The following is a 54,807-nucleotide window of genomic DNA, read 5'->3' as shown; positions in this document are numbered from 1 at the left end:
CTGCCACCGACACACCCTGACAGCCACACGCTGCCCGGTACAGCACCCGGACGGCGCGTCACGACAGGGCGAACGTTGCCTGATGCGGCACTAGCGCAGGGCGAGGAGCCCTGCGTCCGTCGGTCTGAAGCCGCACGCGTCGAAGTAGAAAGGGCGCAGATGCTCTTCGAAGTCAACGTGGAGCCATTCACAGTCCGCTGCACGGGCGCCTTGGGCCGCGGCCGTCACGAGTTCGGTCCCGACACCGGTCTTGCGCATGTCCTGGGCGACCATCGTGTCGAGAACGAAGGCATGGACGCCACCGTCCCAGGCGACGTTGACAAACCCTACGAGCTTGTCGTCATTTCGGGCACAGACCCAGCCCAGGCTGTGACGCTGCACTCGTGTCTGCCAATCGATGTGCCCCTCGACGTGACCGAACGCCTCCGCGTGGAGCGCGTTGACGGCGGCATTGTCGAAATCACCGCGCCACTCATATGCGATCGTCATGGACCGCATCGTAGGCCGTGAGGCCCCCAATCCAACCCGACTCTTTCGAGGGCTATGCCCCCATCAGGCAGAGATATTCCAGGAGTTCCAATACCCGACTCCACCAATACACCCGGACGTACACAAGATCACGGCAGCCGGGACGGCGCTCTCCGCACACTTCAGCGTGCTGCGCGCACGGCGCTCGCTACCGAGCCCGATCGTCTGACCCGCTGACCTTCGGTCAAGGACGCCGGTCCCCAACTGGTCCCCAAGAATGATCAAGGGCCGGTTTCGGATACCTCCGAAACCGGCCCTGACCTGCGACTTCGTAAAGTCGGGACGACAGGATTTGAACCTGCGACCCCTTGACCCCCAGTCAAGTGCGCTACCAAGCTGCGCCACGTCCCGGTGCGCTCGCACGGTCACCCGTGTGAGCGCGTGGATCAACCCTACCGCATGCGTGGAGGTCAGCCGCGCGCTCCGGGAGCCACGGGCAACTGCTCCCCCCCGGGAGCCACGGGCTGCTGCTCCACCCCGGGAGCCACGGGCTGCTGCTCCACCCGGGGCGTCCCGGACGTAGCGAGCGCCGAGCCGGTGGTACGTCCCCCGCGCCGCGACGGGACCAGCAGTGCCGCCAGGGCAGCGGCCAGACAGAGCACGGCGATCAGGGTGAAGCCGTGGGTGTAGCCGGAGTCGTACGGCAGGCCAGAGGGCTGGAGGCGGCCGGTGACCAGGACGCCGGTGACCGCGGCGCCGATGGATCCGCCGATGGTGCGGATGTTGGCGTTCATGCCGGTGGCGGCGCCGGTCTGGTCGGCGGGGACACTCCCCACGATCAGGTTGGCCATGGAGGCGAAGGCGAGCCCGACGCCGAGGCCGAACACACCGGCGACCAGGGCGATCTGCCACCGCTCGTCATGCCAGAGGGCGAGGAAGCCGCAGGCCACCGCGCCGAACGCCCCGCCGGTCGTCAGCAGCGTCTTGGCGCCGAGCACCGACTCCAGCCGGCCGCTGAGCACACCGGAGAGGAACATCGCGACCAGCATCGGCACCATCAGCAGTCCGGCGTCCGTGACGCTCGCACCGAAGCCGTATCCGGCCGACGAGGGGGTCTGCACGAAGCCCGGCAGGAAGGTCCAGATCGCGTACATGCCCGCACCGAAGAGGAGCGCGGCGGTATTGGTGGTCCACACGGCCGGCAGACGCATGACCTTCAGGTCGATCAGTGGACTACGGGAGCGGGCCTCGGCGGCGAGCCACAGCGCGAACAGTACGACCGCGGCGGCGAACAGGCCCAGCACCCGGGCCGATCCCCAACCCCACACGGTCGCCTGGCTGAGCGGCATCAGCAGGGCGACGAGCCAACCGGACAGCAGCACGGCGCCGAGCCAATTGACCTGTCCCTGCGCCCGGTTGGGCGATTCGGGCACGTACCGTACGGCGATCAGTGTGGCCAGGGCGACGATGGCGACCGGGATCCAGAACAGCCACCGGTAGTCGAGCGCGGTGACGATGGGCCCGGCGGCCACCATGCCGACGCCGCCACCGGCCGCGATCACGGCGGACAGGTTGCTGATGCTGCCGCTCACCTCGGACGGGGCGAACTCGTCACGGATGATGCCGAAGGAGAGCGGGAACAGGGCGCCGCCGACGCCCTGCACGACCCGGGCGAGGATCAGGACGCCGATGCTCGGTGCGAGCGCGGCCAGCAGACAGCCCGCCGCCACCGTGACCAGGACGGCGACCAGGGTGCGCTTCTTGCCGATCAGGTCGCCGACGCGGCCGAGGATCGGGGTGAAGATCGAGGCGGACAGCAGATAGGCGGTCATCACCCAGGTCACGGTGGACTGCGAGGTGTGCAGTGCGTGCTGGACGGTCGGCAGGGCCGGCGCGATCAGCGACTGCAGCATGGAGAACACGCCGGCACCGGCGGCGAGGACCGCGAAGGTGAGACGGCTGGACTTGCGGGGCATGAAAAGCCTCTCCGAACACAGGATGCGGCCGAGGACTCGGAGCGCGGTCGTACGGAGGCCCGGTGCGCACTGCGGGCAGCGCGGGGCACGCCGACGGCCGCGGTGAGCGGTCGCGGAAAGGTGGTGGACGGGGACGGGCGGTGCGCGCTGCGCACCGCCCGTGGGGTACGGGGACGGCGTTCCGTCGACGATGCGCGCGGCCGCACGCATCCACGGAGAACACACCTCGACTGCTAAAGTGGAGGTATTCCTCCACTCTAGCGGAGGCATACCTCCGCTTCAACTCGCGTCGCCCCCAGGAGGCACCGTGACCATCCCGCCGTATCCCGTCAGCGAGATCGTCGCGTCCCGGCGGCCCCACCGGAAGGACGCGGCCCGCAACTACGACGCGCTGCTCACGGCCGCCCGGGAGGCATTCGCGGAGCACGGCTCGGAGGCCTCGCTGGAGGACATCGCCCGCCGCGCGGGGGTCGGCATCGGCACGCTGTACCGGAACTTCCCCACCCGCCGCCACCTCTTCGAGAGCCTTTACGCGGAGGAGGTGAACATCCTGTGCCAGGTCGCCGATGAGGTCGCCGAGCGGGAACCCTGGGAGGCCCTGACCGCCTGGCTGGACCGGTTCGCGGAGTACATGGTGACCAAGCGAGCCGTCCGCGAGGCGCTCAACGACGGGTCGGAGATCTTCATCGCGTGCCGCGTGTCGATGTACGCGTCCGGCGGCCCGCTCTTCGAACGCGCCCAGCGAGCGGGCGAGGCCCGTACAGACATGGAATTCACCGACCTGCTGCGCATGGTCGCCGGCATCACCGCGATCACCTTCGACGACGACACCCAGCGCGACCGGGTGCTGTCCGTCGCGCTGGACGGGGTGCGCGCCGTTCGCTGACCACCAGGGGCTGGCTTTCTATTGTCACATTCAAGTAAGTTCGGCCATATGTCCCTCCTGGCCAGGCCCGCGGTGGCCGCCCTCACCGCCAAGACGATGCAACGGGTGACGGAACTCGCCGACCGGCGCTCCGGCGGGCGCGGCTCCGCGGCCGCCTCGCATGCCCGTTTCCCCGAATTCCCTCGCAATGTACGGGAGTTGACCATTCCCACCTCGGTCGCGCCGGCCCGGGCGACGGTATATCTGCCCCCGGCCGGCACGAGCGAGGGAACCGCCCCGCCGGTGCACGTCAACTTCCACGGCGGCGGATACGTCATGACGCTCACGGAGACGGACGATCCACTGTGCCGCTTCCTCGCCGCCGAGGCGAAGGTCGTGGTGGTCAACGTCGACTACGTGGTCGCCCCGCAGCACCCGTTCCCGGCCCCGCCCCGGCAGGCGTTCGAGGTCGTCCGCTGGGTGGCCGAACACGGCGAGGAGCAGGGCTGGGACGGCGGCCGGCTCACCGTGGGCGGACAGAGCGCCGGCGGCGGACTCGCGGCGGCCGTGGCACGGCAGGCGCTGGAGGAGGGCGGCCCCTCGATCGCCCTCCAGGTGCTGCACTATCCCCCGCTGGATCTGGTGACCCCTGCCAAGGACAAGCGGGCCGCCATCGACAAGCCGATGCTGCGGCCCTGGATGGCCGACGTCTTCGACACGTCGTACGTCCCCGACGAGCGGGGGCGGACGGACCGGCTGGTGTCGCCCGCCCATGCCTCGGACACCGCGGACCTGACCGGCATCGCCCCGGCTCTCGTCGTCACGGCCGAGTACGACCTGCTGCGGTCGGAGGGCGAGAGCTACGCCGACCGGCTTCGGAAGGCCGGCTCCCTGGTCGGGCACCATGACGTGGCCGGGGCCGACCACGGGTACGACGGCGCGGACGACGTGAAGGCGCGCAAGACGTACGCGCTGATCGCCGGCCATGTCCGGGAGGCGGGCCGGGGCTGAGAGAGGGGCTCCTCGATCCCGTGTTCAGCCCGATCCCCTGGTTCGGTCAGGGCCCGTGGTTCAGCCCGATCCCGTGGTTCAGTCAGGGCCCGTGGTTCAGCCCGATCCCGTGGTTCAGCCCGATCCCGTGGTTCAGCCCGATCCCGTGGTTCAGTCAGGGCCCCGGCGTCGCGGCGGCCGCCTCCAGGACGACGTCGGCGACCCGTGCGGGCTGCTCGACGAGGACCGCGTGGCCGGCGTCGGGCACCGTGACCAGGTGGATGCGGGGGCAGGCCTCCAGCGTCTGCCGCTCGCCGTCCGTCAGGCCGATCTCGTCGTGGTCCCCGCGGACCACCCAGGCCGTGGCGCCGGAGTCGCAGAGGCGCGCGACCAGCGACGGATGGCGGTCGAGGTACTCGTAGTAGCGCCGGACGATCCGTCGGCACGTGTCCGGATCGTTGTGGCCCATGTCCGCCGAGAGCGCCTCCGCGCGCCGTGGCGGCAGCTCGCGTTTCATCGCCCTGGGCAGCAGCCTGAGCATCCCGGCCCAGGCGGCGGTGGAGAGCCCCGGCACCCGCCCGACGGAGTTCATCACGCCCAGGAACCTCGCCTCGTCCCCCCGTGAGAACGTCGGCGACAACAGGACCAGCGGCCCCGGGACCAGTCCCTCCGCCGCCATCTCGATCGCCACGTTCGCCCCGAGGCTGTGGCCCACCACCACATCGCAGGCCGCTTCGGCCGCGAGCCCCGCCATCAGACGGGCATAGCTCTCCATGGTGACGTCATCGGGTGCCGAGGTCCCTCCGAACCCCGGCATCGTCGCCGCCACCAGCCCCAGCCCCGCCACCGCCGGCTCGGCCATCACGTCCGCGTAGAACTCGGTCGTGCACAGGCCGCCCGGAATCATCAGTACTCGGTGCGGGGCGGTCTCGACCGGCCCCGCACGGCGGACATCCCAGCTCTCACTCATCCTCCGAGCGTGCCGCCGTACGCCGGCTCCCGCATCCGCAGCGGGGCCGCCGACCTCTCGGACGCACAGCCTTCCGGTGGTCGGCGGTGTGCCGTGCGCGTCATCAGTGCCTCGGCCCTGGCGGGGCCGGCATCAGGGCCTGGGACCCGGGTGGGCTCCGCATCAGGGCCGGGACCTGGGTGGGGCCGTCGTACCGCGGATCTCCAGTGTGGGGGCGGCCAGGTGGACCCGACCCGTTCCACCGGCTCCCTCGAAACGGTCGAGGAGGCAGCGGGCCGCGCGGCGGCCGACCTCGTGGCCGGCGTTGTCCACAGTGGTGAGCCACAGGTGACGCAGCCGGGAGATGCTCGTGTTGTCGTAGCCGGTGACGGAGAGGTCCTCGGGGACGCGCAGGCCCAGTTCCTCCGCCGCCGAGAGGACGCCGACGGCGGTGATGTCGTTGACGGCGACGACGGCGGTGGGCCGCTCGGGCCGGCTCAGCAGCCGGACGGCCGTGCGGAAGCCGCCCTCCTCCGTCATGTCGCTGAGCTCGACGGGCGCCCGGTCCGCGAGGCCGTGGGCGCGCATCACCGCCTCGAAGCTGCGCCGGCGCAGTTCGCCGACGGCGCCGTAGCCCGCGAGGTGCGCGACGCGACGGTGACCGAGGCCGATGAGATGTTCGGTGACCAGCCCGGCCCCCCGCTCGTCGTCGCCCGCGACCACGTCCACCCCGGCCGGGACCGGCTCGCGCGCTCCGGCGACCACTACCGGGATGCGCTCGGCGACCGTGCCGAGCGCGGCCGGGTCCGGCAGGGTGCCGACCACGACCAGGCCGTCGGCCTGGAGGTCCAGGAAGGGGCGGGCGAGATCCTGGCCGGTGCGGCGGTTGAGGCGGGCGTCGCCCAGCATCATGTGCAGGCCGTGGTCGTGCAGCAGTGGGTTGAGGCCGTCTAGGAGGTCGACGAACCAGGGGTTTCGCAGGTCGTTGAGGAGCACTCCGACCGTGCGGGTGCGCTGCTCGCTGAGGCTGCGGGCGGCGGCGTTCGGCCGGTAGCCGAGCTCCCGTACGGCCCGTAGCACGGCCTCCCGCTTCTCGGACCGCACCTGTTCGGAGCCGCGCAGCACCAGTGAGACCAGCGACTTGGAGACGCCGGCTCGCTCGGCCACGTCCCTGATCGTCGGCTGTCCCATGGGATGGACCGTTCCATGAGCTGCTCCGCCTTGTCAAAGGGTTGACACCAGGAAGAACCACGCCCAGGGTGGCCTGGACAGGGAATGGACCGGTCCAAAGAGGAGGTCATGGTGGATACGCTCGGTGTCGCCGTCGTCGGGTTCGGCTGGATGGGCCGGGTGCACACCCAGGCGTACGCCCGCGTCCTGCACCACTACCCACAGCTCGGTCTGCGCCCGGAGCTCATGGTCGTCGCCGAGGAGGTGCCCGGCCGGGCCGAGGAGGCAGCGGCGCAGTTCGGCTTCACCGCCACGGCCCGCGACTGGCGGGAGGTGGCCGCCGATCCGCGCGTCCAGGCCGTCAGCATCACCGCTCCGAACTTCCTGCACCGCGAGATCGGTGTGGCGATGGCCGAGGCCGGCAAGCACATCTGGATCGAGAAGCCGGTCGGCCTGTCCGAGGCGGACGCGCGGGCGGTGGCCGACGCGGTCGCCGAGGCGGGCGTCCAGGGCGCGGTCGGCTTCAACTACCGCAACGCGCCCGCCGTCGAGACCGCCCGCTCGCTGATCGCCTCCGGTGAGATCGGCACGGTCACCCATGTCCGGGTGCGTCTGTTCAGCGACTACGCGGCGCACCCCGAGGGGGCGCTGACCTGGCGGTACGAGCGGGAGCGCGGCGGCAGCGGCGTGCTGGGCGACCTGGCCTCGCACGGCGCGGACCTGGCCCGGTACCTTCTCGGCGACATCACGTCCCTGACGGCCGACACGGCGGTTTTTGTCCCCGAGCGGGCCCGCCCCACCGGCGCCACCGCCGGTCACAGCCGCGCGTCGGGCGGCGAACTCGGCGCGGTCGAGAACGAGGACTACGTCAACTGCCTGCTGCGCTTCGCCTCCGGCGCGCGCGGTGTCCTGGAGGCCTGCCGGGTCTCGGTGGGCGAGCAGAACAACTACGGCTTCGAGGTGCACGGCACCAAGGGCGCGGTGTTCTGGGACTTCCGCCGGATGAACGAGCTGGGCGTCAGCCGCGGTACGACGTACCAGGACCAGCCGGTCAGCACGGTGTACGTCGGCCCGGGCGACGGCGAGTTCGGCGCCTTCCAGCCGGGCGCGGCCAACGCGATGGGTTACGACGACCTGAAGGTCGTGGAGGCCTACCGCTTCCTCCGCTCGGTCGCCGAGGGCACCCCGCACGGGGCCACGCTCGCGGACGCCGTGCACAGTGCCGCCGTACTGGAGGCGATGGCGCGGTCCGCCGAGAGCGGGGCATGGGCGCAGGTACGCCCGGGAGAGCGTCCGTAGGACCACCCCGGATCCGGTTCCGGGGCCGGCGACGGCGGGCCTGGGAACCCGGGGCCGACGACGGCGGGCCCCGGGAACGGCAGGCCCGCGGACGGCAGGCTTCCCGCGAAGGGCGTCGACAGTGCGCCCCGTGCCGCGGAACCGAGGGGGAGAACCGAGGGGGAGAACCGAGGGGGCGGTCCTGATGCGGCGGGGCGGCCTACCCGGCGGTCACCGGGGGCGGCATGTTGTACGGCGTGACCACCTGGATCGCCGACGGCAGGCTCGGTCCGGCCGGTGGCAGGGCGCCGTGGGCGCGCATCACGAGGTGGCAGGCCTCGCGCATGTCCTGGCGCAGGTCGTGGTGGAGCACGGCGGACAGGCGGTGCTCGCGCAGCAGGCGGGTGTTGTCGTGGTCGAGGTCGTGCGCGACGAACACCGCGCACTCGCGGCCCAGGTCCTCGAAGGCCCGCAGGGTGGCGATGTTGCCCCCGCCGATCGAGTAGACGGCACGGATGTCCGGGTCCCGCCGCAGCGCGGCCCGGACGAGGTCGTACTGGGTGACGTCCAGGCCCTGGCCTTCGGCGATCTCGACCACCGTGCGCTCGGGGTGGCGGGCGCGCATGGCGCTGCGGAAGCCCATCTCGCGCTCCTCCTCGTTGCGGAAGAAGCCACTGCTGAGGCTGGTGAGCACATTGCCGGGCCGGTCGCCGAGCCACTGGCCCATCAGATAGGCGGCGGTCGCGCCGGCGGCCCGGTTGTCGCTGCCGACGTAGGCCAGGCGTGCCGTGGCGGGCAGGTCGGTGACGAGGGTGACCACGGGGATGCCGGCCTCCGCGAGCCGGCCGACGGCGGCGGCGACCTCGGGGACGTCCGGCGCCTTGAGGACCACACCCTGCGAACCGCGCCGGGCGATCCGGTCCAGGGTTCCGGTCAGTTCCCGTACCGGGCCGGTCTCCCGGAAGTGGAAGCGCGAGCGCACGACGGCCGGGTGCAGGGACGGCAGCTCGGCCTCCAGTGCGGCCCGGACGGCGGTGGAGAACCGTTCCGGCGCCTGCATCACGATGTCGATCATGAAGGTACGGCCGACCAGCCGGACCTGGGTGCGCTGCCGGTCCAGGTCGGCGATGGCCTGCCGGACCTCCCGGGCGGTGCTCTCGCGGACCCCTCCCCGCCTGTTGAGGACCCGGTCGACGGTGGCCTCGCTCAGGCCCGCCTGACGTGCGATCTCCCGGATCGGGAAGGGATGGCCCACCGTCGACTCCTTGAGGGGTTTTTGATGGCTTGCTGCTGGTTGTTCGAGGGGTTTGTACTGACAAGAATGGCAGAGCCGTGTCGCTCCCCCGCGACCGGATCCGCGTCGCACTCCGTGACCGAAAGAAGGACGACGATGTCCCTCATCGCCGCTCAGCAGCGGGCCTGGCTGACCGAGCAGGACTGTGATCTCGACGTCTTCCGCTCGCTGGTCGACCGCACGACGGACCTCGCCGACTACCCGCATGCCTCGGCCGTCGAGGGCAACGTGCTCGTCTATGACAGTGAGCGTCTGCGTACCGCCGAAGCGCCCCGTGAGGTGCGGGCCGAGCTGGTCCGCGCCTTCGCCGACGGCCCCGGCGTCGTCGTCTTCCGGGGCGCCTTCCCGAACCCGGCGGTCGTCGACCGGCTCACCGGTGTCTTCGACGCCCTGATCGCCGAGCAGCGCGCCTCGGGCGCGGAGGCGGGCGACCACTTCGCCGGGCCGGGTGCCAACGACCGGGTGTGGAACGCGCTGGAGAAGGCAGCGCTCTACGACCCCGAGGCGTTCGCCGACTACTACGCCAACGACATCCTGGCGCTGGCCTCGACGGCCTGGCTGGGCCCCGGCTACCAGGTGACCTCGCAGGTCAACGTGGTCAACCCGGGCGGTGCCGCGCAGACCGCGCACCGCGACTACCACCTGGGGTTCCTCTCGAACGAGGTCGCCGCGGCCTACCCCGCGCACGTGCACCGCCTCTCCCCCGTCCTCACCCTCCAGGGCGCTGTCGCGCACTGCGACATGCCCGCCGAGTCCGGTCCGACGCTGTACCTGCCGTACTCCCAGACCTTCGAACCGGGCTACCTGGCCTGGCGACTGCCCGAGTTCCAGGCGTACTTCAAGGCGCACCACGTCCAGCTTCCGCTGGCCAAGGGCGACGCCGCCTTCTTCAACCCGGCGCTGTTCCACGCGGCCGGCACCAACCGCACGCTGGACGTGCGACGCGTGGCCAATCTGCTGCAGGTATCCTCCGCCTTCGGGCGGGCCATGGAGACGGTGGACCGGGAGGCGGTCGCGCACGCGGTCTACCCGGTGCTGCGCAGGCGGCTGGCCGACGGCGTCGGCGAGGAGTGGCTGGACAAGGTGATCGCCGCGAGCGCCGAGGGCTATCCGTTCCCCACCAACCTCGACAGCGACCCGCCCCTCGACGGTCTGGCCCCGCCCTCGCAGGCGGACGTCGTACGGAGGGCGCTGCGCGAGGGGTGGACCCCGCGGGCTCTACGGGACGAGCTGCGGGCCGGCGCCGTACGGCGCGAGAGCTGAAGGGACAAGGAAATCATGGGACTTCTCGACGCCAAGGTCGTCCTCGTCAACGGCGGCAGCCAGGGCGTGGGCGCCGCCATCGCCCGGGCCGCGGTCCGGGAAGGCGCGCAGGTCGCCGTCACCGGGCGGCGCCAGGAACCCGGCGAGGCCCTGGTGGCGGAGCTGGCCGCAGTCGGCGGCAAGGCGATGTTCGTCCGGGCCGACCTGGCGGACGCCGAGCAGGCGAAGGCCTCCGTGGCCGAGGTGATCGAGGCGTTCGGCCAGGTCGACTGCCTGGTGAACTCCGCGGGACTCACGTCCCGGGGCACGCTGCTGGACACCACGCCCGAGTTGTTCGACCAGCACATCGCGATCAACCTGAAGGCGCCGTTCTTCGCCATGCAGGCCGCCGTCGCGGACATGCTGGGCCGCCGGGCGCCGGGCACGGTCGTCAACATCATCACCTCCTCCGCGCACGGCGGACAGCCGTTCCTCGCGCCGTACGTCGCTGCGAAGGCCGGGCTGGTCGGGCTGACCCGCAACGCGGCGCACGCGCACCGCTTTGACCGCATCCGGATCAACGGGCTGAACATCGGCTGGACCGCGACCGAGGGTGAGGACGCGACACAGAAGGCCTTCCACGGCGCCGGGGACGACTGGCGCGAGGAGGCCGCCGCCCGCCTGCCGATGGGCAAGCTCGGCCAGCCGGACGAGATCGCCGACTTCGTGGTCTTCCTGCTGTCGGACCGGTCCGGGGTCGTCACCGGTTCGGTGATCGACTGGGACCAGAACGTCCTCGGCGGCCTCGACTAGCTGTCCCCCGGCTTTCCTCCCCGCTCTCTCCCCGCTCTCTCCCCGCACAAAAACTAGGAGCACCACCCCATGCGCATCGGAATCCTCGGCCTCGGCCGCATCGGCGCCTTCCACGCCGAGACCCTCTCCGGACTCGACGCGGTCGAGTCGCTCGTCCTGGCCGACCCGTTCACGGACGCCGCCAAGACCGCCGCCGAGCGGTTCGGCGGCGAGGTCGTGGACTCCCCCGAGGCCGTGCTGGCGGCCGGGGTGGACGGTGTGGTGGTCGCCGCGGCGACCGACGCCCACCCGGGGCTGATCCTCGCCGCCGTCGAGGCCGGCATCCCCGTCTTCTGCGAGAAGCCCGTCGCGAAGACCATGAGCGAAGGCGTCGAGGTGCTCAGGGCCGTCCAGGGCGGTGACGTGCCGATCCAGATCGGCTACAACCGGCGTTTCGATGCCGGGTTCGTCGCCGCGCGGGCCGCCGTGCAGGGCGGTGAGCTGGGCAAGCTGCACACCGTACGGTCGACCACGCTGGACCCGGCGCCGCCGCCGGCCGCGTACATCGCCGCCTCCGGGGGCATCTTCCGGGACTGCTCGGTGCACGACTTCGACATCATCCGCTGGGTGACCGGCCGCGAGGTGACCGAGGTGTACGCGGTCGGCGGCAACCGGGGCGCCGAGTACATCAAGGAGGCGGGCGACGCCGACACCACCGGCGCGATCCTCACCCTGGACGACGGCACCATCGCGGTGGTCTCCAACTCCCGCCACAACGCCCGGGGTTACGACGTCCGTATGGAGATCCACGGCTTCACGGACTCCATCGCCGTCGGCCTGGAGGACAAGCTGCCGCTGCGTTCGGTCGAGCCCGGCGTGACCTTCCCTGCGGGCACCCCGCACGACTTCTTCATGGACCGGTTCACCGCCGCCTACCGCGCCGAACTCACCGCGTTCACCGAGGTCGTGGCCGGCACCCGCCCCTCCCCCTGCACGATCGAGGACGCCCTGGAGGCCGGCTGGATCGCCGAGGCCTGCACCCTGTCGCTGCATGAGCACCGGCCGGTGACCATCGCCGAGGTCCGCACCGCCTGACAGCCGGGCTTCCCCTCGTGCCCCGGGCGCCGACCGGCTTGCGGCGCCCGGAAGGTGCCGCCGGTCAGGAAGGGCGGGAGGACGCGCTGCGCCGAAGGCGCCGTGCCGGGCGCCGTACTCCAGCAGGTCGCTCTCGTACGCCGGCACACGAATCCCGCGCTCACCGGTACAGCGCGGGCCGTTCCACCAGTTCCACCTCGACCCGGCCGCCCTCCTCCAGCGCCCGCACACCCGCCTCGCAGACCGCCGCCGCGGCGTAACCGTCCCACACGCTGGGACCGCTGACCCGGCCGCGGCGGGTGGCGTCGACCCAGGCCTGGAGCTCACGGTCGTAGGCGTCGGCGAAGCGCTCGGTGAAGTCCTGGGCGATGGTGCCGCTCCAGCGGCCGGCCATGTTGGTGACCATGGCGTGGCCGTCGCCGATGCGGGCGGTGCCGCGTTCGCAGACGATCTCGGCCTGGACCTGGTAGCCGAAACCGCAGTTGACGAACATCTCGACGTCGACGACCACGCCGCCGTCGGTCTCGAAGAGGACGAACTGGGGGTCCTGGAGGTCGTCGGGTGCGTTCGCCGACGGTCGTGGCCGCAGCACCGTGACGGCCGTGATCTCGTGCCCGAGCAGCCAGCGGGTCACATCCGTTTCGTGCGCGACGGAGTCGCTGATGAGCATGTCACTGGTGAACCCGGGCGGACTGGCCGCGTTGCGATGCCGGTTGTGCAACATCAGCGGGCGGCCCAACTGACCTGTCTCCAAAAGGGACTTGAGCTTCATGTACTCGGCGTCGTAGCGCCGCATGAAGCCGACCTGGACCCGGCGCCGGCCCAGGGCGAGCTCGGCCTCCAGGACACGCAGCGCGGAGGCGGCGTCCGGAGTGAGGGGTTTCTCGCACAGGACGGGCAAGTCGTGCTCGAAGGCGGTCAGCAGGGCCGCCTCGTGAGCGGGGCCCGGGGAGGCGACCAGGACGGCGTCGACGTCGGCCGCCGCCATCGCGGCGGCCGGGTCGGTGTAGGCGGTGCAGCCGCCGACGGGGGCCGCGACCGTCTCGGCGCGCCCCGCGTCGACGTCGACGACGGCGGCCACCCGCGCCCCGCTGATGACCTGCTGGATACGACGGACATGGTCGGCGCCCATCCGGCCGGTACCGATGACGGCGACCCCGAGTTCTTCGCTCGTGCCACGCTGGGTCATGGTCGTCCCCTTCAGGCGCCGCAGGACCTCAGGAATGTACGGGTGCGCATCGCGACGGGCGGGAGTCGGGCGGGCGCCGAACCGACCCGGACACCGTCGAGCGGGGAAGCCGTCTCAGGACTTTCCCTCGCCGGTGGCCGCGACGGGCGCGGTGAGGTCGCCCGCGTCCGGGAGCTTCTCGACGTCGACGCCACTGACCTGGGACAACTCGTGCTTGAGAGCGGCGAGTTCGGCACCACCGGCCATGTGGTTGGTGAGTTCTTCCAGACTGACCTGCTCGCGCGAGGCGGACAGTTCCATGGTGCCCAGGCGCAGCACGCTGAAGTGGTCGCCGACCATGTAGGCGTGGTGCGGGTTGTGGGTGATGAAGATGACGCCCAGGCCGCGGTCGCGGGCGGCGGCGATGTACTTGAGCACCACGCCGGACTGCTTGACGCCGAGAGCGGCGGTGGGCTCGTCGAGGATGAGGACGCGGGCGCCGAAGTAGACGGCGCGGGCGATCGCCACGCACTGGCGCTGGCCGCCGGAGAGGGTGCCGATGGGCTGTTCGAGGTCGTCGAGGACGATGCCCATGTTGCGCAGTTCCTCGTCCGCGGTCTTCTTCATCCGCTCGATGTCGAGGCGGCGCACGGGCCAGGGGCCCTTGGTCATCTCGGAGCCGAGGAAGAAGTTGCGCCACACCGGCATCAGCGGGACGACGGCCAGGTCCTGGTAGACGGTGGCGATGCCCTTGTCGAGGGCCTCCCGGGGCGTGGAGAAACGGACGGGGGTGCCGTCGACGAGGAAGTCGCCCTCGGTGTGCTGGTGCAGCCCGGAGACGATCTTGATGAGGGTGGACTTGCCGGCCCCGTTGTCTCCCAGCACGCACGTGACCTTGCCGGGATGGACCCTCAGGTCGACCCCGTGCAGGGCACGGATGTTGCCGTACGCCTTACCCGCACCGCGCAGTTCGACGATCGCCGCGTCGGTCTCGGGGACCGTGTCCGCGATGACCGCTCCATGCGTACCGGATTGCTGGGACGTCTTGTCGGTCGTCATTCGGGTCACCTCCGGGTCGCCGTGCGCTGGACCCACAGATTGATGAGGACGGCGCCGAGGAGCATGACGCCGAGGAAGGCCTTGAACCAGTCCGGGTTCCAGCCGGCGTACACGATGCCCTGCTGCACCATGCCGAACATGAAGGCACCGAAGACCGGGCCGATCGCCGAGCCGTAGCCACCGGTCAGCAGACAACCGCCGATGACCGCCGCGGAGATGTAGATGAGTTCCTGTCCCACGCCTTCACCGGACTGCACGGTGTTGAACGAGAACAGCTGGTGCATCCCGATGAACCAGGCACCGACGCCGACCAGCATGAACAGGGAGATCTTGGTGAACGTCACCGGGACACCGACGGCCCGCGCGCTGTCCTTGTTGCCGCCGACCGCGAAGATCCAGTTGCCGTACTTGGTACGCAGCAGCACCCAGGTGGCCAGGGCCGCGAAGACCAGCCAGTAGACGATGGTGATCTTCACCGTGACGCCGCCGACCTCGAAGGAGGAGGCGAAGACCTTCTTCGCCTGGTCGAAGCCGTCCATGGAGCTGATGTCGTCGGTCGCCACGTTCTCGGTGACCAGCTTGGTGATGGCCAGGTTCGCGCCTTGCAGGATCAGGAAGGTGCCCAGGGTGACCAGGAAGCTCGGCAGGCCGGTCCGGACCACCATCCAGCCGTTGAAGAAGCCGATCGCCAGCGACACCAGCAGCGCCGCGATCACCCCCACCCACACGTTCATGCTGAGCTGGTAGGCGAGCATGCTCGCGGTGAGCGCCGAGGTGACCACCGCGACACCCGCCGAGAGGTCGAACTCCCCGCCGATCATCAACAGCGCGACGGGCAGGGCCATGATCCCGATCGTCGACGACTGGTACAGGATGTTCGCCATCGCGCTGCCCTCGCGCACCGGCGGGGCGGAGACCAGGAAGAACACGTACACCGCGACGGCACCGAGGAACACACCGACCTCGGGGCGGGCCAACAGCCGCAAGGGCAGGGACCGTTCCGCGGTCCGGCCGTCGGTGTCCTTCCGGCCGGGAGCCGACGGTGCGGGCACCGCCGGCTCAGCCTGCTGGGTCATACTCATCACCGAGTGCCCTTCGCGGCGAACTCGGCGACCTTGCCGACGTTGGCCTTGTCGACGAAGGCCGGACCGGTCAGCACCGGCTGCTCGCCGCCGCCGCTGTAGTTGCCGTTGTTCTTGTACAGCCACAGGGAGTCCACCGCGAGGTAGCCCTGGAGGTAGGGCTGCTGGTCGACCGCGAACTGGATCGTGCCCTTGCTGATCGCGGAGGTCAGGTCCTTGTTCAGGTCGAAGGTGGCGATCTTGGCCTTGCTGCCGGAGTCGGACGCCGCCTGCACCGCGGTCAGCGCGAAGGGGGCGCCGAGCGTGACGACGTAGTCGATGGACTTGTCCTGGCTGAGCTTGGCGGTGATCGTCGACTTCACGGACGGCATGTCGGTGCCGTTGACGTTCAGTGTCTGCAGCTTGCCGGTGAAGGTCTTGCCCACGCCGTCACAGCGCTGGGTCAGGCCGATGTTGCCCTGCTCCTGGATGACACAGACGGCGTTCTTGGCGCCGGCCTCGTTCAGCCGCTTGCCGAGCGCCTCGCCCGCCACCGTCTCGTCCTGGCCGAAGAACTCCATGAGGCCGAGCTTCTGCCAGTCGCTCACACCGGAGTTGAGGCCGACCACGGGGATGTTCGCGGCCTTCGCCTTGTTCACGACGTCCTTGAGGGCGTCCGGCTTGGCCAGCGTGATCGCGATGCCGTCGACCTTCTGGTCGATCGCGTTCTGCACCAGGTTGGCCTGGTTGCCCGCGTTCGGGTCGGCCGCGTAGATGAGCTTGATGTTGTCCTTGGCGGCGGCTGCCTGCGCACCCTTGCGGACGATGTCCCAGAAGGTGTCACCCGGCGACTGGTGGGTGACCAGCGCGACGGTCATCCGGGGAGTGCTGGCCTTGCCCGCGGAGGCCCCGGCATTGCTCTCCTCGGCCTTCTTGCCGCCGGAGCTGCTGGAGCAGCCTGCGAGGGTCAGGGCCGCCGCCGCGGCGACAGCCACGAAGGGGGCGACTCTGCGGGAACGGAAGCGAGAAGAGCGGTCCATCTTTTCTGCACCTCACTGTGCGACGGGAGTACGTCGGGAAAGCAAAACGGATCACGGGGATCCGAAGGGCCCGGGACCTGGAGGTTCCGGGTCGCAGGCCGCGAAATGCGGCTGTTGTACTGGGACCGGATCCAATCCCTTGCCGCGCCCACTGTCAATACTTTGTTATGACATCACTTCACAAGCTAGTCCGGATGTCAGTACAAACCATTGACAGTGCGCCCTTCGAGTCCTACACCTGGGAGGCGACGGGCCCTCTCGGACCCGCCCCCAGCCCGGACCGAGGAGCGTCGCGCATGGACGGATCAGCCCGGCACTACGACGTGATCAGTATGGGGCGTATCGGAGTTGATCTCTACCCGCAGCGACCGGGAGTGCCTCTGGCACGAGTCGAGACCTTCGAGAAGTTCCTCGGAGGTTCGGCCGCGAACGTGGCGGTTGCCGCCGCCCGGCTCGGCCACCACGCCGCCGTGATCACCCGCACCGGCGACGACCCCTTCGGCGCCTATCTCCACCACGCTCTCACCGCGTGCGGCGTCGACGACCGCTGGGTGACCCCGGTGGACGGGCTGCCGACCCCGGTGACCTTCTGCGAGATCCTCCCGCCGGGCGACTTCGCGCTCCACTTCTACCGCCGGCCGAGCGCCCCCGACCTGCAGATCCGCACCGATGACCTGGACTACTTCGCGATCCGGTCCGCTCGGATCTTCTGGATCACCGGCACCGGTCTGAGCGAGGAGCCGAGCCGGTCGGCCACGCTCGCCGCGCTCAAGGCTCGCGACAGGGCGGGCACCACCGTCTTCGACCTGGACTGGCGCGAGACGTTCTGGGCCGACCCCGACGAGGCCCGTCCGTACTACGCCGAGGCCCTGCGGCACGCCACCGTCGCCGTCGGCGACCTCGACGAGTGCGAGATCGCCACCGGGGTCCGCGAACCACGGGCGTGCGCCGAGGCGTTGCTCGCGGCGGGGGTCGAACTGGCCGTGGTGAAGCAGGGTTCGAAGGGTGTGCTGGCAGTGCACCGGGACGGTACCGTCGCCCAGGTCCCGCCGGTCCCGGTCGAGGTGGTCAACGGCCTCGGCGCGGGCGACGCGTTCGGCGGGGCGCTGTGCCACGGGCTGCTGGCGGGCTGGGAGTTGGCGAAGACCCTGCGGTACGCCAACGCGGCGGGCGCGCTGGCCGCCTCCCGCCTCGCCTGCTCCTCCGCGATGCCGACCGGCCCCGAGGTCGAGGCCCTGCTCGCGGGCCTGCCCGAGCCGCGCACCGCGCGGACGAGCATCCCGGCGCCACGCGCGACGGCCTGAACGGAGCGTGTCTTGATCATCAGCAGCTCCGATCGCACCGCGACCAGGGCCCGGCCTCAGAAGACCACCGGCGACCACGTGCGCCGCCTCGCCGACCGCGCTGCTCCGCCGCAACCCCTGTACGGGGTGTTCGGCGTGCCGGAGCAGACCACGCACGAGCGCCGGACCGCTGCACGGGCCCGCGAGGAGTGCGACCCCGAGATCGCCACCCGCCACCACCACCTGTATCGGCACCCGCCACCACCTGTGATGCCACCCACCACCACCCGTGATGCCCCGCCCCCGACCCCCTGAGGAAGGTACGTCCATGGCGCAGCCCGGCGACTCCCCACGTGCCGCGACCGCCCCCACGCTCAGCTCCCTGGACTTCGCCCTGGACCGCGGCAGTCCGGTACCGCTGTACTACCAACTCGCCCAGCAACTGGAGGCCGCGATCGAGCACGGCGTCCTCGCCCCCGGCAACCTCCTGGGAAACGAGATCGACCTGTCCGTACGCCTCGGCCTGTCCCGCCCGACGGTCCGCCAGGCCATCCAGTCCCTCGTCGACAAGGGCCTGCTGGTGCGCCGTCGCGGAGTCGGCACGCAGGTGGTGCACAGCCAGGTCAAGCGCCCGCTCGAACTGAGCAGCCTCTACGACGATCTGGAGGCGGCCGGCCAGGGGCCCTCGACCCGGGTGGTACGCAACGAGGCCGTCCCCGCGTCCGCCGACGCCGCGGCCGCCCTGCAAGTCACCGAGGGCAGCGAGGTCACGCTCCTGGAGCGGCTCCGCTCCACCCACGGCCAGCCCGTGGCCTTCCTCCGCAACCACCTCCCCGTGGGCCTGCTCGACCTCGACACCGCCCGCCTCGAGTCGACCGGCCTCTACCGCATGCTGCGCACCGCCGGCATCACCCTCCACAGCGCCCACCAGACCATCGGCGCGCGCAGCGCCGCCCCCGAGGAGGCGAAGCGTCTCGACGAACACGAGGGCAGCGCCCTGCTCACCATGCAGCGCACGACGTACGACGACACGGGGCGGCCGGTGGAGTACGGGACGCACATCTATCGGGCGTCGCGGTATGCCTTCGACTTCCAGTTGCTGGTCAGGGCCTGAGCCCGCGATCGGCACGGGGCGGCGACCGTTGCGCACAGGCACCGTCCCTCAGGTTCGGCGACGACTCGCTCCCGGGCGGGCCGCCGCAGGCGCTCTACCTGGAGTGCGCCCCGTCCAACCGCGTCCGCTGATCCGCCGTCAGCTCAAGTTCCACCGCCGCCAGGTTCTCCTCCAGTTGGGCCACCGACGACACTCCGACCAGCGGGATGACCGGCAGCGCGCCGTCGATCTGCCAGGCCAGGACGACCTGGTTCACGGTCGCGCCGGTCTCCCGGGCCACCTCGCGCAGGGCCGCGAGGCGGGCGGGGGTGCCGGGGTGGTCGTAGCCGGGCGGCAGGGGACGCTCGGGGTGGGCGTACGCGCCCTTCAGGAGGGGTGAGTAGGCGACCAGGGTCAGGCCGGGCTCGGCCCGCAGATAGCCGATCAGGTCCGGTCCCGCGGCAGCCAGCGTGCCGTCGGGGAAGAGGCCGCCGGGTACGTCGGTCCGGGGGCGGAGGTAGCTGTGCTCGTACTGGAGCACCTCGTAGCCGGGCCGGCCGGCGGCCGCCGCGAGGGCGCGGGCCCGCTCCACCCGCCAGACGGCGTGGTTGCTCACGCCGAGCAGCCCGACCGTGCCCTCGGCGACCAGTGAGGCGAAGCCTTCGACGGTCTCGGCGAGCGGGACGGCGTGGTCCTCGATGTGCGCGTACAGCAGATCCAGCTTGTCCACGCCGAGCCGTTCCCGGCTGCGTTCGGCCGCCTCCCGGATCACCTTCGCGGACAGGCCCTCCGCGTTGTCGACGTAGGTGGTGCCGGGGGCCAGGGGGCGGGCGCCCAGCTTGGTGGCGATGACGATCTCGTCGCCGATGCCGCGGCTGCGGCGCCAGCGGCCGAGGAGTTTCTCACTCTGGCCGCCCTGGCCGCCGTCGGCCCAGAAGGCGTAGTTGTCGGATGTGTCGATGAAGGTGCCGCCGGCCTCGACATAGCGGTCGAGTACGGCGAAGGAGGTCTTTTCGTCCGTCCGGGAGCCGAAGTGCATCGCTCCGAGGGCGAGCACGCTGACCTCGCGGCGGTGGTCCGGATCGGTGCCGATCGTGCGGTACTTCATGGTCGTCCCTCCCGTTCGTGCCCGCGGTCGGGGCACGAACGGGAGTCTTCTTGCTGGAGCGCGCTCCAAGTCAAGAGGGCAGGACACCTGTGGGTACGGAACGCTCAGCGGGCCGGCTTGCGGGTCATGGCGAACTCGTCGGCGGCGGCCAGGTCGAAGTCTCCGTGGTCGCTGCCGAGCCCCTGGGCCACCAGTCCCGCCGTCGCGCAGCCGAGGACGGCCGACTCGCGTGGGGTACGACCCAGGCTCACTCCGCGCAGGAAGCCGGCGGAGAACGCGTCCCCGCAGCCCGTGGTGTCGACGACGTCGATCGCGAACGCGGGGACCGCTTCGGTGCCCTCGGCGGTGACCAGCAGCGCTCCGTCGCCGCCCCGTGTCACCGCGACCACGCCGACTCCGGCGCCCAGGAGTTTCTCCGCGCCCGCCACCAGGTCGTCCTCGCCGGTGAAACCGAGGACCTGGTCGTCGTTGGGGAGCAGGTGGTCGACGTACGGCAGCGCCGCCTCGATCTGCTCGAAGCTGCCGAGCACACCGGGCGCGAGGAGGTCCACGGAGGTCACGACGCCGTGCTCCTTGGCGTACGACAGGATGCGCGCCGCGACGTCGACGCCGATCAGCTCCGGTCCGCCGAGGTGCAGATGCGTGGCCTCGGCGATCGCGTCCCACGGCACGTCGTCGAGGCCGTAGGTGATGTTGGCGCCGAGCAGGTGCAGGGAGGGCCGGTCTCCGTTGGGGCGGATGGGCAGGACGCTGGCGGAGGTGGCGGTGTCCGCACGGCGGACGAGGAACTCGGTGTCGATCCCTGCCCTGTTGAGCAGCTGTACCAGCATGTCGCCGGTGGGGTCGGTACCGATCGCGCCCGCGCTGCGGACGGACGCGCCCAGCTTGGCGAGGGTGAGCGCGGTGCCACCGGCGGTTCCGGCGGCGGTCATCCTGATGTCGTCCACCAGCGTCGCGCCCTGGCCCTCGGGGATGGCCTCCACCGGCCGCACCAGTACGTCCAGTACGTGCACGCCCATGGTGACGGCCTTCATCGGCTTCCCTCCTCAACGGGTGGTACGGGTGGTACGGGCTGGGTGGTGCCGTAGTTGCGGGCGACGGCGGCCTCGATCACCGCGAGCTGCTGCCGTTCGTCGAGGACGCGGGGCGGTCCGAGGGCGGCCGCGCGCTGGTAGACACCGCAGGCCCACTCCAGCAGCAGCGCGTGCTCGACCGCCGTGGCGAGCGTCGGCGCGTGGGTGAGCGCGCCATGGTTGGCCATGAGTGCGGCGCTGCGGCCGTCGAGCGCGGTGAGCACCGACTCGGCGAGTTCCGGGGTGCCGAAGGTGGCGTACGGCGCCACCCGTACGGTGCCGCCGAGCGTGAGCAACTGGTAGTGGACGCAGGGGAGTTCGTCGAGCACACATGACAGGGCGGTGGCCATGGGGGCGTGGGTGTGTACGACGGCGCCGGTGCCGTAGCGGTGGTAGACCCCGAGGTGCAGATCCAGCTCCGAGGTCGGCCGCAGCACACCGGCCACGATCGTTCCGTCGAGGTCGACGACGGTCACCTGGTCCGGGGTCAGGGTGGCGAGCACCGCGCCGGTGGCGGTGATCGCGACCTGCTCCCCCACCCGCACACTGACGTTTCCCGCCGTACCGATGAGCAGGCCCTCGGCTCCCAGCCGGCGGCACGCGTCCGCCACGGCGGCCCGCTCCTCGCTCAGCCCCGCGCGTGAGTCGGTCATGCGCGGGACCGTAACGTAAACGTGAAACAATGTCATCTTCACTGTGGCGTTGGCGTCAGCCTGGCCGCGCGCCCACGATCCGCAGGGCGATGTCTCCGTACTGATAGGCGAGTTGGTCGACGGAGAACTCGCCGCCCTCGCCGCCCTAGCGGAACCAGCGGGCCACACCGATCCCCGTGTCCGGGTTTCGCGTCCTGGTTATTTTATTTCAGAAGTAACTACTGTTTCGTGGATGCGCTCCTCGCCTCCTCGCCTTCTCATATCGAGGAGGGGAGGAGTGCATTCCTTCTTTCTCCAGGCGTCACCTGCCGCTCTACCGACCGTCGCGACGGACCGAGCGGGCGGTGTCGGCGTTCTCCCTCGGCAGGAACCTCTGGCGAGCCCAGAGGCTCAGCAGTGCCGTTCCGCCGACCAACAGCGGCACCGGGTCTCGGGCAGTCGGAGCCAGCACATATCCCAGCGCCGTGGCCGTGCAGACCGTCAGGGGAATGAACGCCGCCGCACCCTCTATCCCCCATCGCAGCGTGGGCTGAGCGGTGCCCAGGGCGCTCGCCCCGCCGGGCGCCCAAGGGCCGACAGCGGCCACCAGCAGTCCCGCGGTGGCGCAGACGTCGACCAGCTGACAGGACATCGCCTCGGGGCTGTGCGGGCCGACCGTCCACAGTCGCAGGGTGTCGCTGATCAGCATGAGGGACAGCCCGACGATCCCGACCCACAAGGTGGCTCTCTGGTCGCTCTGCACAAGACGGCGCAGGGAGAACAGAAAACTGAGGAACACGACTTCCGCGACCCACAGGAGACCGACCATCCCTGTCCCCAGCCGCCAGCCGTCACCGGCGCCCCGCAGCAGTACCCATCCCGTCGTGAACACGGCCCCGGCTGTGACGACCCCGTCGAGCACGCGCCGCAGCAACACGTGCCGACCTGTACCGGCATCGGCCGCGACCACCAGACCGGCCATCCCCAGGCCGACCGTCAGCGTCACTCCGGTCACCACCACCGAACCCAGCAACGATCGTGCGTCCCGTCCCGAAGCCGGAGGCTGAGCCGACAGCACGGTGGCCGCTGCCCGGTACACGCCTCCGGCTACCGCGGAACCCCCCAACAGCAGCAGCCGCGTCCGCACCCGTCCGCTCGTTCCCCTCGCGCGGAGCATCAGGGAGGCCGCCAATCCCCAGCAACCGGTGGACGGCCCAAAAGCCACCATCCGCGCCGCCCCGCTCCCGGCGGCCCACGACCCGCCGAACGTCAGCACTGTTCCCACGAGACATGCCACGCCGACCACGCCCCAGGTACGTGCCCAGGTCCGATGGCCGGAGCCCGCCCGGAGCCTGAGCACACCCGGCGACTTCCTCAACCCCGACATCAGGTGCGCCTCTCCACCGGTCCCCCGCCCGCAGGGCCTCCCCCCGCAGTCCCCGGATCCATTCAGAAACCGTAGAGACCTGGCGCCGGCCCCGAAGGGAACCATCCGGTCATTCACTCGTACTGCGTAAGGGAGGAGAGACGACCGGCCCTCCGCTTCGCACAGCCGACGTCTCGGCAGAGAATCCGGGACGCGTTCCCGTCAGGCCTGCGGTGTACTCCGCTGCGAGCACCGACCGCAAGGACTTCCTGCTGGTCGCGGACTCCAAACTCGTCTCCCACCCGGACATCACCGCACTGCTGGACGCGAAGGTCGACTGCGTGGCACCGCTTCCGGCCGCCCAGGTCAAGCCCGAGGTCTACGCCGACCTGGACGTGGAATCCACCCGGTCGACTACGTCAACGACCGCAACCGCGAGCGGAACACCCCCGCCGACCAGCGGGAGCCCTACCGGGTCCTGGAGGACGTCCACGTCATGGCCGGGCCGTGCAAACGCGACCCCGTCCACCGGCTGCGCAGGATTCTGGTCCACTCCACCGGCAACACCAGGGGCCAGCACACCGCCCGCGCATAAAGGGAACGACCTCTGAATGGTGCACTGCGGGCATGGCAACGGGCCACATGGCGCACCTTGACCGGGTCAAGGTGCGCCACGGGCCTCTTCAGCAGGCTTTGTCCCCAGATGGTTCCCCAAAATGATCAAAAGGCCATTTCAGATTCTCTGAAATGGCCTCTGACCTGCGACTCTCTCCAGTCGGGACGACAGGATTTGAACCTGCGACCCCTTGACCCCCAGTCAAGTGCGCTACCAAGCTGCGCCACGTCCCGATGCGCTTCCCGCGGTGAGCCGCGGCAACCTGCGAACAGCACTTTACCGCACGTCGGAGGCCTTCTCGAAGGGCGGGGCGTCGGGGTGGCCGAGGCCGCCGTGGTGCCGGGCGCGGCACAATCGGCGTATGGGCAGTGCATCCGCAGGACGGCAGACCGGCGCACGGGACCGGGACCACGAGGGGCGGGCCCGCAACGCCCGGCCCCGGGACGGACTGGGGCGGCCGCTGCCGTACGGCACGGACGGCGTGGAGCGACAGCCCGAAGGGGTCGTCCGCACCCCGGAGCAGAGCGTCGCCGAGGCGCAGGCGCTGTTGGACGCGGGCAAGCCGTTCCACGCCCACGAGGTGTTCGAGGACGCGTGGAAGGCGGGCCCCGAGGCAGAACGCGAGCTGTGGCGCGGCCTCGCCCAGCTCGCCGTGGGCCTCACCCACGCCGCCCGGGGCAATGTGCCGGGCGGCGCGCGACTGCTGCGACGCGGTGCGGGTGCCGTGACGGAGTGGGCGTCCGAGTACGGGCGCCGGCGGCCGTACGACATGGACCTGGCGGGCTTGGCGACCTGGGCGCGGGGGTTGGCGGAGGACGTGGAGGGAGACGGTGGAAGCGTGGACGCGGGGGCTCGGGCGCCGCTGCTTCGGGGGCGGGAGGCGTCGTAGGGGCGGACCGGCATCCACCGAGACGGACCGAAATCCATCGAGACGGACTCGCTGATCGCGTTGTCAGTGCCGTGGGGCAGACTCAAGGTGTGCGAAAGATTCATGTCATCGGTATCGGCGCGGGCGACCCCGACCAACTGACCCTGCAGGCGGTCAAGGCCCTGAGGAGCACGGACGTGTTCTTCGTCCTGGACAAGGGCGAGGTGAAGGCGGACCTCGTGCGGCTGCGCCGGGACATGCTCGACACGCATGTGCCGGAGGGGGCGTATCGCGTGGTCGAGGCGCGTGACCCGGAGCGCGACCGGGCGGCAGGCGGCGCCGCGTATTCCCCTGCCGTCGGGGACTGGCGCAGCGCCCGTGCGGAGATCTACGCGCGGCTGATAGCCGACGAGCTGGGCGCGGACGAGAGCGGCGCGTTCCTGGTCTGGGGGGATCCCGCGCTGTACGACAGCACGATCGGCATCCTGGAGGAGATCCTCGACCGGGGCGAGGTGGACTTCACGTACGACGTCGTGCCCGGGATCAGCAGTGTCTCGGCGCTGGTCGCCCGGCACCGCACCGGACTGAACCGCGTCGCCCGGCCCGTGCAGATCACCACCGGCCGGCGACTCGCCGAGGGCTTCCCCGAGGGGGTGGACGACGTGGTCGTGATGCTCGACGCCCACCAGACCTTCCGGCAGTACGCCGACCAGGACATGGACATCTACTGGGGTGCCTACATAGGGACGCCGGACGAGATCCTCGCCGCCGGTCCGATCGCCGAGGCCGCGCCCCGTATCGAGCGGCTGCGCGCCGAGGCGCGGGAGCGCAAGGGCTGGATCATGGACACGTATCTGCTGCGTCGGCGTTCCCAGGGCTGAGGCACACGGGTAGGGCGCTCCTGCAGCCGTCGCCCGTTCGCCCGTTGATCCGTTCACCCGTCCGTCCGTCATGCAGGGCGCGCGCAAGGACGTCAGAAATGACGTCGTCGCGCACGCGGCCGTCAATGACGTACGTCGCGCACGCGGCCGTCGGTCACTGCGGGGCGAGGCCCAGCCACGACAGGACTCCGCTGACGTCGGGTGCCGTGGTGACGCCGTCCGGAAGGGGCGGACGGCGGACGATCACGACCGGCAGGCGCAGGTCGCGGGCTGCGGTGAGTTTGGCGGAGGTGGCCCGGCCCCCGCTGTCCTTGGTGACCAGGACCTCGATGCGGTGGTCGTGGAAGAGGGTCGACTCGTCGGCGACCGTGAACGGGCCGCGGGCCAGGAGCACTTCGGTGTGCGGTGGCATCGGCGGCTGGGGCGGTTCCACGGACCGTACGACGAAGTGGCGGTCCGTGACGTGGGCGAAGGCGGCAAGGCCCATACGGCCGGTGGTCAGGAAAATCCGGCGACCGAGTCGCGGCAGCAGGTCCGCGGCCTCGGCCAGGGAGGCGACGGAGTGCCAGCGGTCCCCGGGGCCGGGCTGCCAGCCGGGGCGGCGCAGCACCACCGCCGGGACACCGGTCGCCGCCGTGGCCCGCGCCGCATTCGCCGTGATCGTCTCGGCGAAGGGGTGAGTGGCGTCGACGAGTGCGTCCACGTGCTGCTCGCGCAGCCAGTCGGTCAGACCGTCCGATCCGCCGAAACCCCCGATCCGGACCTCGCCCGTGATCGCCCCCGGCCGCGCCACGCGCCCGGCGAGCGAGGTGGTGACGCGGACACCCCCGTGCGCCAAGAGCGCGGCGGCCAGCTCACGGGCCTCGCCGGTGCCGCCGAGGATGAGGACGTGCGGGGACATGGCGAGAGCCTACGAGTTCCGGGTGGGGCGGCGGTATGTGCCGGCCCGCTTTGGACGGCGGCGACGAGGGCGATGGCAAGTATGCGCACCCACCGTCACCCGGGAGCAGCGACCCCTCGAACTCGGTGGCAGCAACGCGTCGTTAGGGTACTGCCGGTCCTCACGTGCTGAGGGTTGACGCGCGGCCGTGAGCGACACCATGCGGAAAGTTGCCTTGTGAAGGAGATGTCCCCAGGTATGTCAGAAAACGTGACGCAGCATTTCGCTGAGCATGTCCGTGACCAGGGGTGGGGTGACCGGGTTGCCTTCCTGGTCGACGACCGCGCCTGGACCTTCGACCAGGTCTTCGACGGTGCGGCGCGGGTCGCGAGCGGATACCGGGCTGCGGGGTTACGCCGTGGCGACCGGGTCCTGCTCGCCCTGCCCGACAGCATGGAGATGGTCTGGTGCCTGCTCGGGGCCTGGCAGGCCGGCCTCGTCGCGGTACCGGTCAACGTCCAGATGAGTCGGGAGGACCTGACCCGGGACGTGGCGACGGCGGAGCCGGCGCTGGCGGTCGTCGACCCGGACACCGCCGGATGGCTCGACACCGCGGGGCTGGCCCCGACCACCAGGGTCGAACCGCTGGTCGCCGGAGAGCCGGACACCCGGTTCGCCGATGGCGGGGAGGCGCCGGCAGTCGCTCTCTTCACCTCCGGCACCACGGGCGCGCCGAAACTGTGCTTTTTCCTCCACAACAACTTCATCAGCGAGCGCGACCAGTACCGGGACGCCGGTCCGGGGGCTGTCGGGCTGTCGGTGTCGCGGATGTATTTCCGGGGCGGACTGCACGTCTCACTGTTCACCACGCTCGAAACCGGGCAGACCGCCGTGCTCTCGCGTCCGCGTGCGACCCCCGCGGCAGCGGTCGAGCTCATGCGCCGTCACCAGGTCACGACCCTGTTCGCGCAGCCGAGCTTCCTGGCGCGGCTGCTGATCGAGCCCGGTGGCGCCGAGGGGCTTGGCCGGCTTCAGCGGGTGATGTGCGCGGGGGAGGTGCTCTCGGCTCGGCTGCGCGAGCAGTTGGTGCCGATCCTCGGGGAGCGGCTGGTCAACACCTACGGCTCGACCGAGCTCGGCGGCATCGCTGTCGGCCAGCCGGCCGCGTACGGCCTGCCCTCGGCAGTCGGGCGAGCGTTCCCGGACCGGCCGGTGCGCGTTGTCGACGCCGGCGGTGACACGTTGCCCGCGGGACAGCGGGGTGAGTTGCACATACGCGTGCCCTTCGTCGCTCGCGGCGTTCCCCGGGGGAGCAGCCCCGGTCCCCATCAGCTGACCGACACCTGGTGGCCGACCGGGGATCTGGCGTCGATCGATGAGGACGCAGTCGTGCACGTGCACGGCCGGCTCGACGACGTCGAGGTGATCGGCGGGCAGAACGTGGTGCCGGGCGAGGTCGAGCGGCTCCTCGAGAGCCACCCGCGGGTGCTTGAAGCGGCAGTCAGCGCCGCGCGGCGTCCGGCCGGGGACACGAGTCTGCGCGCGTATGTGGTGGCTGTCCCCGATACCGGGGCGGGTGAAAGCGCCGACACCGATGCCCTGGCCGCCGAGCTGGTCGATCTCTCCCAGTCCCGCCTGTCCTGGTACAAGGTCCCGCACGACGTCGTGTGGTTGGACGCGTTGCCCCGAAACGGGAACGGCAAGATCCTGCGCAGGCAGCTCCGCGCGGACGGCAATCAGTTCGTCTAGTAGTACAGCCGGTGGTTCTACGGTGAGTCAGTGAGTGCGGGCGGTGCGGAGGCGGTCGGGGACGGCCGCGGCTGGTGGGGGGCGGCCGTGGCTGGTGGGGGCGGCCGTGGCTGGTGGGGGGCGGCCGTGGCTGGTGGGGGGCGGCCGTGGCTGGTGGGGGGGGCGGCCGTGGCTGGTGGGGGCGGCCGTGGCTGGTGGGGGGGGCCGGTCGTCCAGCGTCCACCGCCGGCTGTCCGTCGGCTCAGCGGACCAGTAGCTGCACGCCGCCCACCACCGTCGCCGCGATCACCAGTTGCTCGAACAAGCGCTGGTTGATCCGGTGCACAGCCCATTTACCGAGGAACGCGCCGGGCACGACGAACACCAGGAGCGCCGCGTCGAGGAGCAGCGAGTGGCCGTCGATGAGGCCGAGGCCGAAGCTGAACGGCACCTTCGACACATTGACGATCAGGAAGAAGAAGGCGGAGGTCCCGAGGAAGCCGAGCTTGCGGAAGCCCGCGGAAAGGAGATACATCGACATCACCGGGCCGCCCGCGTTGGCGACCATCGTGGTGAAGCCGCCGAGGACGCCGTACGAGCGGGCCTTGGCGCGGCCCGTGCGGGTGGCGACCGTGTCCGGCTTTCCCTCCGCGGCGGCGGTGCGGCGACGCCACACCGTCACCCCGGCCATCAGCAGCAGGATCGCGCCGATCGACGTGCGGACGATCCCGTCGTCCGCCCACACCAGGAACAGCGTGCCGGCGACCACGCCCACCGCGACCGCCGGGAACAGCCGCCACAGGGTGGGCCAGTGCGCGTGCCGACGGTAGGTGAGCACGGCGAGAACGTCCCCGGCGATCAGTACGGGCAGCAGGACGCCGGTGGAGGCGCGGGCGGGCAGAACCGCCGCGAAGATCGCCAGGCTGACGGTGTTGGCCCCGCTGACGGCCGTCTTGGAGAAGCCGACAAGCAGAGCGGCGAAGGCGAGGGCGGCGAACTCCCAGCCGGAGATGTGCCAGAGGGTCATCGTGTTCATGCGAACACCGATGCTATGTGCAAGGAACCGGGAGCCGTAAGGAGGGTCTCGTCAGGTGGCCGGTGTGCAGATGGCCGGTGTGCAGATGGCCGGTGTGCAGATTTGCACGAGACGGACAAGGCGCTGGTCTTCGCGGACGTGACGCGCTTCCTGGACGAGGTGCTCACAGGCTGAGGCATCACCTGTGAGGCGTTTCCCTGACGTGTTTGCACCAGTTCGCCCTGGGCACCCGCGCTGCTATGGAGTGGCTGCGCAGTGCTGCCTGCGTCGGAGAGGACCCCGAGTTGTTCTTTCCCGTGGGCACGACCGGGCCGGCGCTGCGGGAGACCGCGGCCGCCAAACGTGTCTGCGCCCGCTGCTCGGTGGTTCACCGATGTCTGGAGTTCGCGCTGGGCAGCGGGCAGACCTCGGGCGTGTGGGGCGGAACCGGCGAGGTGGAACGGGACGCACTGCTCCGTACGGCCGGAACCGGCGTAAGAAGGGAAAGCATCGCATGACTGTCGTGAAGAGCACGATTCCCGAATCCGCCCGGCAGGTGGTCGGGGACTCGCTGCAGAGCACCCTGGTGGATCTTCTCGGGCTCTCCCTGGTCGGGAAGCAGGCCCACTGGAACCTTGTGGGGCCCCGCTTCCGCTCGATCCATCTGCAGTTGGACGAGCTGGTGTCGGCCGCCCGTGATTTCTCCGACACGGTGGCGGAGCGCTCGGCGGCGCTCGGCCTGCCGCCGGACGGGCGGCCGGAGACCGTCGCGTCGGCATTCACGCTGCCGAGCCCGAAGGACGGCTGGGTGCGGGACACCGACGTCGTCGGGGTGATGGTCGAGGCCCTGGATGCGGCCATCGGGCGACTGCGTGAACGTATCGAGGCGACCGAGAAGGCCGACCCGGTCACCCAGGACCTGCTGATCACCATCACCGCCGAGCTGGAGAAGCAGCGCTGGATGTTCGACGCGGAGAACTGGCCCAAGGCCGACTGACCGACGGCCGGTCGGAACACGTACAGGAACAGAGAACAAACAGGAACACGCACCGAGCAACACGTACAGGGAGAAGGGCAGAGCCTCAGCTGTCCTTCGAGTGGGCCGACAGCAGCTGCTCCAGTCGGTCGAAGCGCTCGTGCAGGGCGCGGAGGTCCGCACCGGCCTGGTGCGCGATCCGGCCCCGACGCTTCCGTTCCCGGCCCACGAACCAGGTGGCCAGGGCCGCGGTGACCATGCCGTACGTCGTGATGCCGACGACCATCACCACCACGCCGACGATCCGGCCCCCCAGGGTCACCGGGTAGAAGTCGCCGTAGCCGACGGTGGTCGCCGTCTCGACCGACCACCACAAGCCTCTCGGGTACGTCGTCAGAGTGGCTCCCTCCGCACCCTGTTCAGCGGCGACCACGGCCCATGAACCGGTGAGCATCACCACGACGAGGACGAGCAGCGCCCCACCGGCCGCCCTCAGGTGCAGGGAGCGTCCCTCGCGGCCGAGCAGTGCCTCGATCGCCCTGGCGAGGAATCCGGGCAGCATGACCGCTCCTTGGGATCCGGGTGACGTATGCGGACAGTGTCGCCGGGCGGGCGGGGGCGGGCATGCCGGGCGGGGCGTTCGAGTCGCCGCCGGTGGAGGGCGTCGCCCTCACTCGAACAGGCCCGTGCGCTGGTGGGCCGCGAGGGCCGGTGGTGCGCTGAGGGCATCACCGGCCGCGTCCCACCAGCTCCCCAGGAGGCATCCCGTCATGACCGCTCGTCCGCCCCTTCCTGTCCGGTTCCTCGCATCGGCCCTGGCGGCGGGCGCCCTGCTGACGGCCTCGGCCTGTTCGGACGACGACGGCGGCGGCTCGCAGGCCGCGGACGTCCCCGCGTCGCCCGTCGCCGAAGGGTCGGCCACCCCGCTCGCCGCGAAGTCGCCGACCCCCTCCGCGTCCGGCCGTCTCACCGAGGCCGGGGCGCGGGCCGCGCTGATCACCGAGGCGGACATCGAGGACGACTGGACGAAGGTCGCGGACGCCGCGTCCTGGCGGGACAAGCTGCTCGTCGGCAAGGTGGACGTCGCCGACTTCCTCACCGCCAAGGCCCAGGCCGCCGACTGCCAGCAGCTGCTCGACACGCTCTACGGCGACGACCTGCTGGGCAAGCCGTCCGGAGCGTCCGCGCTGACCGGCTTCGAACAGGGCGACTCCCGGCTCCTCTACCAGGTCGCCGCCTACGACCGGGCCGCCCTCGACGCCTCCCTGAACCGGTTGAAGTCCCTGCCGGTGACGTGCGACGAGTTCACGGTGACCGACTCGGCGGGCGGCAAGCGGACGGTCCAGGTGACCGAGGCTCCGGTGCCGGACGAGGGGGACGCCCGGCAGGGGCTGCACGTGACGGTGCAGGGCACCGCGGCCGACGCGCCCGCCACGCTCACCCTGGACATCGCCGTCGTACGCGTCGGCACCGACGCGATCACCGTCACGGCCGGCGGCCTGGCCGGCGGCGAGTCCGACTCCGTCGGACAGGCGGTGCGGCAGGGCACCCCGCGCCTGAAGGACGTGCAGGCCGGCCGGACACCGCCCGCGGATCCGAACGAGATCGACTGACCGTCTCCCTTCCGCCCGTCTCCTTCCTTCCGCTTCCCTTCCCTTCCCTTCCCTCCCCTCCGGCCGTTCCCGGGACACAGCAGATCACCGGACGGCACAATGGCCGCGAACGCCCGCAGGCGCGAGAAGGAGCACGGACGTGAGCGACAGCCACACCCCCGCAGGCACGTCGGCGCCGCTGAACACCCGTGTGGCACACAACGCGCGCGTGTGGAACTACTGGATCGGCGGCAAGGACAACTACGAGGTCGACCAGCAGGTCGCCGAGCAGGTCGCCGAAATGTTCCCGATCATCCGGGACATCGCCCGCGCCGACCGCTGGTTCCTGGGCCGCGCGGTGCGCTTCCTCGCCGAGGAGCGGGGCGTACGGCAGTTCCTCGACATCGGCACCGGGCTGCCCACGGTGGACAACACCCACGAGATCGCCCAGCGGATCGCGCCGGACTCACGGATCGTCTACGTCGACAACGACCCCATCGTGCTGGTGCACGCCCGCACCCTGCTCACCAGCGCCGCCGGGGGCGTCACCGACTACATCGACGCCGATGTGCGCGACCCGGACGTCATCCTCGAACGCGCCTCCCGGACCCTCGACTTGGGCAAGCCGGTCGCGGTGATGATGCTGGGCATCCTCAACTTCGTCCTCGACACGGAGGAGGCCCGGGACATCGCCCGCCGTGTGATGGCGGCGATGCCCTCCGGCAGCTACCTGGCCCTCACCCACCCCACCTTCGACTTCGATCTCGGCGGCGAGGGCCAGATCCCGGCGATGAAGTTCTGGAACGAGAACGCCACCCCGCCGATCACCGCCCGCGGCCGCGAGGACATCGCCGCCTTCTTCGACGGTCTGGAGCTGTTGGAGCCGGGGCTGGTGTCGTGTTCGCGGTGGCGTGCCGAGCACGGCTCCCCCGTCGTGGTACCGCAGTTCGGCGCCGTGGCCGTGAAACCCTGACGTCGGCGCCGACCCGGCCGCGGGTCCGGCCGGGCCCGTCGAGGAGGACGTATGACCACGCTTGCCGATCCCGTCCCCGGCGGACGCCCCGGGGACGTCGAACGGGCCGCCGCGCTCGCCGGGGAGCTGTCCGGGCAGGGCGTGCACGGCATCGTCCTCTCCTACGTCGACACGGCGGGCGTCGCCCGGGTGAAGACCGTCCCCACGGCCCGGCTCGCCGCCGCCGCGGCCTGGGGTGTCGGTATGTCCCCGGTGTTCGACACCTTTTTGGCGAACGACTCGATCGTCACCACGGACGTGCTCGGCTCGCCGGACGGCGATCTGCGGCTGTATCCCGACCTGGACCACCTGGTGGTGCTGGTCGGGCAGCCGGGCTGGGCGTGGGCGCCCGTCGACCGGATCACCCAGGAGGGCGAGCCGCATCCGGGGTGCGGGCGGACCGTCCTGCGCCGGATCGTCCGGGAGGCCGCCGCACACCACGGTCTCACCTTCCGGGCCGGCATCGAGGTCGAGTGGGCCGTTGCGCAGGGGCCGTCCGGCGGCGACTTCGTGCCCGCGACGACGGGACCGGCGTACAGCGCCGCCCGCCAGGTCGAGCTCAGCGACTACACCGCCGACCTGCTGGCCGCGTTCGCCGCGCAGCAGGTCGAGGTCGAGCAGCTCCATCCCGAGTACGCGGCCGGGCAGTTCGAGGTGTCGGTGGGGGCTCTCGACCCGGTGGCGGCGGCCGACCGGAGCGTGCTGGTGCGGCAGACGGTTCGTGCGGTGGCGGCCCGCCACGGCCTCGCCGTCTCCTTCGCCCCGGCGGTCCGCGCGCAGGGCGTCGGCAACGGCGGCCACATCCATCTCTCCGCCTGGCGCGAGGGCGTGAACCTGCACTCCGGGGGCACCGGCCGCTACGGCATGACGGACGACGCCGAGTGCTTCGCGGCGGGCGTCCTCGCCCACCTTCCCGCTCTCACAGCCGTGACGGCACCGAGCCCGGCGAGCTACCTCCGGCTCAGGCCCTCCCAGTGGGCCGGGGTCTTCACCGCGTGGGGACGGGAGACGCGTGAGGCGGCGGTGCGGGTGGTCACCGGGACGGCGGGCGTGCGCGACGAGGCCGCGAACCTGGAGGTCAAACCGGTCGACCTGGCCGCCAACCCGTACCTCGCGCTCGCCTGTCTGATCGCCGCCGGACTGGACGGCATGACGTCCTCGATGCCGCTGCCCGAGGAGATCACCGGCGACCCGGCCCGGTTCGAGACCGGGCAGGCGGCGGCCCGGGGTGTGCACAGGCTGCCGACCTCGCTGGACGAGGCGGTCGAGGAGTTTCGCGAGGACGCCCGGCTGCGGACCGCGCTGGGCCCGGTCCTCGCGGACGCGGTGATCGCCGTCCGCCGCGGGGAGATCGCGGCCGTCGACGGGCTGGACGACGAGCAGGTGGCGGCGGCGTACCGATGGAAGTACTGAAGGGACGTACTGAAGGAAAAGGGCTGAAGGAAAAGGGCTGAAGGAAAAGGGCTGAAGGGCTGAAGGGCTGAAAGGAAGTGCTGACATGAACACAGGCCCCGTCCACGAGGCGCTCAGCGGCGCACGGCTGGTGGACCACCACTGCCACGGCGTCGTGCCCGGCGACCTGGACCGTCCGGCGTTCGAGTCGCTGCTCACGGAGGGCGCACCCTGGCCGGGGATCTCGCCCTTCGACACTCCGGTCGGCGTGGCCGTCCGCCGCCACTGCGCTCCCCTCCTCGACCTTCCGCGCCACGCTCCCGCCGACGTGTACCTGGCCCGCCGGGCCGAACTCGGCGCTCCCGAGGCCAACCGCCGCTTCCTCGCCGCCGCCACGACCGACGTCCTCTGCGTGGACACCGGCCACACCCCGGACCGTCTCACCACACCGCGCCAACTGGCCGAGGCGGCCGGCGCGACCGCGTACGAGGTCGTACGGCTGGAGGCCGTCGCCGAGGCGGTGGCCACGCGCGGAGTCGAGCCGGACGCCTACGCCGAAGCGTTTCGCACGGCGGCGGAGCACGCCGTACGGCAGCCGGGTGTGGTGGCGGTGAAATCGGTCGCCGCGTATCGCACCGGCTTCGACCTGGACCCGGTGCGGCCCTCCGGCACGGAGGTCACCGAGGCGGCCCGGCACTGGCTCGCCGACGGCGGGCGGCTGGCCGACCCGGTTCTCGTACGGCACCTGCTGTGGACCGCCGTCGACCTGGGCCTGCCCCTCCAGCTGCACACCGGGTTCGGCGATGCCGACATCCGGCTGCACCGGGTGGACCCCACCCACCTGACGGACTGGCTGCACCTGACCGCCGGCACGATCCCGGTGCTTCTGCTGCACTGCTGGCCCTACCAGCGTCAGGCTGCCTATCTGGCGGCGGTGTTCGAGCGGGTGTATCTCGACGTGGGCCTCACCCTGCACCACGTCGGGCCCGCCCGGGCCCGGGCGATCCTGGCGGAGGCGCTGGAGATCACCCCGTTCCGCAAACTGCTGTACAGCTCCGACGCCTATGGTGTGGCCGAGTTCTATCACCTCGGCGCGCTGGCCTTCCGGCAGGGCCTCGCCGGTCTGCTCCAGGAACGGGTGGACGCCGACGAGCTGAGCCTGCCGGACGCGCTGCGCATGGCCGCATGGACTTCGGGGGACAACGCTCACCAGGTCTACCGCTTTTCCGCCACCTCCTGAAAGTATGATCAAGCAATGTCTGACATGACCGATACCACGCCCGGTTGGCTGAGTTCCGACGAGCTCGAGTCCGCGCGCGCCCGTATGCCGATCCTGTACGTCGAGGCCGTGCCCGTGCGCGTCGACGACAGCGGCGAAGTCACCAGCATCGGACTCCTGCTCCGCATCGGTCCGGACGGGACGGTCAGCCGGACCCTGGTGTCCGGTCGGGTGATGCACCACGAGCGAGTCCGCGACGCCCTGCTGCGCCACCTGGAGAAGGACCTCGGCCCGGTCGCCCTCCCGCACGTGCCGGCCTCCCTGCAGCCCTTCACCGTGGCCGAGTACTTCCCGACCCACGGTGTCACGCCGTACCACGACCCGCGCCAGCACGCGGTGTCCCTCGCCTACGTGGTCCCGGTCACCGGCGACTGCCGCCCTCGGCAGGACGCCCTGGACCTGGTCTGGTTCAGCCCCCACGAGGCGCTGTCCCCGGCGGTGCAGAGCGAGATGCCGGGCGGCCACGGGGTGCTGCTCAAGCAGGCGCTGGCACATGTGGGCTGCGTGATCTGAGGCGTTGCGCCGACGGCGTCAGTGCAGGTCGGCCCCCGCGGGGTCGCCTTCGACGGGGTTGGCTTCGACGGGGTTGGCTTCGACGGGTTTGCCTTCGACGGGGCCGTCGTCAAGCGGGCCGTCGTCGAGGAAGCCGCCCGACTGGTGCTGCCACAGCTTCGCATAGGCGCCGTCGGACGAGAGCAGTTCCCGGTGCGTGCCCTGTTCGACGATCCGTCCGCGGTCGAGGACGACGAGCTGGTCCATGGTGGCGACCGTGCTCAGCCGGTGCGCCACCACCAGCGCCGTCCGCCCCTCCATGAGCCGCCACAGTGCCTCCTGGACGAGGAGCTCGCTCTCGGAGTCCAGGGCGCTGGTCGCCTCGTCGAGCAGCAGGATCGGCGCGTCCCGCAGGATCGCCCGGGCGAGGGCGACCCGCTGACGCTGGCCACCGGACAGCTTGATCCCGCGCTCGCCCACCATCGTGTCGAAGCCGGCCGGCAGCGCGTCGGCGAACTCCGTGACGTGTGCCGCCTCGGCCGCGCGGCGGATCTCGGCCTCGGTGGCGTCCGGGCGGGCGAAGGCGATGTTGTCCCGCAGCGTGCGGTGGAACATCGCCGGGTCCTGGGGCACATACGCGATCAGGCCGCGCAGGTCGGCCTGACGCAGTCTGCTGATGTCCTGGCCGCCGATCAGGATCCGGCCGGCGTCGATGTCCGTCATCCGCAGCAGCAGCCGGCCGAGCGTGGTCTTGCCGCCGCCGGACCGGCCGACGAGGCCGAGCTTCGTCCCGCTGGGCACCGTCAGGTCGAGGCCCACGAAGAGCGGCTCCGCGCCCGCGTGCGCGAAGTCCACCCGCTCGAAGCGGACGTCGGCGCCCCGGGTGAGCAGCGGCTCCGGCGACACCGGGTCGAGCACGGTCGGCGGCGTCAGCAGCAGCTCGGTGAACTGGGCGGCCTCCGTCATCGAGCTCTCCAGGCGGCGGTAGATCTGGTTGAACTCGAACATGATGCGGGTCGCGTTGTTGTAGTAGGTGAAGGCGACCACGACCGCTTCCACCCCGTGCGCGCCCCCGCCGAGCGTGACCGCGAGCAGCAGACCCAGCGCGTTGGTGGCCACGGACATCGGCGCGACCAGCGTGTCGATGCGCAGATTGCCGTAGTCCCACGACCTCAGCATGAGCCGCCGCGACGCCGCCACCCGGGACCGGTGCTCGGCCGCCTCTCGCTCCTCGGCTGCGAAGGCCCGGACCGTGTCCATGTTCATCAGGCTGTCGGCGACGTGGCCCGACATCCAGGCGAGCGCCTCCTCGCGCTGGTCGACGAGTGCCTGACGGCGACGGATGAGGGGCGCCACGCACACCACCGTCACCGCGATCATCACCAGGAGCCCTACGACGAGCAGCGGTTCGTAGCGCCACAGCACCACCGCCCCGAACAGCAGTGGCACCAGGCTGCCCACGATCTGGAACGTCAACGTGTCGACGAACAACTCGAAGCGGGAGGCGAAGCTCAGGACCCGCTTGGTCAGCGACCCGGCGAAGTTGTCGTGGAAGAACGTGGCGTCCTTGGCGAACAGCTCGTCCATGCCGATCACGTACAGGTGCTCGATGCCGCGGGCGTCAAGACGGTTCATGCAGTGCAGACTGACCCGCCACAGCGCCTCCGCCAGCAGCAGGACCCCGGCGAAGCCGAGCACGTAGGGCAGCGTCGAGCCGACGGTGATGCCGGAGTCGCCGGCGATGCGGCCCACGAGTTTCGCGACGACCAGCGGCGCGACGTAGTTGATGCCGATGTTGCCCAGCGCCGACAGCACCATCGCAGGCACCGTGAGCCTCCGGAGCCGGGACAACTCCCGTAAGTAGTAACGAAGTGCGAGGAGCACCGAGCCCTTGCTCGGCGTGACCTTGCGCGATTCAGGCGATCCCATCCCAACTCCGTCCTTGTATGGACAACCAGGCCAGGAGTCGGAGTCTCCCGCGACGCGACGCACGGAGTCCAGGCGTTTTACCGCGACCTGACCCTCGAAGGGGTGCGCGACCTGACCGTCGGAGGAGATGCCACCTCTGCGCCCTCGGCTCCGGCGGGTGGCGCTTGACGCAGGTCTCTCACGCACCTTCCCCCCGCCGGACGTCCGGGGTGGCGCCCCAGGGGCCCGGGGTGGCGCCCGGGGTGGCGCCCGGGGTGGCGCCCGGGGTGCGTATTCTTTGACCGTGGCTGAGACCGAGCCGATGCGGCTTCCCGAACCGATGCGGCTTCCCGACATGCCGCTGCACGATCCGTTCATCGTCGCCGACTCGAAGACCCGCACCTACTACCTCTACACGTCCAACGACCCCTCCGTTTCGGGCGTGGACGGCACCGGCACGATGGTCTACCGCAGCCACGACCTGCGCGACTGGACACGTCCTGTCGTGGTCTTCCTGGCCGCCGAGCAGAGGGGGATCTGGGCGACCGACGGCGGCTGGGCGCCCGAGGTGCACGCGTGGGGCGACAAGTACTACCTGTTCACCACGCTGCACAACGAGGACAAGCCGCTTCCCGTACCGCCGCCCAACCAGTGGGGCGTGCCGTTCCAGATACCGAACCACATGCGCGGCACGATCACGGCCGTCTCCGACTCGCTGCTGGGCCCCTTCACCGTCGTCGACCCCTCACGCCCCACCCCGCCCGGCGATCTCATGACCCTCGACGGCACCCTCTACGTCGACCCGTCCGGGCAGCCCTGGATGGTGTACGCGCACGAGTGGCTGCAGACCGTCGACGGAACCATGGAGGCGATCCGGCTGGCTCCGGACCTGTCCCGGACGATCGGGGACCCGCTCTTCCTGTTCAAGGCCTCGGACGCGTCCTGGATCAGCGAACAGATCCCCAGCGGTGTACCCCATCAGCTCCCGCCCTACATCACCGACGGCCCTCAGCTCTACCGCACCCCTGACGGATCCCTGCTCATGCTGTGGTCGACGTACGAGAAGAACGCGATCGCCCAGGACGGCACCATCGGCGGCGGCTACGTGCAGACCTACGCCGTCTCGACGTCCGGCGACCTCGCAGGACCGTGGCGGCAGCATCGGCCATTGGTCCGCGACGACAGCGGTCACGGCATGCTGTTCCACACCTTCGAAGGCCGGCTGATGATGATCCTCCACCGCCCCTTCGACAACGCGCGGGGCAAGCTGTACGAGATGCAGCTCGATCACGAGCTGCGGGTGCTCCGCCGGCGCACCGATCTCGACGGTGACCACTGACCGGTCCCGCGAACGCGACAACGGGTCCTACGAACGCACTCAGCGGGCCCGCCATGTTCGGCGGACCCGCTGATGAACACCGTCGGGACGACAGGATTTGAACCTGCGACCCCTTGACCCCCAGTCAAGTGCGCTACCAAGCTGCGCCACGTCCCGATGCTGTCTGACCTGGGGTTTCCCCCGGCCGGACGTGCAGGGAAACAATACCGCACTCGGGTCGGTGGTCGCGCACCCGTTTACGCGCGCTCCTTTGCCGGGGCGCATGTCGACTTTGCCAGGGGTTCGTCGAGGGCACATGTCGACGCTTGACCTCAAGCTTGGTCGAGGTTGCAGGATCGTCCGTATGACGATCACCCAGGAACGAGGACGTACCCACGGGTACCCGGAACTGCCCCGGCTGATGGGGCTGATGACGGGCGACGAGAAGCACGGACCGGCGGCGACGTCCACGCTGGACGCACTGTGGGTCCTGTACGACCGGGTGCTCCGGGTGGCACCGGAGCGGCTGGACGACCCGGGCCGGGACCGGTTCCTGCTGTCCAAGGGGCACGGGCCGATGGCCTACTACGCCGTGCTGGCCGCCAAGGGCTTCGTACCGGTGGAGTGGCTGCCCGGGTTCGGCTCGTACGACTCTCCGCTGGGCCATCACCCGGACCGGGTGCTCGTGCCGGGGGCGGAGATCGGCAGCGGGTCACTGGGGCACGGGCTGCCGATCGCGGTGGGCGCGGCGCTCGGGCTGCGCGCGCAGAGGCTGCACGAGCCTCGGGTGTGGGTCCTGGTCGGGGACGCCGAACTCGACGAGGGCAGCAACCACGAGGCGATCGCGTTCGCCGGCCCCGCCGGACTGGAGCGGCTGCACACCGTCGTGATCGACAACTCCTCCGCGACGCATGCCCGGCCGGACGGGATCACCGCACGTTTCGAGGCCGCCGGCTGGTCCACGGTGACGGTCGACGGCCGCGACCACGAGGCGTTGTACGCCGCCTTCACCGCCGCTCACCCGGGCCGTCCGCATGCCGTGGTGGCCCGGGTGGAGCCGAAGTCCGCGTGACGTCCTGTCATCACCCCGAACCCGGACACCCCTCACCGCCCCGGCACCCCTCAACGCCCCCGGCACCCCTCAACGGCCTCACATAGCTCATCGGCCCCACATAGCCCATCGTCCCGGCAGCGCTCCTACCGAAAGGCCCTGACTCCCATGGAGACCATGCGTGATCGTTTCGCCCCGGTCGTCTCGCGGTTGCTCGACGAGGATCCGCGGGTCGTGGTCGTCCTCGCCGAGATCGGCCGGGACGGATTCACCGAGGCACAGCGCCGGCATCCGGACCGGGTCGTCAACGTCGGGATCCGCGAGCAGTTGCTCGTCGGGGCGGGGGCGGGGCTGGCGCTGACCGGGCTGCGGCCCGTCCTGCACACGTTCGCCAGCTTTCTCGTGGAGCGGCCCTTCGAGCAGGTCAAGCTGGACCTCGGGCACCAGGATGTGGGGGCCGTGCTGGTCAGCGCCGCCGCGTCCTTCGACTGGCCGGCGGGCGGATACACGCACATGGCTCCCGGCGACGTGGCCCTGCTCGACACCCTCGACGGCTGGACCGTGCATGTGCCGGGGCATCCGGACGAGGCCGAGATGCTCCTGCGGCACGCGGTCGCCGCGGGCGACGACAAGGTGTACGTACGACTCTCGGCGCAGTCGAACCGTCGGGCACACCCGGTCGACGGCGCCCGTTTCCGCACCGTGCGCGAGGGACGTTCCGGTGTCGTCGTCGCCGTGGGGCCCGTGCTGGACGACGTCCTCGACGCCGTGGCGGACCTGGACGTGACCGTGCTGTACGCGACGACCGTGCGCCCGTTCGACGCGGGTGCGCTGCGCCGGGCCACGGCGTCGGCCGGGACCGATGTCGTGCTCGTCGAGCCGTATCTGGCGGGCACGTCGACCCCTGCCGCGAACGACGCGCTCGCCGACGTACCCCACCGGGTGCTCGGCCTCGGGGTGGGCCGGCGTGAACTGCGGCGGTACGGGGACGTGGCGGAGCATGTCGCCGCGCACGGACTGGACGCCCGGTCGCTGCGGGAGCGGATCGGTGGGTTCGTCGGGGAGCGGGAAAGGGCCGGGGCGGTGGCCGCGCGCTCGTGAAGCGGGCGGCGCACGGCCGGCGTCGATTTCGCCGGGACACGCTCAGCCCATGGCCGGGCGTCCCCACTCGGGGTGAGCGTAGAGCAGTCGGGTGGGGGCCGCCTGGCGCCGGGTTCGGCGAGGACGGTGCGGAGTTCGCCCTCGTCCTCCAGCTCGTGGCGAGGTGGGCCCGGATCCAGGCTGACCGTGTCTCGTGGTCGGCGATCCAGACGGATGTTCAGGGGCCGTCACAGTGAGGCCCCGGCGCACTGCACGAGCTGCTGGCCGGTGATCGCGCCGCCGTCCGGCCCGAGGAGGAACGCGGCCAGGCCGGCGACCTCGTCGGCGGAGACGAACCGGCCGAGGGGCGGATGCGCCGGAGGTGTGCGGGCGCGGCCGGGGTCGGACAGCATCGGCGTGTCCGTCGGGCCGGGGGCGATCACGTTGACGGTGATGCCGCGGCCGGCCAGCTCGGCGGCCCAGGAGCGCGCGAGCGCGGGCAGCGCGGCCTTGGTCGCGGCGTACTGGCTCTTGCCCGGCACGCCGGTCGCGGTCCGGCTGCCGACGAGGACCACCCGGGCCCCGTCGGGCAGCCGGTCCGCGAGCGTGTCGACGAGGATCGTGGCGGCCTGGACGTGCACCCGCCACATCAGCTCGCCGTCGTCGGCGGACAGTTCACCCAACGGTGCCGAGCGCTGGAGCCCGGCGGCGTGCACGACCGCGTCGGGAACGGGTACACCGTCGAGGATCCGGACCAGCGCGGTGGGCTCGGCGAGATCGGCCGGCAGCCAGGTCAGTCCTGGCGCGGGCACCGGACGGCGGCGGCTGATCCCGGTGACCTGCCATCCCTCCCGCAGCAGGCGACCACTGATCGCCGCGCCGATCCCCGAACTGACGCCGGTGACCAGGGCCCGCCGCGTCTCAGACATGGCACACCCGGGCAGGACACACCCGCCCGACCCGCGTCCCGGCGCGCTCGCCACTCTCCGTGAAGGTCATCCTGGGGTTCGTCGTGAAGGTCATCGTGGAGGTCATCGTGAAGGTCATGAGGGCGACGTGTGCTCCAGCTCGGTGGAATGTGTCACCTCGGTCAGCACCACCTCGATGCCGCGCCCGCGCAGCTCGTCCACGATCGACGGGTCGGCCCCGTCGTCGGTGACGAGGGTCCAGTCGGCCGGGAGCTTCGCCCAGGCGTGGAAGGGGCGGCGGCCGAGCTTCGCCGCGTGCGCGAGGACGTACACATGGTCGGCGCGGCGGGCCATCAGTTCCTTCAGCCGTGTCTGGCGCAGGTCGGCCTCGCAGATGCCGTGCTCGGGCGAGATACCGTCGGTGCCGAGGAAGACCCGGTCGAAGGTCATCCGCTCCAGTGCGGCCTCGGTCAACGGACCGACGAAGCCCTGACTCAGGGGCCGCAGGGTGCCGCCGAGACACTCGACGTGCACCGTCTCGACGTCGGAGAGTTCCTGCAGGGCTGTCAGCCCCGTCGTCGCGACCGTCAGTTCCTTCGCCGAGCGCAGTTCGTGGGCGAGGGCACCCACGGTCGAGCCGGCGTCCAGCAGCACGGTTTCACCGGCACGCACCTCGGCGGCAGCCCGGCGTGCGATGGCGCGCTTCGCGTCGAATGCCTCGCCCGTACGCTGCCTGAGCGACGCCTCGGGGTGGGCGGTCAGCGCCATGGCGCCGCCGTAGGTCCGGGCCAGACGACCGTCGGCGGTCAGCCTGGCGAGGTCCCGGCGGATCGTGGAGGCCGTGACGCCGAAGCGTTGCGACAACTCCTCGACGCTGGTGAGGCCGGTTGTGGTGGCCACGTGCAGGATCCGTTCACGCCGGGCCTTGGATCCGAGGGGAGGCATCTGTCGTGGAGTCCTTTTCTGCGCGGACTGCGAAGCGGCGGTCTCAGCGAACCGGTACGGACGACATCTCGGCTGCCTGGCGCACGGCCTCGACCATGCTACCGGCCTCGGCCACGCCCTTGCCCGCGATGTCGAAGGCCGTTCCGTGGTCCACCGAGGTGCGGATGACGGGCAGTCCCACGGTCAGGTTGACGCCCGCCTCGATGCCCAGCACCTTCACCGGGCCGTGCCCCTGGTCGTGGTACATCGCGACGATCAGGTCGTAGTCGCCCCGCCCGGCGAGGAAGAAAGCAGTGTCGGCCGGGAGGGGGCCGCGGGCGTCGATGCCGTCCGCGCGCAGCACGTCGAGGGCGGGGACGATCTTCTCCTCCTCCTCGCCGTAGCCGAACAGTCCGTTCTCGCCCGCGTGCGGATTGATGCCGCAGACGCCGATGACCGGCTTGGCGACACCGGCCCGGACCATCGCCTCGTGACCGCGGCGCACCGTGCGCTCGACCAGGCCCGGCTCGATGCGCCGTACGGCGTCGATCAGGCCGATGTGGGTGGTGACATGAATGACCTTCACCTTGGGCGTGGACAGCATCATGGACACCTCGTCCACTCCGGTGAGGTGGGCCAGCAACTCGGTGTGGCCCGGGTAGACATGCCCGGCCGAGTGCAGGGCCGCCTTGTTGAGAGGCGCGGTGCAGATACCCTGCACGGCGCCCTTCATCGCGAGGTCCGCGGCCACCCGTACGTACTGGTAGGCGGCCTCGCCGGCCAGGGCGGACAGTTCGCCCCACGGCAGGTCGGCGGGGAGCAGATCCAGGTCCACGACGTTGACCCGGCCCGGCGGGAACTCGGCCTCGGCCGGGGTGGTCACCGAGACGATGTCGCAGTCGACGCCTTGGATCGCGGCGGCCTGCCGCAGCCGTTCGGCATCACCGATGACGACGGGACGGCAGCGGGCGAGGGTGTCCGGGTGCAGCAGCGCCGGGACGATCACCTCGGGGCCGATGCCCGCGCCGTCCCCCATGGTCACCGCGATGAGCGGCAGCGAACGGTGGTTGTCGGCGGTCGGGGTCACGTTCACCGGGAGGTCTCCTTGCGGTGGGAGGTGGGGAAGGTCCGGCCGGAGCGCCGTGGCGATCCGCAGCAGGGAGTCGGTGTCGCCGAAGCTGCCGGGCCGGGTGACGACATGGCGTCCGTCGGGTGTGCGTGTGTGGACGGCGCCGTGGTGGATCTGGCCGAGGGGCACCAGGTGCGGAACACCGAGCGCGTCGAGGACGCGGCGGGCGGTCTCACCGCCCGTCAGGACGAGGTCGGCGTCGTCCGCGCGGTCGGCGGCGAGGCGGGCGAGTCCGGCCACCAGGCAGCGGGCCGAACCGGGCCGGATGCCCGGGCCACTGTCGATGCTGAGGACGGTGACACCGTTCGACACGTCGTCAGACGGGCCCGGTACGCCCGGAGGTGACAGGGCGTCGGAGTTCAGGGCATCGGAGTTCAGGGCATCGAGGTGCAGGGCATCGGGGTGCATGCGTACATGGCGTGCACCCAGCTCCGTGAGTTGCGCGATCTGCGCAGGCGCGGAGGGATCGGCGGTGCCGACGACGACCAGGAGGGGCCGTTGCCCGCGCCGCCCTGCCGGAGCCCCTTGTCCCGCCGTGGTCGGTGCCGATACTCCCTCGGTTCGCCTCAGCAGGCGGCCGACCGACGCGGCGAGGCCGCTCGTGCCCAGCAGACGCACGCCGGGCCCGCAGGCGAGCGCCGCCTGGGCGATCTGGTCCAGGTCGGTGTCCGTCTCTGCGTCGCACACCGGAAGGTGTCCGGCGGCGATCGCCGCGCGCAGTGCGGCGGGCAACGCGTCGCCCCGTACCGCCTCCAGCGGGACGAGCGTCGTACGGCCGTCCCCGAGCGCGGCGGAGATCGACGGCGGGGGTGCGGCGCTCTCCGCCCGCCAGACGTCCGTAAGGTGCAGGGGGACGCCGTCGAGATGGACGACACCGCCCCGGACCGTGCGGCCGAGGGCGGGCAGGGCGGTGGCGACGACGACACCCTCGGCGCCCTCGGCGAAGGCGGCCGTCTCGGCGGCGAGGTTACCCCGCAGGAGCGAGTCGGCCTTCTTCAGCACCAGAACGTCCGGGGGCACGGCTCGCAGGGCCACGCGTACGCGCCGGGCAGCGTCGGCCGCGGGCAGGCACCGGCAGTCGAGGTCGACCACGACGGCCTCGCCGTCCGGCTGCGGGTCCAGGGAGGCCGGACCGAGCACGATCCGGCCCGGCACCCCGAGCGCCACCGCGGTCTCCGCCGCCCCGGACAGGTCGTCGGCGAGGGCGAGGACACGTCGCTGCGCCCGCTCGCCGTGGAAAGGGGAGGGGGCTGGGGCGGGGAAAGACATGTCATCCTCCTGGACCCGTAGTGGACCTGTGGTCGACCCGTAGCGGACCTGTGGTCGGCCCGCAGTCGACCTGCGGTCGAAGGAGGCACGCAGCGCGGCCTCGCCGCTCGATGATGACACAGCCTGCGCGATGCGCGCGAGACCCCTTGCGTGATTCGCGCAACCGTGGAACGGTTTCCGGCGCGACAGAAACCGACGGCGTCCTGCGGGACCGGACGCCGTCCCGAGCCGGTCGCCGCACAGAAAATCCGAGAGGTCGACGATGACCCGAACTCCCCCGAGTGAGACGCCCAGCCGTCGCACCCTGCTGCGCTGGGGCGCCGCGGGCGGCGCCGGTCTCGCTCTCTCCCCGCTGGCCGCCTGCGCCGGCCCCACCGGCGCCCCCGGCCCCGGCACCCTCACCCTCGGGCTGAACCGCTCACTGGTCAGCCTGGACAACAAGCTCAACCAGTTCGACGCCGCGGTGACCGTGCAGCGGGCCGTGCGCCAGGCCCTCACGGCCATCGGTCCGGACATGCGACTCGGACTGGTCCTCGCCGACCGGTTCGAGATGACCGCACCGACCACCTGGAGCGCCCGCCTGCGCGACGGGATCCGCTACTCCGACGGCCGGCCCGTGACCGTCGACGACGTGGCCACCGCGGTGCGGATGTACGCGGACGTCGCCGGCTCGTTCATCCTCGGCCTGTTCCCCGAACTCCCCGAGGTCGAGACGACCGGCGAACGCACCTTCCGGCTCCACACCCGCAAACCGGTGCCCGTCCTCGACCGGCTGATGGCCAACATCCTCATCACCCCGGCGAAGGACAACCGGCCCGAGGAACTCCGCTCCGGCGTCGGCACCGGCCCCTACCGGGTGGCCGGCGCCAACAGCGGCGCGGGCGAGTACACCCTGGCGCGGGTCCCGGGGTACTGGGGCGGGCGGCCGTCCGTCGAACGGGTCCGCGTCCGCTTCGTGCCCGAGGAGTCGAGCCGGGTCGTCTCCCTGCGCAGCGGCGAACTGGACGTCATCGACACCATCACCCCCGACTCCGCCGAACAGCTCACCGGGCTGCCCGGCGTGCACCTGGAGCAGACCTCCGGGGTGCGGATCTGCCAGCTCTTCTACAACTTCCGCAAGCCGAGGAAGCACCCGCTCGCCGACGCCCGGGTGCGCCGGGCGCTGACGTACGCCATCGACGGCGAGTCCATCGTCCGGGACGTGCTCACCGGCTCGGCCGAGCAGGCCCGGGGAGTCGTCCCCCTCAGCCTCCAGGGCGCCGAACGCACCGGCCGTTACGCCCACGACCCCTCACGGGCCCGGCAGCTGCTCAGGTCCCTGGGCGCCGACGGGCTGCGGATCAGGATCATCTGGGAGTCGGGCGAGTTCGCCGCGGACGCCTCCGTGATGGAGGCCGTCGCGGAAATGCTGAAGGAGGTCGGCGTGCGCGCCGACCTGCAACAGTTCGAGCCCGGCGGTGACATCCTCAAGTGGCGCCAGGGCAAGGGCGGTGACTGGGACGTCATCGGCAACGGCTTCCCCGGCCCCACCGGCCAGGCCGTCACCATGCTGCAGGCGATGTACGCGGGCACGGCCGAGGACGAGCGCACCGGTGACGCGTTCATGGGCTACGTCGTCCCGAGCATCGCCCGACAACTGTCCGACGCGGCCACCGAGACCGACACCGCCACCCGTGACCGCAAGCTGGCCGCCGCCCAGCACGCCGTCTGGGACACCTGGCCGGCGATGTGGGCCTTCGTGCCGAAGACCGTCCTCGCCCGCCGCGCCCGCGTCGACGGCATCCGGCTGCTGCCCGTCAACTCCTACGACCTGACCGCCCTGCGGCTGGAGGGCTGAGCCATGACCAAGTACCTCGCCCGCCGTCTCGGCCAGAGCCTGCTGACCGTCTTTCTGACTCTCTCCACGGTCTTCGTGCTGGTCAGGCTCGCCCCCGGCGACCCCGCCTCCGCCTACGCGGGGCCGACCGCCACCAGCGCCGACCTGGAGCGGATCCGCGCCCAGTTCGGCCTCGACAAACCCCTGATCGCCCAGTACGGGGTCTTCCTGCGCGACCTGTTCAGCGGCGATCTCGGCACCAGTTACTCCTTCCACGACTCCGCCCTCAACGTGGTCCTGGACCGCATGCCGTACACGATCACGCTCTCCGTCGCGGCGATCGCCCTCACCGTGGCCGTCGCGGTCCCCCTGGGGGTGTGGATGGCCCGCCGCGCCGACACCTCGCGCGAACTCGGAGCCAACATCCTGACCATCACCGGACAGTCCATGCCGGACTTCTGGACCGGTGTGATGCTGCTGACCGTCTTCGCCGTGCTGATGCCGGTGCTGCCCGCCTCCGGCTTCACCTCCTGGAGTGGCCTCGTCCTGCCGACCGTCACCATCGCGACCCTCCAACTGGCCCTCATCTCCCGGCTCGTACGCCGCGAGATGACCACGGCGCTCGCGTCGCCGTACATCACCGTGGCCCGCTCACATGGTGTCTCCGAACGGGCCCTGACCTGGCGATACGCCCTCGCCAACTCGTCCGTCCCGCTGGTCACCGCGATCGGCACCCGCTTCGCGGCACTGCTCAACGGGGTCGTCGTGGTCGAGGTCGTCTTCGGCTGGCCCGGTGTCGGCTCCCTCGTCGTCCGCGCCCTGGAGACCCGCGACTACCCGCTCATCCAGGCGACCGTCCTGGTCACGGCGACCCTGGCCATCCTCGTCCAGCTTCTCGTCGACCTCGCCTACCCGTTCCTCGATCCGCGGGTACGACTCGGAAAGGCGGCCTGACATGTCCGCCACGCTCACTCCGTCCGACTCCACCGCCCGGCCCAGCGCCGTCACCGCGAAGGATCTGGCCCGCGCCACCGCCACGAGGCAGCGGCGCAGCGCCCGCTTCAAGCTGTGGGCAGGAGCCCTGTGCACCGCGCTGGTCGCCCTGCCGGTGGCCCTCGCGAGCCTGCTGCCGCTGCCGGACCCGGACGCCCAGAACCTCACGGGGCGCCGGCTGCCGCCGCTCACCGACGGGCACCTGTTCGGCACCGACCAGCTCGGACGCGATCTGCTCTCCCGCATCCTGCACGGCGGCCAGGTGTCGCTGTCCGTGGGCATCCTCGCCGTCCTCGTCTCCGGTCTCATCGGAATCGTGGCCGGCTCGGCGGCCGGCTACTTCGGAGGCTGGATCGACACGATCGTCAGCCGCCTCCTGGAAGCCCAGCTGGCGCTGCCCCTGCTGATGATGCTGCTGCTCGTCGTCGCCCTCTTCGGCCCGTCGGTCACCGTGATCACCTGCGTGATCGCCATCGCCCAGTGGCCGGAAGTGGCCCGGCTGACCCGCTCCCTGGTCCTCGTCGAACGCGAGAAACCCTACGTGGCGGCCGCCCGACTGCTCGGCATGCGCAGCTGGTCCGTCCTGGGACGGCACATCGTCCCCAACATCCTGCGCCCCGCGAGTCTGGTGGTCCTGCTGCTGCTCGCCCAGGCCGTGCTCCTGGAGAGCGCCCTGAGCTTCCTGGGCGCCGGACCCCAGCGGCCGTTCGCCACCTGGGGCCGCATCATCTCCGACGGCCAGGACTACATCACCACCTCCTGGTGGCTGGTCACCCTCCCCGGCCTGGTCATCGCCGTCCTCGTGGTCGGCGTCAACCTCATGGGAGACGGCCTGCGCGACCGCATCCGTACGACGAAGCCGGCGAAGGGAGCCTGAGCCATGTCCCACGACAACACCTCGCCGCCCGCCGGAGCCCTGCTGGAGGTCGAGGACCTGCAGATCGAACTGGTCACCCATCGCGGCGTCGTCCGCGCCGTCGACGGAGTGAGCTTCACCGTCGGACGCGGTGAGACCGTCACGCTGATCGGCGAGTCCGGCTCCGGCAAGTCCACCACCGCGATGGGCGTGCTGCGGCTGCTGCCCGAAAGACTCGCCGTGCTGTCCGGCACCGTCCGCATCGGCGGCGAGGACGTCGTCGCCGACCCCGAGGCGGCCCGGCGGGTGCGCGGCCGCACCGTGTCCCTGATTCCCCAGGACCCGATGACCGCGCTCAGCCCCGTCCACACCATCGGGCGGCAGCTCGGCGACGCCCTGCGGCTGCGCCACCCCGGCCTGTCCCGGGCCGAGGCCCGCGAGCGCGGCACCCACCTGCTGGACCAGGTGCGGATCAGCAGGCCCGAGACCCGCTGGAAGGCATACCCGCACCAGTTCTCCGGGGGCATGCTCCAGCGCATCCTCATCGCCGTCGCACTGGCCGCCGAGCCGCGGCTGCTGGTCGCCGACGAACCCACCTCCGCCCTGGACGCCACCGTCCAGGCGAGCGTCCTCGACCTGCTGATGGAACTACAGGAACGCACCGGCGTGGGCATGCTGATGATCACCCACGACCTCGGCGTCGCCCGGCTGGTGTCCGACCGCATCCACGTCATGAAGGAGGGCCGGTTCGTCGAGTCGGGGCCGGCCGAGCAGATCGTCGAGCGGCCCGCACACCCGTACACCGGGAAACTGCTCGCGGCCGTCCCGAACCTCGGGCCCTGGGACGAGGACGGGCTGGACGAGGGCGGGCTGGACGAGCGCAGCGCACAGGGAGCCATCCGATGAGCCATGCAGCAGTGACACCGGACCCGGCCGACGCGGCCGACGCGTCGACGTTTCTCGCCGTCGAGGACCTCGTCGTCGACTACCCCACACCGACCGGCACCGTGCGTGCCGTCGACCACGTCAGCTTCAGCGTGCCCCGGGGCGGCTCGCTCGCCGTCGTCGGCGAGTCGGGCAGCGGCAAGTCGACCATCGCCTGCGCGATCGTACGGCTGCTCAAGCCCGCCGCCGGGCGGATCATGCTGGACGGCACCGACCTCGCCGCGCTGCCCGAGCGGCGCCTGAGGCCGCTGCGGTGCCGCATTCAGATGGTCTTCCAGGATCCCTACGGATCCCTCGCCCCGCACCTGACCGCCCTGGAGATCGTGGCCGAACCGCTGCGCGTCGCCGGCCTGAAGGACAAGACGGAGCGGCGCCGGCGCGCCGCTGAACTGCTGGACCGCGTAGGACTGCCGACCACGGCACTGGAACGCCGGCCCGACGAATTCTCCGGCGGGCAGCGGCAGCGCATCGGCATCGCCCGCGCCCTGGCCTCGAAGCCCGACCTGCTGGTGTGCGACGAGGCCACCTCTGCCCTCGACGTGTCCGTGCAGGCCCAGGTCCTCGATCTGCTGCGCGAGCTGCGGGAGGAGACCGGCATCACGTACATAGTGATCGCCCACCACCTCGGCGTGGTGCGCGAGATCAGCACCGATGTCGTCGTCCTGAAGGCGGGACGGGTCGTCGAGCGCGGTCGCACCGCCGACGTGCTCGCCGCCCCCGCCGAGCCCTACACCCGCGCGCTGCGCCGCGCGGCCCTCGACCCCACGGCGATACGGGGACTCAAACCCCGCACACTTGCGGCCTCGGCCACGGTCGCACCGGGGCCCCACTCCCCCCTCACCGTTTCACCGGAAGGAACCGGCAATTGAGCCCTCCCCCAGCCGAAGCAGGGGGATTCCTGGCTCAGGAAGCCCCGCTGGTCAGCGACCAGAAAGGTCTTACTCCCTCAGCACCAGCCGGGACGGAACCTGCCCGGGTGCCCGAAAGCGTTGATGTGCGCCGGCTTGGTTCTCGCTCGGCGCGTCGTACGTGCTTGGTTCTCGCTACGCACAGTACGCAGCTTACCCGATCGTGTAGCCGGCCTTTCGCCCTTGAGGCGAAACCCCGTCCGCTGCCCTGCTCCGCAGGGGTTCGATTCCTCCCCGGCCCGAAAGCCGGGGCATCCTCGAAGGAGACCCCGTGACCACCGGCATCGAACTGCCGAACGTGCCCGTGCCCCTGTCCCGGCTCGTCCTCGGCACCATGACGTTCGGCGACACCGTCGACCGGGCGGGCGCCGCGGACATGCTCGCGACAGCGCTGGAGGCAGGCATCACCGGCGTGGACACCGCCAACGGCTACGCCGGCGGCGAGAGCGAACGCATCCTCGCCGGGCTGCTGCCCGCCCACCGGGAGCGGATCGTGCTCGCCACCAAGGCCGGCATGCCGCACCCCGACCAGGGGGAGCACGCCCCGCTGTCCGCCCCCGGCCTGCGGGCCGCCCTGGACGGCAGCCTCAAACGCCTCGGCACCGACCGCGTGGACCTCTTCTATCTGCACCAGCCGGACCGGACCACACCCCTCGCCGAAACCCTCGCCACTGTCGCCGAGTTCGTCGCCGAGGGAAAGGTCCTCGCGCTCGGCGTCTCCAACTACGCCGCCTGGCAGATCGCCGAACTCGTGCGCGTCGCCGACGAGGTGGGCGCCCCCCGCCCGGTCCTCGCCCAGCAGTTGCACAACCTGCTCGCCCGCCGGATCGAGGAGGAGTACGTCGAGTACGCCGCCGTCACCGGTCTGCGCACCATGGTCTACAACCCGCTCGGCGGAGGCCTCCTCACCGGACGGCACCGCTACGAGAAGGCCCCCGAGGGCGGACGGTTCGGCGATTCCCGGCTCGCGGACATGTACCGGCAGCGCTACTGGGACCCGCGCCTTTTCGACGCGGTCGCCGAACTGAGCCGGGTCGCCGAGGGCGCGGGCATCCCGCTCGCCGAACTGGCCCTGCGCTGGCTCCTCGACCGGGCCTCCACCGACGCCCTGCTGCTCGGCGGTTCACAGACCGGACACCTGCACGCCAACCTCGTCGCCGCCCAGGCCGGACCGCTGCCCGCCGACGTCACCGCCGCCTGCGACGAGGTCGGCGCGGGCCTGCGCGGCCCCATGCCCGCCTACAACCGCTGAGCCGCCCGTACGGGACCTCGAAGCCCCCGCCCCCGCCTCCTCTCCCCCCTGTGCCCCCTGTGCCCCCTGTGAAGGAACAACCGCCCATGACCCCCGCAGAGTTCACCGCCGCCCTGCGCGCCCGCGAGCAACTGCTCGGCTACTGGTGCCTGATGGACGCGCCCGTGGCCACCGAACGCATCGCCCGCCTCGGCTACGACTACGTCGCCCTGGACGCCCAGCACGGACTGTTCGGCTACTCCGGCATGCTCAACAACCTCCTCGCGATCGACAGCCGGGGCTCCACGGCCGTCGGCCTGGTCCGGGTGGAGGCCAACGACCCCGCCCCGATCGGCCGTGCCCTTGACGCGGGCGCGACGGGAGTGATCGTGCCGCTGGTCGACACGGCCGCGCAGGCCGCCGAGGCGGTGGCCGCGGTCCGTTATCCGCCGCTCGGCCGACGCTCCTACGGTCCGATGCGCTCCGCGCTGAGGATCGGTCCTGACCCGGCCGACGCGCACGACGCCACGGTCGTCCTCGCCATGATCGAGACGGCCGAAGGACTCGCCGACGTCGAGGCGATCTGCGCGACTCCGGGCCTCGACGGCGTCTACGTCGGCCCTTCCGACCTGCGCATCGCCCTCGGTGGCGCGTCTTCCACGGACCCGGCCCTGGCCGACGCCTTCGAGGCCGCGCTCGGCACCGTACGCGAGGCCGCGGCGGCCGCCGGAATCGCCGCGGGCATCCACAATCCGGACGGGGCGAGCGCCGCCAAGCGCCTCGCCGAGGGCTTCACCTTCGCGACCGTCGCCTCCGACCTGGTGCACCTGGAGCAGACCGCCCGCCACCACCTGGCCGCCGCCCGGACCTCTGGAGAAGCACTGTGACGAACCCACTCCTCGACGCCTTCGACCGCACCGACACCATGCTGCCCGCACCGGCCGTGCAGAACCACGCCGCCAATCTCACCGTGCTGCCCGGCGGGGAGCTCGGCTGCGTCTGGTTCGGCGGCACGCAGGAGGGCATGGCGGACATCAGCGTGTGGTTCTCGCGCCTCGCACCCGGCACCACGACATGGACGGACCCGGTCCGCCTCTCGGACGACCCGACACGCTCCGAGCAGAACCCCGTGCTCTTCCCCACGCCCTCGGGCGCCCTGTGGCTGCTGCACACCGCCCAGAGGGGCGGCGACCAGGACACCGCGGAGGTACGACTGCGCGTCAGCCACGACAACGGCACGACCTGGGAGGCGACCCGAACGCTGTTCGCCGCGACGCCGGGGAACGGCGGCGTCTTCGTCCGTCAGCCCCCTGTCGTCCTACCCACCGGCCGTCTGCTGCTGCCCGTCTTCCGCTGCCGGACCGCCCCCGACGAGAAGTGGTCGGGCGACCTCGACACCAGCGCCGTCATGATCAGCGACGACGAGGGCGGCACCTGGCGCGAGCAGCCCGTGCCCGGGTCCACGGGCCTGGTCCACATGAACGTCCACCGGTTGCCGGACGGCTCCCTGCTCGCCCTCTACCGCAGCCGACGCGCCGACGCCGTGCACCGGTCCGTGTCGCTGGACGACGGCGACACCTGGAGCGAGCCGGAGCCACTCGGGCTGCCGAACAACAACTCCTCGATCCAGTACGTCCCGTTGGCCGACGGCCGTCTGGCCCTCGTCTACAACCACAGCAGCGCCGCCGACGCGACCGCCCGCCGCGTCTCCCTCTACGACGAGATCGACGACACGGGCGGCCTCGCCGGTCACAAGGCCCCGGGCGGCTCGGCGGCGACCACGGCGGTACGGCATGCTCCCTCGGCCTCGTTCTGGGGTGCCCCTCGCGCCCCGCTCAGCCTGGCCCTGTCGTCCGACGGTGGCCGCAGCTGGCCGGTGCGCGCCGACCTCGTGACCGGCGACGGCCACTGCCTCACCAACAACTCCCGCGACGGCCTCAACCGCGAACTGTCCTATCCCTCGGTGACGCAGACACCGGACGGGGCCCTCCACATCGCCTACACCCACCACCGCAAGGTCATCCGCCATATCCGGCTCACCCCGCACGAGCGGGTAGGCGAGTGACCGCTCCTGGGGCCCTTCGGGGCCGCGACGGCGGTTGAACGCATCGACGGCGAGCCGGGGCGATGCCCGCGGCCTGCCCGGCCATCAGGGCGTACGCCGTACGGGACGCATGGTGGCGCATCCGTTGATCCGCGGAGTCTTCAGTCTCCGGTCGGCAGTCCCAACTCGGGGTATGCCTCCAGGAGTGGGGAGGGCGCCGCCTGGCGCCAGGAGTCGGCGAGGATGGCGCGCAGTTCGTTCTCGTCCTCCACCGCGGCGAGGTGGGCCCGCACCCAGGCGAACTGCGCCTCGTGATCGGCGATCCAGAACTTCTGCGGCTCCGCCAGGACCAGTTCGTCGCGCTCCTCCTTGGGACAGCGCACCGCGAGGGAAGTCTCGTTCTCGGGAAGTGTGGCGAACATCTTGCCCGCGACCCGGAAGGTGGGCATGCTCCAGGCGATCTTCTCCGTGGTGTCCGGCAGGGACAGGGCGATCCGTCGTACGTCTTCGGCATCCGGCATGACAGGCACCGTAGCGTCCGGCACTGACAATCACCTGGTGAGAGCGCTCACCGCGGCTTCGGTGCGATTGATCACGCTAGCTAGTGCCGCATCAGGCAACGTTCGCCCTGTCGTGACGCGCCGTCCGGGTGCTGTACCGGGCAGCGTGTGGCTGTCAGGGTGTGTCGGTGGCA

General features: G+C 71.2%; 52 protein-coding genes and 3 tRNA genes. 31 read left to right on the top strand and 24 right to left on the bottom strand.

All coding sequences use genetic code 11. The features are described from left to right. Positions 1-90: 90 nt before the first annotated feature. From M2271_RS39745 to M2271_RS39735, 3 genes are all read right to left on the bottom strand, one after another. Entirely contained in the window at positions 91-489 is a 399-nt protein-coding gene (locus M2271_RS39745) for a GNAT family N-acetyltransferase (RefSeq protein WP_280892340.1), read from the bottom strand. 316 nt (positions 490-805) lie between these two features. Further along, positions 806-879, bottom strand: a tRNA-Pro gene (locus M2271_RS39740). A gap of 59 nt (positions 880-938) precedes the next feature. Then, complete coding sequence (locus tag M2271_RS39735; protein WP_280892339.1) at positions 939-2,444, bottom strand: MFS transporter; 1,506 nt, start codon at positions 2,442-2,444, stop codon at positions 939-941. Between the two features lie 307 nt (positions 2,445-2,751). Between M2271_RS39735 and M2271_RS39730 the strand changes: the two genes are divergently transcribed. Together M2271_RS39730 and M2271_RS39725 are read left to right on the top strand one after the other, a co-directional pair. After that, positions 2,752-3,330 (top strand): helix-turn-helix domain-containing protein, encoded by a 579-nt coding sequence (locus M2271_RS39730; RefSeq protein WP_280892338.1) that lies wholly within the window; start codon positions 2,752-2,754, stop codon positions 3,328-3,330. 48 nt (positions 3,331-3,378) lie between these two features. After that, positions 3,379-4,320, top strand: coding sequence for an alpha/beta hydrolase fold domain-containing protein (locus tag M2271_RS39725; RefSeq protein WP_280892337.1), 942 nt, complete (start codon positions 3,379-3,381; stop codon positions 4,318-4,320). 154 nt (positions 4,321-4,474) lie between these two features. Here the strand turns inward: M2271_RS39725 and M2271_RS39720 are convergent, their stop codons facing one another. Beyond that, complete coding sequence (locus M2271_RS39720; RefSeq protein ID WP_280892336.1) at positions 4,475-5,269, bottom strand: alpha/beta hydrolase; 795 nt, start codon at positions 5,267-5,269, stop codon at positions 4,475-4,477. Positions 5,270-5,431: 162 nt separating this feature from the next. Further along, positions 5,432-6,439, bottom strand: a complete 1,008-nt coding sequence (locus tag M2271_RS39715; protein ID WP_280892335.1) for a LacI family DNA-binding transcriptional regulator — start codon at positions 6,437-6,439, stop codon at positions 5,432-5,434. A 108-nt stretch (positions 6,440-6,547) separates the two neighbouring features. Here M2271_RS39715 and M2271_RS39710 point away from each other — a divergent pair, with 108 nt between their 5' ends. After that, positions 6,548-7,717 carry a Gfo/Idh/MocA family oxidoreductase gene (locus M2271_RS39710; RefSeq protein ID WP_280892334.1) on the top strand — a complete coding sequence of 390 codons (1,170 nt, stop codon included), beginning with the start codon at positions 6,548-6,550 and terminating at the stop codon, positions 7,715-7,717. A 199-nt stretch (positions 7,718-7,916) separates the two neighbouring features. Here M2271_RS39710 and M2271_RS39705 read toward each other — a convergent pair whose 3' ends face one another. Next, positions 7,917-8,951 (bottom strand): LacI family DNA-binding transcriptional regulator, encoded by a 1,035-nt coding sequence (locus M2271_RS39705; protein WP_280892333.1) that lies wholly within the window; start codon positions 8,949-8,951, stop codon positions 7,917-7,919. Positions 8,952-9,086: 135 nt separating this feature from the next. Here M2271_RS39705 and M2271_RS39700 point away from each other — a divergent pair, with 135 nt between their 5' ends. From M2271_RS39700 to M2271_RS39690, 3 genes are all read left to right on the top strand, one after another. Continuing rightward, entirely contained in the window at positions 9,087-10,253 is a 1,167-nt protein-coding gene (locus tag M2271_RS39700; protein WP_280892332.1) for a phytanoyl-CoA dioxygenase family protein, read from the top strand. A 15-nt stretch (positions 10,254-10,268) separates the two neighbouring features. Continuing rightward, positions 10,269-11,045, top strand: a complete 777-nt coding sequence (locus M2271_RS39695) for an SDR family oxidoreductase (RefSeq protein WP_280892331.1) — start codon at positions 10,269-10,271, stop codon at positions 11,043-11,045. 69 nt (positions 11,046-11,114) lie between these two features. Next, positions 11,115-12,119, top strand: a complete 1,005-nt coding sequence (locus M2271_RS39690; protein WP_280892330.1) for a Gfo/Idh/MocA family oxidoreductase — start codon at positions 11,115-11,117, stop codon at positions 12,117-12,119. 160 nt (positions 12,120-12,279) lie between these two features. On the opposite strand, the gene M2271_RS39685 is transcribed toward M2271_RS39690, so the two are convergent. From M2271_RS39685 to M2271_RS39670, 4 genes are all read right to left on the bottom strand, one after another. Then, positions 12,280-13,308 carry a Gfo/Idh/MocA family oxidoreductase gene (locus M2271_RS39685; protein ID WP_280892329.1) on the bottom strand — a complete coding sequence of 343 codons (1,029 nt, stop codon included), beginning with the start codon at positions 13,306-13,308 and terminating at the stop codon, positions 12,280-12,282. Positions 13,309-13,422: 114 nt separating this feature from the next. Then, positions 13,423-14,346: an ATP-binding cassette domain-containing protein gene (locus M2271_RS39680; RefSeq protein ID WP_280892328.1), complete on the bottom strand. Its 924-nt coding sequence runs from the start codon at positions 14,344-14,346 to the stop codon at positions 13,423-13,425. A 5-nt stretch (positions 14,347-14,351) separates the two neighbouring features. After that, complete coding sequence (locus tag M2271_RS39675) at positions 14,352-15,428, bottom strand: ABC transporter permease (RefSeq protein ID WP_280892327.1); 1,077 nt, start codon at positions 15,426-15,428, stop codon at positions 14,352-14,354. Next, positions 15,428-16,447 (bottom strand): sugar ABC transporter substrate-binding protein, encoded by a 1,020-nt coding sequence (locus tag M2271_RS39670; protein ID WP_280892326.1) that lies wholly within the window; start codon positions 16,445-16,447, stop codon positions 15,428-15,430. The genes M2271_RS39675 and M2271_RS39670 overlap by 1 nt, the downstream gene beginning before the upstream one ends. A gap of 296 nt (positions 16,448-16,743) precedes the next feature. On the opposite strand from M2271_RS39670, the gene iolC reads away from it, so the two are divergent. The 3 genes from iolC to M2271_RS39655 are packed head-to-tail and all read left to right on the top strand — an operon-like array spanning position 16,744 to position 18,844. Further along, positions 16,744-17,751: a 5-dehydro-2-deoxygluconokinase gene (gene iolC, locus M2271_RS39665; protein ID WP_280892325.1), complete on the top strand. Its 1,008-nt coding sequence runs from the start codon at positions 16,744-16,746 to the stop codon at positions 17,749-17,751. Positions 17,752-17,763: 12 nt separating this feature from the next. Next, positions 17,764-18,045, top strand: a complete 282-nt coding sequence (locus tag M2271_RS39660) for a hypothetical protein (protein WP_280892324.1) — start codon at positions 17,764-17,766, stop codon at positions 18,043-18,045. A gap of 13 nt (positions 18,046-18,058) precedes the next feature. Beyond that, positions 18,059-18,844, top strand: a complete 786-nt coding sequence (locus tag M2271_RS39655) for a GntR family transcriptional regulator (protein ID WP_280892323.1) — start codon at positions 18,059-18,061, stop codon at positions 18,842-18,844. Between the two features lie 94 nt (positions 18,845-18,938). Here the strand turns inward: M2271_RS39655 and M2271_RS39650 are convergent, their stop codons facing one another. The 4 genes from M2271_RS39650 to M2271_RS39635 form a co-directional block, all read right to left on the bottom strand. Further along, positions 18,939-19,931 (bottom strand): aldo/keto reductase, encoded by a 993-nt coding sequence (locus M2271_RS39650; RefSeq protein WP_280892322.1) that lies wholly within the window; start codon positions 19,929-19,931, stop codon positions 18,939-18,941. 104 nt (positions 19,932-20,035) lie between these two features. Beyond that, positions 20,036-20,965, bottom strand: a complete 930-nt coding sequence (locus tag M2271_RS39645; protein WP_280892321.1) for a carbohydrate kinase family protein — start codon at positions 20,963-20,965, stop codon at positions 20,036-20,038. Beyond that, positions 20,962-21,657, bottom strand: a complete 696-nt coding sequence (locus M2271_RS39640; RefSeq protein WP_280892320.1) for a class II aldolase/adducin family protein — start codon at positions 21,655-21,657, stop codon at positions 20,962-20,964. Before M2271_RS39640 ends, M2271_RS39645 begins: the two co-directional genes overlap by 4 nt. 313 nt (positions 21,658-21,970) lie before the next feature. Next, a complete protein-coding gene (locus tag M2271_RS39635; protein ID WP_280892319.1) occupies positions 21,971-22,783 on the bottom strand; it encodes a hypothetical protein in 813 nt (270 codons plus the stop codon). Positions 22,784-23,235: 452 nt separating this feature from the next. Between M2271_RS39635 and M2271_RS39630 the strand changes: the two genes are divergently transcribed. Beyond that, complete coding sequence (locus M2271_RS39630; protein WP_280892318.1) at positions 23,236-23,613, top strand: hypothetical protein; 378 nt, start codon at positions 23,236-23,238, stop codon at positions 23,611-23,613. Positions 23,614-23,777: 164 nt separating this feature from the next. Here M2271_RS39630 and M2271_RS39625 read toward each other — a convergent pair. After that, positions 23,778-23,851: transfer RNA gene (locus tag M2271_RS39625), tRNA-Pro, on the bottom strand. Between the two features lie 128 nt (positions 23,852-23,979). Between M2271_RS39625 and M2271_RS39620 the strand changes: the two genes are divergently transcribed. Then, entirely contained in the window at positions 23,980-24,507 is a 528-nt protein-coding gene (locus M2271_RS39620; RefSeq protein ID WP_280892317.1) for a DUF309 domain-containing protein, read from the top strand. Positions 24,508-24,596: 89 nt separating this feature from the next. Continuing rightward, complete coding sequence (cobF, locus tag M2271_RS39615; RefSeq protein WP_280892316.1) at positions 24,597-25,367, top strand: precorrin-6A synthase (deacetylating); 771 nt, start codon at positions 24,597-24,599, stop codon at positions 25,365-25,367. Between the two features lie 154 nt (positions 25,368-25,521). On the opposite strand, the gene M2271_RS39610 is transcribed toward cobF, so the two are convergent. Further along, on the bottom strand, positions 25,522-26,268 hold the full coding sequence (locus tag M2271_RS39610) for a cobalt-precorrin-6A reductase (protein WP_280892315.1): 747 nt from the start codon (positions 26,266-26,268) through the stop codon (positions 25,522-25,524). Positions 26,269-26,505: 237 nt separating this feature from the next. Between M2271_RS39610 and M2271_RS39605 the strand changes: the two genes are divergently transcribed. After that, complete coding sequence (locus M2271_RS39605) at positions 26,506-27,996, top strand: class I adenylate-forming enzyme family protein (RefSeq protein ID WP_280892314.1); 1,491 nt, start codon at positions 26,506-26,508, stop codon at positions 27,994-27,996. Positions 27,997-28,237: 241 nt separating this feature from the next. Here the strand turns inward: M2271_RS39605 and M2271_RS39600 are convergent, their stop codons facing one another. Beyond that, the gene (locus M2271_RS39600) at positions 28,238-29,011 is read right to left on the bottom strand and encodes a sulfite exporter TauE/SafE family protein (RefSeq protein ID WP_280892313.1); all 774 of its coding nucleotides are present in this window, start codon (positions 29,009-29,011) and stop codon (positions 28,238-28,240) included. 239 nt (positions 29,012-29,250) lie between these two features. On the opposite strand from M2271_RS39600, the gene M2271_RS39595 reads away from it, so the two are divergent. Continuing rightward, positions 29,251-29,508 carry a WhiB family transcriptional regulator gene (locus tag M2271_RS39595; protein WP_280892342.1) on the top strand — a complete coding sequence of 86 codons (258 nt, stop codon included), beginning with the start codon at positions 29,251-29,253 and terminating at the stop codon, positions 29,506-29,508. Further along, the gene (locus tag M2271_RS39590; RefSeq protein ID WP_280892312.1) at positions 29,505-29,987 is read left to right on the top strand and encodes a DNA starvation/stationary phase protection protein; all 483 of its coding nucleotides are present in this window, start codon (positions 29,505-29,507) and stop codon (positions 29,985-29,987) included. Before M2271_RS39595 ends, M2271_RS39590 begins: the two co-directional genes overlap by 4 nt. Before the next feature lie 85 nt (positions 29,988-30,072). Here the strand turns inward: M2271_RS39590 and M2271_RS39585 are convergent, their stop codons facing one another. Next, positions 30,073-30,528: a potassium channel family protein gene (locus tag M2271_RS39585; RefSeq protein ID WP_280892311.1), complete on the bottom strand. Its 456-nt coding sequence runs from the start codon at positions 30,526-30,528 to the stop codon at positions 30,073-30,075. 208 nt (positions 30,529-30,736) lie between these two features. On the opposite strand from M2271_RS39585, the gene M2271_RS39580 reads away from it, so the two are divergent. From M2271_RS39580 to M2271_RS39560, 5 genes are all read left to right on the top strand, one after another. Next, positions 30,737-31,579, top strand: coding sequence for a hypothetical protein (locus M2271_RS39580; protein ID WP_280892310.1), 843 nt, complete (start codon positions 30,737-30,739; stop codon positions 31,577-31,579). A 139-nt stretch (positions 31,580-31,718) separates the two neighbouring features. Next, positions 31,719-32,531 carry an SAM-dependent methyltransferase gene (locus M2271_RS39575; RefSeq protein WP_280892309.1) on the top strand — a complete coding sequence of 271 codons (813 nt, stop codon included), beginning with the start codon at positions 31,719-31,721 and terminating at the stop codon, positions 32,529-32,531. Between the two features lie 51 nt (positions 32,532-32,582). Continuing rightward, positions 32,583-33,983: a glutamine synthetase family protein gene (locus M2271_RS39570; protein ID WP_280892308.1), complete on the top strand. Its 1,401-nt coding sequence runs from the start codon at positions 32,583-32,585 to the stop codon at positions 33,981-33,983. 85 nt (positions 33,984-34,068) lie between these two features. Next, positions 34,069-35,202: an amidohydrolase family protein gene (locus tag M2271_RS39565; RefSeq protein ID WP_280892307.1), complete on the top strand. Its 1,134-nt coding sequence runs from the start codon at positions 34,069-34,071 to the stop codon at positions 35,200-35,202. Positions 35,203-35,226: 24 nt separating this feature from the next. Next, positions 35,227-35,754, top strand: coding sequence for an NUDIX hydrolase family protein (locus tag M2271_RS39560; RefSeq protein WP_280892306.1), 528 nt, complete (start codon positions 35,227-35,229; stop codon positions 35,752-35,754). An 18-nt stretch (positions 35,755-35,772) separates the two neighbouring features. Here M2271_RS39560 and M2271_RS39555 read toward each other — a convergent pair whose 3' ends face one another. Next, on the bottom strand, positions 35,773-37,662 hold the full coding sequence (locus tag M2271_RS39555; RefSeq protein ID WP_280892305.1) for an ABC transporter ATP-binding protein: 1,890 nt from the start codon (positions 37,660-37,662) through the stop codon (positions 35,773-35,775). Between the two features lie 301 nt (positions 37,663-37,963). On the opposite strand from M2271_RS39555, the gene M2271_RS39550 reads away from it, so the two are divergent. Further along, entirely contained in the window at positions 37,964-38,980 is a 1,017-nt protein-coding gene (locus M2271_RS39550) for a glycoside hydrolase family 43 protein (protein ID WP_280892341.1), read from the top strand. 82 nt (positions 38,981-39,062) lie between these two features. Here the strand turns inward: M2271_RS39550 and M2271_RS39545 are convergent. Then, positions 39,063-39,136, bottom strand: a tRNA-Pro gene (locus tag M2271_RS39545). A gap of 187 nt (positions 39,137-39,323) precedes the next feature. Between M2271_RS39545 and M2271_RS39540 the strand changes: the two genes are divergently transcribed. Both M2271_RS39540 and M2271_RS39535 read left to right on the top strand, forming a co-directional pair. After that, positions 39,324-40,031, top strand: coding sequence for a thiamine pyrophosphate-dependent enzyme (locus M2271_RS39540; protein WP_280892304.1), 708 nt, complete (start codon positions 39,324-39,326; stop codon positions 40,029-40,031). A gap of 147 nt (positions 40,032-40,178) precedes the next feature. Continuing rightward, positions 40,179-41,111 carry a transketolase gene (locus M2271_RS39535; RefSeq protein WP_280892303.1) on the top strand — a complete coding sequence of 311 codons (933 nt, stop codon included), beginning with the start codon at positions 40,179-40,181 and terminating at the stop codon, positions 41,109-41,111. 227 nt (positions 41,112-41,338) lie between these two features. Here M2271_RS39535 and M2271_RS39530 read toward each other — a convergent pair whose 3' ends face one another. The 3 genes from M2271_RS39530 to pdxA all read right to left on the bottom strand — a co-directional run bounded on the left by M2271_RS39530 (position 41,339) and on the right by pdxA (position 45,320). After that, positions 41,339-42,019, bottom strand: coding sequence for an SDR family oxidoreductase (locus M2271_RS39530; RefSeq protein WP_280892302.1), 681 nt, complete (start codon positions 42,017-42,019; stop codon positions 41,339-41,341). A gap of 114 nt (positions 42,020-42,133) precedes the next feature. Continuing rightward, on the bottom strand, positions 42,134-42,943 hold the full coding sequence (locus M2271_RS39525) for a DeoR/GlpR family DNA-binding transcription regulator (RefSeq protein ID WP_280892301.1): 810 nt from the start codon (positions 42,941-42,943) through the stop codon (positions 42,134-42,136). Positions 42,944-42,986: 43 nt separating this feature from the next. Then, a complete protein-coding gene (pdxA, locus tag M2271_RS39520; RefSeq protein ID WP_280892300.1) occupies positions 42,987-45,320 on the bottom strand; it encodes a 4-hydroxythreonine-4-phosphate dehydrogenase PdxA in 2,334 nt (777 codons plus the stop codon). 262 nt (positions 45,321-45,582) lie between these two features. Here pdxA and M2271_RS39515 point away from each other — a divergent pair, with 262 nt between their 5' ends. From M2271_RS39515 to M2271_RS39480, 8 genes are all read left to right on the top strand, one after another. Beyond that, the gene (locus M2271_RS39515) at positions 45,583-47,157 is read left to right on the top strand and encodes an ABC transporter substrate-binding protein (protein WP_280892299.1); all 1,575 of its coding nucleotides are present in this window, start codon (positions 45,583-45,585) and stop codon (positions 47,155-47,157) included. A 3-nt stretch (positions 47,158-47,160) separates the two neighbouring features. Next, positions 47,161-48,090 (top strand): ABC transporter permease, encoded by a 930-nt coding sequence (locus M2271_RS39510; RefSeq protein ID WP_280892298.1) that lies wholly within the window; start codon positions 47,161-47,163, stop codon positions 48,088-48,090. 1 nt (position 48,091) lies between these two features. Continuing rightward, positions 48,092-49,006: an ABC transporter permease gene (locus M2271_RS39505; RefSeq protein WP_280892297.1), complete on the top strand. Its 915-nt coding sequence runs from the start codon at positions 48,092-48,094 to the stop codon at positions 49,004-49,006. Positions 49,007-49,009: 3 nt separating this feature from the next. Continuing rightward, a complete protein-coding gene (locus tag M2271_RS39500; protein ID WP_280892296.1) occupies positions 49,010-49,891 on the top strand; it encodes an ABC transporter ATP-binding protein in 882 nt (293 codons plus the stop codon). Then, positions 49,888-50,799, top strand: coding sequence for an ABC transporter ATP-binding protein (locus M2271_RS39495; protein ID WP_280892295.1), 912 nt, complete (start codon positions 49,888-49,890; stop codon positions 50,797-50,799). Before M2271_RS39500 ends, M2271_RS39495 begins: the two co-directional genes overlap by 4 nt. A gap of 310 nt (positions 50,800-51,109) precedes the next feature. Beyond that, complete coding sequence (locus M2271_RS39490; protein ID WP_280892294.1) at positions 51,110-52,090, top strand: aldo/keto reductase; 981 nt, start codon at positions 51,110-51,112, stop codon at positions 52,088-52,090. Between the two features lie 86 nt (positions 52,091-52,176). Continuing rightward, the gene (locus tag M2271_RS39485; RefSeq protein WP_280892293.1) at positions 52,177-52,956 is read left to right on the top strand and encodes an aldolase/citrate lyase family protein; all 780 of its coding nucleotides are present in this window, start codon (positions 52,177-52,179) and stop codon (positions 52,954-52,956) included. After that, entirely contained in the window at positions 52,953-54,134 is a 1,182-nt protein-coding gene (locus M2271_RS39480) for an exo-alpha-sialidase (RefSeq protein WP_280892292.1), read from the top strand. The genes M2271_RS39485 and M2271_RS39480 overlap by 4 nt, the downstream gene beginning before the upstream one ends. Before the next feature lie 140 nt (positions 54,135-54,274). Here the strand turns inward: M2271_RS39480 and M2271_RS39475 are convergent, their stop codons facing one another. After that, positions 54,275-54,634 carry an MmcQ/YjbR family DNA-binding protein gene (locus tag M2271_RS39475; protein ID WP_280892291.1) on the bottom strand — a complete coding sequence of 120 codons (360 nt, stop codon included), beginning with the start codon at positions 54,632-54,634 and terminating at the stop codon, positions 54,275-54,277. Between the last annotated feature and the right edge of the window lie 173 nt (positions 54,635-54,807).

This window comes from Streptomyces sp. LBL, assembly GCF_029893585.1.
Lineage (GTDB): Bacteria > Actinomycetota > Actinomycetes > Streptomycetales > Streptomycetaceae > Streptomyces.
The sequence above is the reverse complement of the archived record's forward strand: the minus strand, read 5'-3'. Positions and strand labels throughout refer to the sequence as shown.

Coding starts and splice junctions, on each gene's coding strand:
- M2271_RS39745 (WP_280892340.1), bottom strand. CDS start 489: ATGACGATCGCATATGAGTGGCGCGGTGATTTCGACAATGCCGCCGTC.
- M2271_RS39735 (WP_280892339.1), bottom strand. CDS start 2,444: ATGCCCCGCAAGTCCAGCCGTCTCACCTTCGCGGTCCTCGCCGCCGGT.
- M2271_RS39725 (WP_280892337.1), top strand. CDS start 3,379: ATGTCCCTCCTGGCCAGGCCCGCGGTGGCCGCCCTCACCGCCAAGACG.
- M2271_RS39720 (WP_280892336.1), bottom strand. CDS start 5,269: ATGAGTGAGAGCTGGGATGTCCGCCGTGCGGGGCCGGTCGAGACCGCC.
- M2271_RS39715 (WP_280892335.1), bottom strand. CDS start 6,439: ATGGGACAGCCGACGATCAGGGACGTGGCCGAGCGAGCCGGCGTCTCC.
- M2271_RS39710 (WP_280892334.1), top strand. CDS start 6,548: ATGGTGGATACGCTCGGTGTCGCCGTCGTCGGGTTCGGCTGGATGGGC.
- M2271_RS39700 (WP_280892332.1), top strand. CDS start 9,087: ATGTCCCTCATCGCCGCTCAGCAGCGGGCCTGGCTGACCGAGCAGGAC.
- M2271_RS39695 (WP_280892331.1), top strand. CDS start 10,269: ATGGGACTTCTCGACGCCAAGGTCGTCCTCGTCAACGGCGGCAGCCAG.
- M2271_RS39690 (WP_280892330.1), top strand. CDS start 11,115: ATGCGCATCGGAATCCTCGGCCTCGGCCGCATCGGCGCCTTCCACGCC.
- M2271_RS39685 (WP_280892329.1), bottom strand. CDS start 13,308: ATGACCCAGCGTGGCACGAGCGAAGAACTCGGGGTCGCCGTCATCGGT.
- M2271_RS39680 (WP_280892328.1), bottom strand. CDS start 14,346: ATGACGACCGACAAGACGTCCCAGCAATCCGGTACGCATGGAGCGGTC.
- M2271_RS39675 (WP_280892327.1), bottom strand. CDS start 15,428: ATGAGTATGACCCAGCAGGCTGAGCCGGCGGTGCCCGCACCGTCGGCT.
- M2271_RS39670 (WP_280892326.1), bottom strand. CDS start 16,447: ATGGACCGCTCTTCTCGCTTCCGTTCCCGCAGAGTCGCCCCCTTCGTG.
- iolC (WP_280892325.1), top strand. CDS start 16,744: ATGGACGGATCAGCCCGGCACTACGACGTGATCAGTATGGGGCGTATC.
- M2271_RS39655 (WP_280892323.1), top strand. CDS start 18,059: ATGGCGCAGCCCGGCGACTCCCCACGTGCCGCGACCGCCCCCACGCTC.
- M2271_RS39650 (WP_280892322.1), bottom strand. CDS start 19,931: ATGAAGTACCGCACGATCGGCACCGATCCGGACCACCGCCGCGAGGTC.
- M2271_RS39645 (WP_280892321.1), bottom strand. CDS start 20,965: ATGAAGGCCGTCACCATGGGCGTGCACGTACTGGACGTACTGGTGCGG.
- M2271_RS39640 (WP_280892320.1), bottom strand. CDS start 21,657: ATGACCGACTCACGCGCGGGGCTGAGCGAGGAGCGGGCCGCCGTGGCG.
- M2271_RS39620 (WP_280892317.1), top strand. CDS start 23,980: ATGGGCAGTGCATCCGCAGGACGGCAGACCGGCGCACGGGACCGGGAC.
- M2271_RS39610 (WP_280892315.1), bottom strand. CDS start 26,268: ATGTCCCCGCACGTCCTCATCCTCGGCGGCACCGGCGAGGCCCGTGAG.
- M2271_RS39605 (WP_280892314.1), top strand. CDS start 26,506: ATGTCAGAAAACGTGACGCAGCATTTCGCTGAGCATGTCCGTGACCAG.
- M2271_RS39600 (WP_280892313.1), bottom strand. CDS start 29,011: ATGAACACGATGACCCTCTGGCACATCTCCGGCTGGGAGTTCGCCGCC.
- M2271_RS39595 (WP_280892342.1), top strand. CDS start 29,251: ATGGAGTGGCTGCGCAGTGCTGCCTGCGTCGGAGAGGACCCCGAGTTG.
- M2271_RS39590 (WP_280892312.1), top strand. CDS start 29,505: ATGACTGTCGTGAAGAGCACGATTCCCGAATCCGCCCGGCAGGTGGTC.
- M2271_RS39585 (WP_280892311.1), bottom strand. CDS start 30,528: ATGCTGCCCGGATTCCTCGCCAGGGCGATCGAGGCACTGCTCGGCCGC.
- M2271_RS39580 (WP_280892310.1), top strand. CDS start 30,737: ATGACCGCTCGTCCGCCCCTTCCTGTCCGGTTCCTCGCATCGGCCCTG.
- M2271_RS39570 (WP_280892308.1), top strand. CDS start 32,583: ATGACCACGCTTGCCGATCCCGTCCCCGGCGGACGCCCCGGGGACGTC.
- M2271_RS39565 (WP_280892307.1), top strand. CDS start 34,069: ATGAACACAGGCCCCGTCCACGAGGCGCTCAGCGGCGCACGGCTGGTG.
- M2271_RS39560 (WP_280892306.1), top strand. CDS start 35,227: ATGACCGATACCACGCCCGGTTGGCTGAGTTCCGACGAGCTCGAGTCC.
- M2271_RS39555 (WP_280892305.1), bottom strand. CDS start 37,662: ATGGGATCGCCTGAATCGCGCAAGGTCACGCCGAGCAAGGGCTCGGTG.
- M2271_RS39550 (WP_280892341.1), top strand. CDS start 37,964: ATGCGGCTTCCCGAACCGATGCGGCTTCCCGACATGCCGCTGCACGAT.
- M2271_RS39540 (WP_280892304.1), top strand. CDS start 39,324: ATGACGATCACCCAGGAACGAGGACGTACCCACGGGTACCCGGAACTG.
- M2271_RS39535 (WP_280892303.1), top strand. CDS start 40,179: ATGGAGACCATGCGTGATCGTTTCGCCCCGGTCGTCTCGCGGTTGCTC.
- M2271_RS39530 (WP_280892302.1), bottom strand. CDS start 42,019: ATGTCTGAGACGCGGCGGGCCCTGGTCACCGGCGTCAGTTCGGGGATC.
- M2271_RS39525 (WP_280892301.1), bottom strand. CDS start 42,943: ATGCCTCCCCTCGGATCCAAGGCCCGGCGTGAACGGATCCTGCACGTG.
- pdxA (WP_280892300.1), bottom strand. CDS start 45,320: ATGTCTTTCCCCGCCCCAGCCCCCTCCCCTTTCCACGGCGAGCGGGCG.
- M2271_RS39515 (WP_280892299.1), top strand. CDS start 45,583: ATGACCCGAACTCCCCCGAGTGAGACGCCCAGCCGTCGCACCCTGCTG.
- M2271_RS39510 (WP_280892298.1), top strand. CDS start 47,161: ATGACCAAGTACCTCGCCCGCCGTCTCGGCCAGAGCCTGCTGACCGTC.
- M2271_RS39505 (WP_280892297.1), top strand. CDS start 48,092: ATGTCCGCCACGCTCACTCCGTCCGACTCCACCGCCCGGCCCAGCGCC.
- M2271_RS39500 (WP_280892296.1), top strand. CDS start 49,010: ATGTCCCACGACAACACCTCGCCGCCCGCCGGAGCCCTGCTGGAGGTC.
- M2271_RS39495 (WP_280892295.1), top strand. CDS start 49,888: ATGAGCCATGCAGCAGTGACACCGGACCCGGCCGACGCGGCCGACGCG.
- M2271_RS39485 (WP_280892293.1), top strand. CDS start 52,177: ATGACCCCCGCAGAGTTCACCGCCGCCCTGCGCGCCCGCGAGCAACTG.
- M2271_RS39475 (WP_280892291.1), bottom strand. CDS start 54,634: ATGCCGGATGCCGAAGACGTACGACGGATCGCCCTGTCCCTGCCGGAC.